Genomic DNA, 57,299 nt, shown 5'->3' with positions numbered 1-57,299 from the left:
GGCGCAGTGGTGTGTCCGTCTACTCCCAGTCGCCGAACAGCCCACTGCTCAGCTGGGCCGAGCAGATGTTGTAGCTCCCCGACGCGTGACCCTTCTTCGTGTGGCCGTCGACGGTGACCGAGCAGTTGATGTCACCGCCACCCTGGAGCTGCGCCGACACGTCGTAGTACATGGCGTCCGAGTCGAACGGGAGCGTCTTCGTCATGGGCGGCCCGGAACCGTCACGGTTGTCGCTGTCGCTGCCGTAGGTGATGTCGGCACCGGCCGGCGCGCTGCCCCAGACCTTGAACACGACCTTGCCCGCGGAGGCTTGGTCGGCTGCCTGCTTGTCACCGCTGCCACTGGCGGCCTTCGGCTTGGCCGTCGTCGTCTTGGTGACGGTGACCGTCGGCTGCGGTTCCGCCTTCTTGGTCGTGCCGGTCTTCGCCGCGGCGGTCTTCGTCACGGTCACGGTCGGCTGCGGCTTCGCGTCCGCGCTCGTCTTCTCCGTGCCGTCACTGCCGGATGAGCCGATCCCGACTCCGAAGAACAGGATCAGCAGCGCGGCGGGGATGGCGACCCGCTTCCGCGCCCACTTCGGCGCTGCGGGAGCCGGTCCGGGGGGCGGTCCGAAGGGCGCCTGTCCAGGTATGGGCGGCTGGGCAGGCGGCAGTTGGTTGTGCGACATAGGTCCCCCACAGGTAGTTCAGTGCCATGTGAACGTAAGCGGGAAGTGTGAGATCGGATAGAGGTGAGGGGGATGAGTGATGGAACTGTGATGGAATGGTGAACATTGAACCACTCCGGTTACGCCTCCTCGCCGCATCAATGGCGCGGAGAGGCTGCCGTCTTGGTGTGGCCGAGCGCCAACTCGTAGTCCCCGGCTGGAGCTGGAGCTGGAGCTCGCCTCCGCCGCGGACCGCGGCTCGACGACGCCAGGTCGGCCGCCCTCCCACGCGTTGACGGAGTCACGCCCGCCTGAAGGCGAGTGACGGCCCGCGAGGAGACTCGTCCGTGCGTCGCCGTCAGCTGTACGTCCAGCGCCAGCCGCCGGACCGGTACGCGCACGTGATCCTGGTGCCGCCCGCGGTGGTCGTGCTGGCGCCGTGGTCGCTGTTGCGGCAGTACTGGCCCGCCGAGTAGCAGTTGCCGGCGTTGGAGGTGATCGAGCAGGTGCTGACGCTGGTTCCGCTGCCGCTGCTGCCTCCGGACCCGCCGCCGCTGCCGGAGGCGGCTCTCGCGGTGACGGTGACCTTCACCTTGACGGTCTTCGTCGCGGTCACCGTCGGTGCCGGTTTCGGCTTCGCGGTCGCCGTCTCCGTTGCCGTCGCCGTGATGGTGACGGTGGGGGCGGGCCGCACCGTGGCGGCCGCGGCCTTCGTGGTGTTGCTCTTCCGGCCGCTGTCGTTGCCGCTGCTGTCACTGCCGCCGGCGCCGACGCCGAGGAGGAACGCGAAGGCGATCGTGGGCAGCACGTAGCGCTTGCGCGCCCAACGAGGTCTGGCCGGCTGCGGTGCGGGCTCGGGCGGCATGGGTGCCCGCCCGTATCCGAACGGCGGCTGCTGGTTGTACGACATGGTCCCCCCAGGGATGGTTCGTGGTGGGGTGACGGTATCGGGTGATGTGAAGAGAGTGTGAGCAGAAAGTGAAGGTGGTGACGCAGTTGTGATCATGCTGGATGGGGCAAAGGGCTCCAACCCTGCTTTCTCGTGACGTGCCGTGACGGTCTGTCCGCCCCGAACCGTCTGTATCTCCCCGGGACTCGGTACGCGGACTCGGTGTGATCCCGTCGGTTCATGAAGGGTGCGCGGTGGAAGGGCAACCGACGACAGGCGATCTCGGCGCCCGCCTCGACGGACTCGCTCTCGGCCCGGCCGATCCGGAGTGTCGTCGTCGGCGCGCTCGGCAGCCACCGTACGAGCCCGGCGGCCGTCGACCTGATGGTCGGTCTGCTGACCGACTCCTCCGCGGACGTGCGCGTCTCCGCCCTCGGTTCTCTCGGTTTCCGCCGACAGCCCCGCACCCTGCCGGACATCTGCCGACTCGCGGACGACAGCGGCCCTCGCGTTCGTGCCTGGGTCGCCATGGCCCTGGGCCGTTTCCCCGTCGCGGAAACCGGCGACGCGGCCACCGCGGCCGTGCTCGAACGGCTCCGAACGGACCCGGACCCGCAGGTTCGCGAAGAGGCGACGAAAAGCACATCGGTGAGCGACGGGCGGCGCGGCGGCTCAGGGGCCCGTGCCCGTCGGACACGCGCCCCTGAGGATGGAGGCGGGGAGGTCAACTCACCGCGCAGCTCTGGTCCCCCGACTTGAAGGACACGGGTTTCGTGTTCGCCCCCGTCCAGCTCCCCGTGAAGCCGAAACCCACCGCCGAACCCGGTGCCACGTTCGCGTTCCAGGTCAGGTTCTTGGCCGTGACCACGGCGCCCGACTGTGTGTAGTCGGCGTTCCAGAGCTGGGTGATCCTCTGGCCGTCCGGGAAGGTCCAGCCCAGTGTCCAGCCGGTCCATGCGGCGGAGCCCGTGTTGGCCAGCGACACCTCGGCCTGGAAGCCGCCCGACCACTGGTTCGTGATCCGGTACGTCACCGTGCAGGCACCCGTGGGCGGGGGTGTCGGATCCGTACCGCCGCCCCCGCCCCCGGTGTCCGAACTGTCGCCGTAGACGATCCCGCGCCCGTTCGTCGCGACGTACACCCGCCCGTAGATCCGGGGGTCCCCGGTGATGGCCGCGCCGGTCCAACCCCACTGGTGGGCGTCGTCGTTGATGCGTGTCCAGGTCGCGCCCTTGTCCGTCGAGCGGAAGATCCCGCGGACGCCCCCGATCTTCGCGCTGGTGTAGAGCGTCTGGTAGGAGGCGCCGGTCGCCGCCTTGCCGAAGCCGATGGTGTCGGCCTGCTCGACGTTCGACAGCTTGGTGAAGGTCGCGCCGCCGTCCGTCGAGTGCCACAGTCCGTACGCACCGTCGCTCGCGCCGCCCGCGAGCCACACATCGCCCTTCGTGCCGGGCAGCGCCTTGAAGCGCACGCTGTCCCCGCTGGGCAGGTTACCGGCCGAGGACGCCGTGAAGGTCGCGCCGCCGTCCGAACTGACATAAAACTTGCCCGACTTGAAGCCGTAGAAGGTCTTCGGATCGACCCGGTCCGACTCGACGACCGCGCCGGCGGGGATACCGCTCGACACGGACCACGACGTACCGAACCCGGTGGTGTACTGCACCCCGGTGCCTGCCGGGCTCCACACGAAGCGGCTGCCGTCCGAGGCCGCGGCTACCGTGCCGCCGCCGGTGACGCCCGAAGGGTCGCTGCCCGCGAACCAGTTGGCGCCGTTGTCCGTCGAGAAGCCGATGTGCGGCCCGGCGTCGAGGTTGCCGACGCGGACCACCGTGTTCGGATTGGACTCGGCGTAGTCGAGGCTGGTCGTGGTGGTGAGGTTCGGTGAGGTGTACATCATCGAAGGGACCTTGGTGAGATCCGTGTGCCGGAAGCCGCCGATGTCACCGAGCGCGCTGAGCAGGGGAGCGCCCGACGGGGGAGAGGCGAGGTCGTTGACGGCCGTCTCCTCCAGGCCCTGGACCATGGGCTTGACGGTGAACTGACTTCCGGCGTCCCAGTTGGTGAGGTTCTCGGTGCCGTAGACCGTCGCGCCCGTCCCGTACATCATCCGGGCGGAGTCGAACGGGTCGATCTCCAGACCCTCGGTCATCCAGCCGAGTTTGGGAGTCTGCTCGGGTGGCGAGGGATTCGCGCCGAAGGTCAGCCAGGGCACGGACGAGACGTCCGTCGTGTAGCGGTTCGAGCGGTTCGGGTACGACGTGTAGTCCCACGCCTTCGTCCAGGTGCCGCCGCTGTCCGTGGACCGGAAGATCTGAGTGTCGGGCCACCAGGAGCTGTACGCCGTCGCCATCACGGTGCCGGGGTGCTGCCGGTCGACACTCAGCCCGCTGAAGCCGTAGTAGGTGTCGGCCTCCGCGACCGGGCTGATGTTCGTCCACGTCCCGGTCCGGGTCGCGTACCGCCACAACTGGCCCTTGCCGCCGTCGTACGGGCCGCCCGTGTCGCTGTAGGCGAGATAGAGATAGCCGTTCACCGCGTCGAGGACGCCCTTGTGGGCGAGATAACCGGTCGGCTGGCCCGCGATCCTGGACCAGGTCGCACCGCCGTCCGTCGAGCGGTAGACCGCGTTGTCCTTGTCGGCGACCCCCACATAGATGGTCTGCGTGGCGCTTCCGGAGGTGCCGGTGGACTCGTCGAAGGTGACCCAGACGATGCCCTGGTTGTCGGAGGCGTAGCCGCTGGTGTCGGTCGCGTCCTGCACGTAGTTGCCGACGTTGGGGAAGCCGGTGACCTGCGACCAGCTCGCGCCGGAGTCCGTGGACTTCCACAGGCCCTTGCCGCTGGGCGCGCCCAGATACAGCACGCTGTTCCTGTTGGGGTCGACGGCCAGCCGCTCACCCATGCCCCGTCCGGGCATGTTGCCGCCCAGCTTGAAGGGCAGGTCGGCCTTCTGCCAGCTCGCCCCCCGGTCGGCGGAGCGCAGGACGGCCCCGTTCGTCGGGTCCCAGCTGTTGGTGTACGTGCCGACAGCCGCGTACACCTTGTTCGGGTCGACGGAGTCGGAGGCGAGGCTGACGACGCCGGAGTGGCCCCACTCGCTCCAGCCGACCGAGTCGAGCAGCGGGGTCCAGCTCCTCGACGCCTGGACCCAGCGATAGGCACCGCCGATGTCCGTACGGGCGTAGGCGAGGTTCTTCTCGGAGCGGTTGAACACGATGCCGGGGACGAAGCCGCCGCCGTCGATGCGGGCGTTCTTCCAGGTGTACGTGTCGGCCGCGACGGCTGCCCTGGGGGTGCTCGCGGCCAGTGCGGGCGGAGTGCCGGCCAGTAGTCCGGCGGCGAGGGCGAGTACGGCCGTGAGGACGCGGGTTCTTCGCACGGTGGGGCCTCTCCGGGAACGATGGGGGGAAAGAGGGCGAAATGGGCGGGAGTCGGGAAGGGGAGCGTGATGGCCGGGCGGCCCTCAGTGCGGTGAGGGACCGCCCGGCCGGTGGCCCTGCCGTCAGGGACAGGGCCGCGTACCCGGAGCCACAGCGGGGACTATTCGAGAAGCTCCGCGTACGAACCCATGGCGAGGGCGATGTCCGCCTGCGCCCAGAACCGGTGGTACGTGAAGGAGGGCGCGGCGCCGCCCGCCAGGTAGCTCTGGATCTTCGACCAGGCCGGATCGTTCTTGTAGAACGAGCGCAGCGAGGCGAAGGTCGAGGAGGAGTTGACCGCGTCGCCGTTCGGCATCGTGCCGGTGAAGGTGCTCGGCACGTACACGCTGTCGTTGAAGCGGTTGTAGTCGGAGCGGGTCTCCGGGACGGCTATGCCCAGACCGTCCTGGTAGTTGTTCCACATGCCGTCCAGAAGTGCCTTCGCCGTCGTCTTCGCCTGGGTGTTGCCGGACTTGGCGGCGTAGTACGACAGGGTCTTGGCGTACGCGGCGGCCACGCCGACGTCGTTCGTGTAGTCGGCGACGGTGACGTGAAGTCCGCTGTTGGCACCGGGACTTGACGCGTTCCAGGTGTCCGGTGCGCCGGACCACTGGAGGGTGGACGGGATCTGGTAGGTGCCGTCCGGGTTGATCGTGGTCTTGGACAGCGCCCACGCGACCCACTTGTCGAGGACCGCCTTGGCGCTCGCGTTCCCCGTCTGCTGGTAGTACTCGGCGACCCGCTCCATGGACCAGGCCTGGAAGCCGAACCACTGGTTGGACGGCGGGTCGTGGTACACCGGCTGCTGGTCGTAGTACATGCCGTAGAAGGTCGGCGTCCCTGCCGGAGGCGTCGCGTAACGGCCGGCCCAACTGTTGGTCGCGCCGCCCGCGATGGCGCCCTCGTTCGACTGGAGCCAGCGGTAGAACTCCAGTTGGCGGGTCAGCGAGGTGGCCCAGTCCGAGGCCCCCGTCGCCGACTTGGGCTTCAGGTCGGCGTTGGTGCTGAGCGCGTAGGCGGCCAGCGGGTTCTGGTAGCCGCCGTGGGTGTGGCTGGAGCCGATGCGCCAGGCCCAGCCCGCCGAGGTGTCGTTCGCGCCGCCCCAGGCGTAGTACCAGGAGAGCAGATAGTGCGAGGCGTCCTTGCCGGTACCCGCCGGGCAGGTCGTCGGGCCGACGCAATTGCCTATTTTCTTGAAGTACTTGTCGTACATGGCGTAGCGGAGATAGTCGCCCATCTTCGCGGCCTTGCCGACGGTGGTCGAGACGTCGGCGCTCTTGCCCTGGGCCTTGGCCCACACGTCGGCCCAGTAGGCGGCCTGCACCGCACGCGCGTCGGCGTCCGGGGCGTCCGTGTACTTCCACTGCTTCGCGTACGAGGAGTCCCCGGTGAAGAGGTCCAAGTACCCGTTCTTGCCGCCGTACTTGAAGGCGTCGCAGGTCGGCTGCGGCACCGTCTCCCACACCGACTCCTGTGCACCGCGCTGGAAGGTGTTGATGTACGACGGACCGGTGGCGGTCGGACCCGCCTCGCACTTGCCCGGCTCATTGCCGTAGCCGTAGGTGTTGTCCACGTCCTGGAGCCAGTGCATGCCGTACACGTCGTCCGTGCCGTACGCGCTCTTCAGCTCGGCGGCGATCGGGTCCGGACCGACCGAGACACCGGTGTCGAGCTTGGCCGGGTACTCGTTCGGCGTGTCCAGCTCGGGCGCGTAGGTGGCCGGCTTGGACGCGTTGTAGAAGGAGTTCGTCGGCTGGTCGGCGCGCGTGGGGATCATGTACGTCTCCATGGTCGACCACGCGGCGTTGAACTTCGACCAGTCGCCGGTGACCTTCCCGTACATCGCCTGGAGCCAGATCAGATAGCTGTACGCCTCCGACGTCGTCTCGTGTCCCTGGTCCGGCGCCTCGACGATCAGCGTCTCCACCGAGTGATAGGGGATGCCCTCGGGGGAGAAGTAGCCGTTCGACGGGTTGGTGATCTTGCCGTAGAGGTCCAGGAAGCGCGCGTCGTACGCCTTCGTCGCGGCCAGTTCCGTCACGGTGACGGTGGCCTTGGCCTGGCCGGTCGCCGAGGCCGTGAAGGTCGCGGACCCCGTCCCGGAGGCATCGGCGGTGATGGTCACCGTCTGCGCCGTGTTCCAGTTGGACGGGGTGAAGGCCAGACTCGAACCACCGGTGACGGAGAGCCCGGTGTTGCCGTCCGTGCGGGCCACCGCCACCGTCACGTTGGCGCTCGGATGGGTCGAGAGCTTCACCGTGAACGTCCCCGACTTGCTCTGCTGGACGCCGAGTTGGGTCGGGGAGGCGACGATCGCGGGTCCCGAGGCGACCGTGATGCCGGCCGGCGTGGACTCCGCCGACGCGCCCAGGCTGTCGTACGCCTTCGCGAGGATGGAGTGACTGCCCACGGCCAGCCCGGACGCCGACAGGGTGAACGGCGAGCTGGTGTCGGTGCCGAGCAGGGTCGTGTCGTCGTAGAACTCGACCTTGGAGACGGTCGCCCCGTCGGCCGCCGCCGCGGTCGCGGCCAGCGGGACGGCGTCGCCCTGGGTGTAGACGGCGCCCGCCGCGGGGCTGGTCAGGACGGTGATCGGTGGCTGGTGCGCGCCGGTGCAGGTGGTGCCGTTGACGGCGTAGGAGGCGGGGGCGGTGTTGGTGCCGCTGTAGGTGAACTGCGCGCCGGCGGTCACGGCGGTCCCGGCGGCGATCGTCCCGTTCCACGCCGCGTTCTTCGCGGTGACCGTCTTGCCGGACTGGGACCAGGTCCCGTTCCAGCCGTTGGTGAGGGTCTGGTTGCCCGTGTAGGCGTACGTCAGGGTCCAGCCGTTGATGGCGTCCGAGCCCCGATTGGTGATCGTCAGATCCGCGGTGAAGCCGGAGCCCCAGTCGTTGGTCTTGTAGTCGACGCTGCACTGAACCGTGGCCGCGTGTGCGGGAGTCGCACCGGTCGCCAGAGTCGCGAACGGGAGGGCGAGCGCCGCCACTACGGCGGTCCACAGGCGTCGCGAACTGCGACGACGTCTCCATCGAGGGCTGGGATCCATGGTGCTGGTTCCTCCTTGCGGCTCGGAGAATGGGGGGAGGAGCAACAAGCCTTGAACCAGTGGGAGCGCTCCCATATTGGAGAGAGGGGTGTGAGGGGTCAAGGTGCTCGAAGAGTCGAAATGATTCGATTGATCAACAGTGCAACTCCTCTGTCCAACAACGGAACTTGGCGCTAGCTTCATCGGCACCAGTGGGAGCGGTTCCATCAGTCGACGTGTCGATCAAGGCGCGTCAGAGCTGCAAGGAGTCGCTTCATGCGTCACCCCCCGCGTTTGTCTCTTTTAGTGATCGGCGCCGCGGTCGCCCTTGTGGGCACGGCCGTCGCGCCGGTCGTCACGGCTTCGGGAGCCACACCCGCGTGCACGGTGGAGTACTCGGTCACCGGCCAGTGGGACACCGGCTTCCAGGGCGCCGTGAAAATCACCAACAACATGGCCGCGCTGAGCAGTTGGAGTCTCGGCTTCGACTTCTCGGGCGGCCAGAAGGTCACCCAGGGCTGGAGTGCCAAGTGGTCCCAGTCCGGCACGACGGTGACGGCGTCCAACGAGAGCTGGAACGGCTCGTTGGCGACCGGCGCGAGCGTCAGCGCAGGGTTCCTCGCCTCCTGGTCGGGAAGCAACGCGGTGCCGACGGCCTTCCGGCTCAACGGCACCACCTGCAATGTGGACGCCCAGCCGACGCCCACACCCACCCCGACCGACCCGCCGCCGACGAGCGGTGAGGCGCCGAAACTGCATGTCTCGGGCAACAAGCTGGTCGACTCCGCAGGAGCCGGCCGCAGGCTGCTCGGCGTCAACCGCTCCGGCGGCGAGTTCATGTGCGTCCAGGGCTACGGCTTCTTCGACGGTCCCGTCGACGACGCCTCCGTCAAGGCGATCGCCGACTGGAAGGTCAACACGGTCCGCATTCCGCTGAACGAGGAGTGCTGGCTCGGCCTGTCCAACATCAAACCGGAGTACGCCGGGGCCAACTACATCTCCGCGGTCAAGGACCTGGTGGCCAGGGTCGAGGCGCACGGCATGACCCCGGTCCTCGATCTGCACTGGACGTACGGCCAGTACACGGGCAACTCGGCGGGCTGCTCCGACGTGCACGCCACCTGCCAGAAACCGATGCCCGACGCGCAGTACACCCCGTCCTTCTGGGCCTCGGTGGCGAGCAGCTTCAAGGACGACCAGGCCGTCGCTTTCGACCTGTTCAACGAGCCCTACCCGGACCGCGCGACCTCCACGACCACCCAGGCGTGGACCTGCTGGCGCGACGGCGGCACCTGCCCCGGCATCTCCTACCCGGTCGCCGGGATGCAGAGCCTGGTCGACTCGGTACGCGGCACCGGCGCCAAGAACCTGATCCTGGCCGGCGGTCTCGCGTACTCGAACGACCTGAGCCAGTGGCTGACGTACAAGCCCAGTGATCCCACGGGCAATCTCGTCGCCGCGTACCACGTCTACAACTTCAACACCTGCGCGAGCGAGAGCTGCTGGAGCTCGACACTCGCCCCGGTGGCTGCCCAAGTCCCCCTCGTGGCGGGGGAGATCGGGGAGAACACCTGCTCCCACTCCTTCGTCGACACCGTCATGAAGTGGTTCGACGACCGGGGGCTCTCCTATCTCGGCTGGACCTGGAACACCTGGGACTGTTCCTCCGGTCCGTCCCTGATCTCGAACTACGACGGAACTCCGACCTCCTACGGCATCGGGCTGCGTGACCACCTGCGCGCCCTCAACGGATAAGGAACCCGCACATGAGCCGCGCAAGAACAGCACTTCTCGGGGCACTCGCCCTGATCGCGGCGGGATCGGGCGCCGCCTCGGCGGTCCCCGCCGACGTCGGCACGAACGCGGTCGCCGCCATCCCCTGCACCGTCGACTACAAGGTGCAGAACCAGTGGGACACCGGCTTCACCGCCGCCGTCACCGTCACCAACAACGGTGCCGCCAAGTCCAGTTGGTCGGTGAAGTGGGCCTACGCCGGCAATCAGAAGGTCACCAACTACTGGAACACCAAGCTCACCCAGAGCGGCACCGCCGTCACCGCGAACAACGAGACCTACAACGGCACGCTGGCCACGGGCGGTTCGGTCAGCTTCGGCTTCAACGGCTCCTACAGCGGCAGCAACGCCCTGCCCACCACCTTCACGCTCGACGGCGTGACCTGCAACGTCGACGACGGCAGTGGCGGCGGGGGAGGCGGAGGCGGCACCGACCCCTCCGGCAAGGTCGACAACCCGTACGCCGGCGCCAAGGTGTACGTGAACCCGGAGTGGTCGGCGAAGGCCGCCGCCGAGACCGGCGGCAGCCGGATCTCCAACCAGCCCACCGGTGTCTGGCTCGACCGGATCGCCGCGATCAACGGCGCGTCCGGCAGCATGGGCCTGCGCGCCCACCTCGACGCGGCGCTCGCCCAGAAGGGCACCGGTGAAGAGGTCGTCCAACTCGTCGTCTACGACCTGCCCGGCCGCGACTGCGCCGCCCTCGCCTCCAACGGCGAAATCGGCGCGACGGAGATCGACAAGTACAAGACGCAGTTCATCGACCCGATCGCGGCGATCCTCGCCGACAGCAAGTACGCCTCGCTGCGGATCGTCACGACCATCGAGATCGACTCGCTGCCGAACCTCGTCACCAACACCGGCAGCCGCGCCACCGCCACCCCCGCGTGCGACACCATGCTCGCCAACGGCAACTACGTGAAGGGCGTCGGCTACGCGCTCGCCAAGCTCGGCGCGATCCCGAACGTCTACAACTACCTCGACGCCGGCCACCACGGATGGCTCGGCTGGGACGACAACTTCGCCCCCGCCGCCACCATCTTCAAGCAGGCCGCGACCGCCGAGGGCGCGACGGTGAACGACGTCCAGGGCTTCATCACCAACACGGCGAACTACAGCACCCTCAAGGAGAACAACTTCACCATCAACGACACGGTGAACGGCACCTCGGTGCGCCAGTCCAAGTGGGTGGACTGGAACCGCTATGTCGACGAGCTCTCCTTCGCGCAGGCCTTCCGCACCCAACTCGTCTCGGTCGGCTTCAACTCCGGTATCGGCATGCTGATCGACACCTCCAGGAACGGCTGGGGCGGCACGGCCCGGCCCGCCGGACCCGGTGCGACGACCAGCGTCGACACATACGTCGACGGAGGGCGCTACGACCGCCGTATCCACATCGGCAACTGGTGCAACCAGTCGGGCGCGGGCCTCGGCGAGCGGCCGCAGGCGGCACCGGCGGCCGGCATCGACGCCTATGTGTGGATGAAGCCTCCGGGCGAGTCCGACGGCTCCAGCACGGCGATCGCGAACGACGAGGGCAAGGGCTTCGACCGGATGTGCGACCCCACGTACACGGGCAACGCCCGCAACGGGAACAGCCTCTCCGGCGCGCTGCCGAACGCCCCGCTCTCCGGGCACTGGTTCTCCGCCCAGTTCCAGGAGCTCATGAAGAACGCGTACCCGGCACTGTGACCGGCTGAGCGCGCGCGGTCCGCCAGGGGTCAGTTCTCCTTCCCCAGCCCCTGGCGGATCGCGAACTCCACCGCCGAGTAGTCCCCGTCGGCCCGCTCCAGCTCCAGGGGCGCCGCCGGGGACAGCGGCGGCTGTGCCATGAACCGGGGCCGGCTCCCGTGGTGCGGCTGCGCCGCGTGCACCAGGAAGGGATGACACAGGTATACGTCGCCGGGCCGGCCGGTGGCGTACGCGACCGGCCGGTGCGCCGACGCCTCGACCAGCCGCGGCGCGATGTCCAGCCCCGAGACGCCCTTCTCCCCGTACGGCTCCAGGAGCGGCGGCACGTCCAGGTGCGAGCCGACGCGGATACGGGTCGGGGCGTCCTCGGGACCCACCTCGGTGAACAGGAACAGCATCAGCAGCGCGCGATCCCTGGAACGCAGATTGGCGTAGTACCAGCTCGCGCCCTCGGGCAGATAGCTTCCCTCGATGTGCCAGCCCGCGTCGTCCGGCTCCTCGTCGTGCGGGAATCGCAGCGGGAAGCTGCCCAGCGAGTAGCGCGGCTCCCAGCGGCCCTCCCCGAGCAGCAGGTCGAACGCGTCATGCAGGGCGGGCGAGTTGACCGCGGCGGCGAAGGGACCCTGGGCCATCCCGGAGATCCAGCGCACGGGCTCGGTCCAGGTGGCGGGGTCGTCCGGGGAGCAGCCCGTCTCGTCCCACAGCAGCCGGACGCAGTCGGCGGCGACCCGCGACGGGAAGGCGCCCTCGATCCGCACGAAGCCGTCCTCGAGGAAGCGCTCCAGCATGACGTCGTCCATGCGGCCATGCTCGATGACCGGTCCCCGCGGGCGCATCCGGTTTTCCGGCGGTGCTCCTTTTTTGCCGTTCGAGCAACACGACTGGCCGTTTCCGGGAGTGGCGGCGCACGCTGTCCCCATCCCGAGAGAGAGGCTTGTCCCATGGCACAGGACCACGACCACGACCACGGCAGCGGTCACGGCCCGGCACCCCACCACGGCCCGGCGCAGGATCACGGTCACGGACCCGCGGGGAACCACGGGCACGCTCACAGCCACGACCACACCCACATGGACTTCTCCCAGATGCTGCCCATGCTGGTGCAGGAGGCGGAGCTGTTCACCCCGGCCTACGTCGAGGCGGCCGAGTGGCTGCGGGAGCAGCGGCCCGAGCCGGGACTGATCGTGGACGCGGGCAGCGGCCCCGGAGTCATCTCCTGTCTGCTCGCCGAGAAGTTCCCCGGCGCGCGGGTCGTCGCCGTGGACGGCGCCGAGCCCCTGCTGGCGGAGGCCCGCGCCCGCGCCGAGCGGCTCGGTGTCGCCGACCGCTTCAGCACGGTCGAGGCCGAACTCTCCGAGGGCATAGGTGACTTGGAGTACCCCGCGGACCTGTTGTGGGCCAGCAGGTCGCTGCACCATGTCGGCGATCAGCGGGCCGCTCTCGCGGGCTTCGTCCGCAGCCTTGCGCCCGGTGGCACCCTCGCGTTGCTGGAGGGCGGCCTGCCCACGCGGTTCCTCCCGCGCGACACCGGCATCGGCCGGCCCGGCCTGGAGGCCCGCATCGACGCGGTGCACGACGAGTGGTTCACCCGTATGCGGGCCGAGCTGCCCGGATCGGTGACGGAGACGGAGGACTGGCCCGCACTGCTCACCGCCGTCGGCCTGCGCCACACGGCGACCCGCACCTTCCTCCTCGACCTCCCGGCCCCGCTCTCGGACGAGGCTCGCGCCTTCGTCCGCACCGTCCTCACCCGCCGCCGGGACGGCCTGGCCGATGGGCTCGACGCCGAGGACCTCGCCACGCTCGACCGGCTCCTCGACCCGGACGACAAGGCGAGCGTGCACCACCGCCCGGACGTGTTCGTCCTGACGGCGATGACGGTGTACGTGGGGGTCAAGCCGGAGTAGTCCCGGTGACCGTCACCCGGCCGCCGGGGCGACGGGCGGGCCTTGACATCGAGTGTGCTCCAAGTGATGAACTCCCGGAGTTCTGTGCACAGTTGGCCCGTCCGGGCCGGACACTGCTGGGGGTACACCATGACCGACTCTCCCGTCGCGCTCATCACCGGAGGCGGAAGCGGTATCGGAGCCGCGGTCGCCCGCCGGTTGCTCGACGCCGGGCACCGGGTGGCCGTCACCGGTCGCGGTGCGGAGAGGCTGCGCGGTTTCGCCGAGGAACTCGGCAACCCCGAGGGGCTGTTGACGGTCGTCGGGCACGCGGCCGAGTACGACCAGGTGCGGGCGGCGGTCGAGGCGACGCTCAAGGAGTTCGGGCGGCTCGACACCGTCGTCGCCAACGCCGGTTTCGCCACCCATGACACGGTCGCGGAGGGCGACCCGGCCGGCTGGTCCGAGATGGTGCTGACCAATGTGCTGGGGCCCGCGCTGCTCATCAGGGCGTCCATCGACGCGCTGAAGGAGGCCCGTGGCCGCATCGTGCTGATCGGCAGTGTCGCCGGGCATGTGAACACGCCCGGCAACATCTACGGCGCGACCAAGTGGGCGGTGACCGGGCTCGCCGAGAACACCAGGCGCCAGGTCACCGAGTACGGCGTGGGCGTGACCCTCATCTCGCCCGGCCGGGTGGAGACCCCGTTCTGGGACAGCTACGGCAGCCTGCCGCCGGGACACCTGCTGACGGCGGACCAGCTCGCGGACTCGATCGTCTGGGCGGTGGGCCAGCCGGCGGGCGTCGACGTGAACACCGTGGTCGTCCGCCCGATCGGCCAGCCCGTCTGATGCGGGCCCGGCGGGGCGACGGGCGTCCCCGCCGGGCGGATGCTCAGTTGTTCGCGAGGAACTGCTTGGCCAGCGAGTCCCCGAGCGACACGGCCGCGCTGTGGCTCTCGATGGGCGACACCTGCGAGTTCTTGAACAGGATGTACGTCACGCCCGAGTCGGTCCCGCCCGTCTCCGGGTCGGGGTCGATACCGAGCGCGTTCGCCGTGGCGTACGACGCCTCACCGATGATCTTCGTCGGTCCGGTGTCGCCGACCACCGCGTACTCGACCTTGCCGTTGTATATGACGGCGACCACGCCGCCGCCCTTGATGCCCGAACTCGTGTACTTCCAGATGCTGCTGGTGCTCGGCACGACGACGTAGGGCAGTGAATCGGCGCGCAGCGCCTGGCCGTTGGACTGGTGGAAGGCGGTGTCGTCCTGGAACCAGGGGTCGGTGTCGGAACTGCACTTGCCGGTGACCTGGCCGTCGCAGTCGATGTCCATGTCGGCCTTCCAGAACACGGCGCCGTTCTTGCCGCAGACGGGGATGGTGGCCGAGGTCTCGTCGTCGGTCTTGTACTTGCCGCTCGATATCTGCGAACAGGACGTCACCTTGGCGAGGAGGGCGGACGCGCTGACCGAACCCTCCTGTGCCGAGCGGGGGTTGGCGGTGCCGGAGGCACTGGCCGGGAGCGTGGCGACGGCGAGCAGCGCCGCGCCGACGGCCGCGGACAGGGGCAGTGTTCGAGTGCGCACTGTGGGGGACCCTTCTGTTAGGAAACTTTCCTTACCGGGTTGCCGTACAAAGTGGCCCTCCTTGCATGACCGCGTCAATACCTGCGGCCCAGTTGGTCCGGTCCAGGGACGCGAAAAGGGCCGCCGGCCCGGATGCGGTGAGCATCCGGGCCGGCGGCCCTTTTCGCGGGCGGGCCGGTCAGCCGATGTCGAAGACGGCCGGGTCCGGGCCGATCCGGCGGTCCTCGTTCAGGGCCGAGATCGCCGCGATGTCCTCGGTGTCCAGGGAGAAGTCGAAGACGTCGATGTTCTCCTTGATCCGGGACGGGGTCACGGACTTCGGGATCACGATGGTGCCCACCTGGAGGTGCCAGCGCAGGACGATCTGGGCCGGGGTACGGCCGTGCTTCTGGGCGATGGCGACGATGGCCGGGACCTCCAGGAGGCCCTTGCCCTGGCCCAGCGGCGACCAGGCCTCGGTCGCGATCCCCTGCTCGGCGTGGAACTCACGGGCGGCGCGCTGCTGGAGGTGCGGGTGCAGCTCGATCTGGTTGACGGCCGGGATGACGGACGTCTCGTCGATCAGCTTCGCCAGGTGCTCCGGGAGGAAGTTCGACGTGCCGATGGCCTTGGCGCGGCCGTCCGCGTAGATCTTCTCGAAGGCCTTGAACGTGTCGACGTACGTGCCCCGGGACGGCGTCGGCCAGTGGATCAGGTACAGGTCGACATAGTCCAGGCCGAGCTTCTCCAGCGAGGTGTCGAAGGCGCGCAGCGCGGAGTCGTACCCCTGGTCGCTGTTCCAGAGCTTGGTGGTGACGAAGAGCTCCTCGCGGGCGATGCCTGAGGCGTTGACGGCCTTGCCCGTGCCCTCTTCGTTGCCGTAGATCGCCGCTGTGTCGATGCTGCGGTACCCGGACTCCAGAGCGGTGGCGACCGCCCGCTCCGCCTCGTCGTCCGGCACCTGCCAGACGCCGAAGCCCAGTTGCGGCATCTCGACGCCGTTGTTCAGGATGATCGGGGGGACCTTGCTCACGAGCTCTCGATCCTTCAGTCGTCGGGTGGTACTCGTATCGTCAACGATCACGGGCCGTGATGCATTCCTGACCGGGCTCCCGGTCCGACGAATCGGAGATTGGCTGAAATGATCCGATCAACCGTTGCGGAACCCTGAGAGTCCTCGGCTGCGGCGACGATCCGGACCCGCCCCGGACTACGTCCGGTAGAGCGCCTCGACCTCCGCCGAGTACGCCTTCTCGATCGCCCTGCGCTTCAGCTTCAGCGACGGCGTCAGGAGGCCGTGCTCCTCGGTGAACTGGTTGGCCAGTATCCGGAACGTACGGATCGACTCGGCCTGCGAGACCAGCGTGTTCGCGGCGACCACGGCTCGCCGCACCTCGGTCTCCAGGTCGGGGTCGCGCACCAGATCGCCGGCGGACAGCGGCGGCTTGCCGCGCATCTGGAGCCAGTGGTCGACGGCCTCGGAGTCGAGGGTGACGAGCGCGGCGATGTACGGCCGGTCGTTGCCGACCACTATGCACTGCGCGACCAGCGGATGGTCGCGCACCCGCTCCTCCAGCACGCCCGGCGAGACGCTCTTGCCGCCGGAGGTCACCAGGATCTCCTTCTTGCGCCCGGTGATCGTGAGGTAGCCGTCCTCGTCCAGGGACCCGAGGTCGCCGGTGGCCAGCCAGCCGTCGTGCAGTGTGGCGTCGGTGGCCTTGTCGTTGTTGAGGTAGCCCTGGAACACATGGCCGCCGTTCAGCCAGATTTCGCCGTCGTCCGCGATGTGCACGGTGGTGCCGGGGATCGCCTGCCCGACGGTGCCGAACCGGGTGAGCTCGGGCGGGTTGGCGGTCGCGGCGGCCGTGGACTCGGTGAGCCCGTACCCCTCGTAGATGGTGACGCCCGCGCCCGCGAAGAACAGCCCGAGCCGCCGGTCCATCGCCGAGCCGCCCGACATCGCGTGCCTGACCCGGCCGCCCATCGCGGCCCGCACCTTGGAGTAGACGAGCTTGTCGAAGACCTGGTGCTGCATGCGCAGGCTCGCCGAGGGGCCCGGACCGATGCCCCAGGCCTTGGACTCGACGGCGTCCGCGTAGCGCACGGCGATGTCGACGGCCTTCTCGAAGGGGCCGGATTTGCCCTCTCTCTCGGCCTTGCGGTGGGCGGCGTTGAAGACCTTCTCGAAGATGTACGGCACGGCCAGGAAGAAGGTGGGCCGGAAGGCGGCGAGGTCCGGCAGCAGCGCGGACGCGTTCAGCTGGGGCTGGTGCCCGAACTTCACCTTCCCGCGGAACGCGGCGATCTGCACCATCCGCCCGAAGACGTGCGCGAGCGGCAGGAACAGCAGGGTGGACGCCTCGTCGCCGCGCTTGGAGTGGAAGACGGGTTCCCAGCGTGTGATGACGGTGTCCGCCTCGAACATGAAGTTCGCGTGCGAGATGACACAGCCCTTGGGGCGCCCGGTGGTGCCCGAGGTGTAGATGATCGTCGCGATCGATTCGGGGGTGACCGCGCGGCGGTGCCGGTGGACCACCTCGTCGTCCAGGTGTGCGCCCGCCTCGTACAACTCGTGCACCGCGCCCACGTCGAGCTGCCACAGCTTGTGCAACTGGGGGAGGCGGTCGACGACCGTGGCGACGGTCATCGCGTGGTCCTCGTGCTCCACCATGATCGCCGACACCTGCGCGTCGTGCAGCATCCAGAAGACCTGCTCGGCGGAGGACGTGGGGTAGACGGGCACGACCTGGGCGCCGATCGTCCACAATGCGAAGTCGAACAGCGTCCACTCGTAGCGGGTGGGACACATGATGGCGACCCGGTCGCCGAAGCGGATGCCCTGGGCGAGCATGCCCTTGGCGAGCGCAAGGACCTCGTCCCGGAACTCGGCCGAGGTGACGTCGCGCCACTCTCCCTGCTCGTCCTTGCGGCCGAGCGCGATGTGGAGCGGGTCTTCCCGGGCATGGTCGAAGACGACGTCGGCCAGGCCGCCCACCGGCGGCGCCGACGCCAACGGGGGGTTGGTGAACTCGCGCAATACCGCTCCTCGTGGCGCTCCGCACAGCGCCGTGAAAGCTACCCCACCATGCGACGGGGCGGGAGGGGCCTCGAACCGCCGAGGGGTGCGGCGTCCGCACAGGTCAGCAACGCAAATATCCCCACAAGGGGAAGGGTAGGACAAAAATCCTTACGCTTCCGTAGGTTTCAGGTTCGTAATCTCCACGGAATCGCTACGACCCGGCGCCGGAACCAGACATCGTCGGGCGCAGAATCGGAACATCTGATTCCGCAACTGATGCGGACCTCGTCCTGCCTCTCGCCATGCCCCTGGCAAGGCCCTAGCTCCGTTGTCCCCGGTGCAGCCGGTCGCCGCCCGCGAGGATCGCTGTCGCGAGCGCGTCCGCGGCCCCCTGCGCGGAAGGCCGCCGGTGGCCGTGCACCAGCACGAAGTCGACCTCGCCGAGCTCCGGGAGCCCCGCTCGCTCCGGCACCCGGACCAGGCCGGGCGGCACGAGTCCCCGTGAGTGGGCCATCACGCCGAGACCCGCGCGGGCCGCCGCGATCAGGCCGTTGAGACTGCCGCTCGTACAGGCGATGCGCCACGGCCGGCCCTGGCGTTCCAGCGCTTCGAGGGCGAGCGCGCGGGTGATGCCCGGGGGCGGGTAGACGATCAGCGGGACGGGGCGGTCCGGGTCCAGCCGCAGCCGCTGGGCGCCGATCCACACGAGGCGGTCGTGCCAGACGAGTTCGCCCCGCGGGTCCTCGGGCCGCCGCTTCGCCAGCACCAGGTCGAGATGCCCGGCGGCGAGCTGTTCGTGGAGGGTGCCGGAGAGCTCGACCGTCAGCTCCAGGTCCACCTCGGGATGGTCGGAACGGAAGCCCTCCAGGATCTCCGGCAGCCGGGTCAGCACGAAGTCCTCGGACGCGCCGAAACGCAGCCGCCCGCGCAGCCGTGTCCCGGTGAAGAACGCCGTCGCCTGCTCCTGCACCTCCAGGATCCGCCGCGCGAACCCGAGCATCGCCTCGCCGTCCTCCGTGAGCTCCACGGAGTGCGTGTCGCGCGAGAAGAACTGCCGCCTCGCGGCGTCCTCCAGCCGGCGCACATGCTGGCTGACCGTGGACTGGCGCACTCCCAGCCGCCGGGCGGCCTGCGTGAAGCTCAGCGTCTGGGCCACCGCCAGGAACGTACGCAGCTGGGAAGGGTCGTACACACCCCCACGTTATCGCGATACGTGATGACAGTCAGAGCGGTATGACGGATTCCCGATCGCGGCCCCGGAGAGGACGATGGAGAGGGCACGACCCGCCGATGACGAACAGACGCACCGAACCGAGCAACCGAGCAGTGGAGCACCGTGAAACGCCTGCAGTGGCCGAGCTGGATGCCGGTCGACCCCTACATCCTGCTGCTGCTCGGGACCGTGGGCCTCGCCGCCCTGTTCCCGGCGAGCGGTACGGCAGCGGACGTCGCCTCGGGCGCGTCCACGGCTGCCATCGCGTTCCTCTTCTTCCTGTACGGAGCCCGCCTGTCCACGCGTGAGGCGGTGGCCGGACTCAAACACTGGCGGCTGCACGGCACGGTGCTGATCTGCACCTTCGTGGCGTTCCCGCTGCTCGGCCTCGCCGCTCGCGGACTGGAGCCGGTGTTCCTGACACACGACCTCTACACCGGCCTCCTCTTCCTCACCCTCGTCCCGTCGACCATCCAGTCGTCCATCGCCTTCACCTCGATCGCCCGCGGCAACGTGCCCGCGGCGATCTGCGCGGGCTCCTTCTCGTCGCTCGCGGGCATCGTCATCACCCCGCTGCTCGCGGCGGTCCTCCTCGGCAGCAGCGGCGGCGGGTTCTCCGCCGACTCGGTCGTCAGGATCGTGCTGCAACTGCTCGTGCCGTTCGTGGCCGGGCAACTGCTGCGCCCCTGGATCGGCGCCTTCATCACCCGCCACAAGAAGGTCCTCGGCTACGTCGACCGCGGTTCGATCCTGCTCGTCGTGTACACCGCGTTCAGCGAGGGCATGGTGCAGGGCATCTGGAGCCAGGTCAGCGCCGCGCGGCTGGCGGGGCTCCTCGTCGTCGAGGCACTGTTGCTCGGCGTCATGCTCCTTCTGACCTGGTACGGCGCGAAGGCCCTGCGCTTCAACCGGGAGGACCGGATCGCCATCCAGTTCGCCGGGTCCAAGAAGTCACTCGCCTCGGGCCTACCCATGGCCGGTGTCCTGTTCGGCGCTCACGCCTCCCTCGCCGTGCTCCCGCTGATGCTGTTCCACCAGATGCAGCTCATGGTGTGCGCGGTGATCGCCAAGCGCCGCGCCCGCGACCCCGAGGTGACCGGTGAGTCCGGCCCGACGGGTCCGAACCAGCGGTCCGGCACCGGGGGGACGACGGGCGCGGGCGGAACGGCCGGCGGAGCGGGCGGGTCCGGCGGGTCCGCTAGGTCCCAGGTCTCCCCAGCCGCAACGTCACGAATCGCGGTCGGTACAGGGACACGTTCCGGCTGAGATTCGCCGCCGCGCCCGCCGCGCCCGTGGTGTCGAGCCAGTTGACGTCGTAGCTGAGGACGATCCGGTCGCCGTCGCCGTCGCCGTCGCCCAGCTCCGGGTGCGCCTGCGGGTTGTACGCGGCCACGTCGCCCCCGGGCAGCGACGGGCTGAAGCCGCGGGTGGGCCCGTGCCAGGGCCCGGCCGGCGCGCACGCCCAGTACGAGGTGATCGTGGTCAGGCCCGCGGCGCCCGCCGCCATCGTGAACAGGACGTAGGTGCCGCCGTCCCGCACCACGGTGAACGCGCTGCCCACGCCCGTGCGGCGGCCGTCCCCGAGCACCGGCGCCGGACGTCCGCGCGCCGTCCACGCCGAACCGTCCCAGTACTCCCACGCCCCCGGTTCGCCGAGCCTGCCGCGCGGCACCCGTGCCACGTACGCCTGGGAGGCAGGGCGCGCGGCGGCCCGCCCGTCGTCGCCCCCGAAGACATACGTCCACGCGCCGGCGTCGACGGCCGCGGTGCCGAACAGCACGCGCCGGGAGGGGTCCGTGACCGTCCGCTGGTCCAGGACCGTGGTGATGCCTTCGAGGCGCAGTCCGGGCAGCGAGAGCGTGGCGACCTCGGTGGCGGAGGGCACGCCGTAGATCCACGGCGCCTGTCCGGCCGTCCGGGTCCACAACAGAACCCGGACGACACGTCGGTCCGAACCGGGAGAGCGGGGTTCGACACGGGCGGCGACCGGCCAGCGCCATTGCAGTGGTGCCGGGTCGGGGAAGACGGGTGCGGGCAGAGTGGTCAGCAGTCGGCCGTCGCGGGACATCACGACCGCCGAGTTGCGCACCAGGGGCGTGCTCGCGTCGCGCCAGGCGTACGACTCGCCGACCGGGTTCGGAGGTGCGTGCACCAGGCCGAGATAGGTGTCCGAGAACAGCCACAGCACCCGGCCGTCCGGCAGTCGCACCGAGTGGGACCCGTCCCCGCCGGTCCAGTCGTCGGCGCGGGTACCGTCGTCGCCGTACCGGGCGAACTCGCCCGTGAGCCGGGTGTTCGCGGCCCAGGACGTGAGGGTGCGGGCGCCGCACGTGGCACCGCCCTCCCGGTCGTGGTCCGGGAGGACGGTGAGCAGCACGGCCGCCGAGACCAGGGCCAGCAGGATGCCGAGCCCGGTCCCGTTCCGCCGCCCTGTTCGTGCGTCGTCGGGCACGGACGGGACGTTAGTGGTCCCCGCTCACATGGTCCATGGGGAGCCACAGGACGGTGTCCCGGGTCATCTGCCGCGAGGGCGGCGCCGACAGCTCGTCGTCGCTCAACGCCCGGTCGTAGACGCGCACATCGTCGATCGCCCCGGTGAAGTACGCCCGACTGTCCATCCGTTGCCCGATGTGCACCCCGAACGGCGAGTTCCGGCTCACCGATCCGGGCACGTCCGCGGTGCTGATGGTCGTCCCGTCGATGAACAGCGTGAGCTGTCCCCCGCCGCGGCGCAGCGCCAGATGATGCCACTGGCCGTCGTTGAACGCGTCGGTGGTGCGCACGAACGCCGTGGCCGGGGGCGACGCGCCGTTCCTGGTGGTGATGAGACCGGTGATCCGGTTGGACGCGGGCTCCCCGCGCAGCCACACCTGCGGCTGCGTCGTACCGATCCCGCCCATCCACAGCAGCGGCTGCTCACCGCTGGTGGCCGTGTAGCGGAACCACAGGGACGCCGTGAAGTCCTGCGTCCCCAGCGGCAGTCGGTCCTGATACGGCAGCCGCACGGCGTCGTCGGTGCCGTCGAACTCCATCGCGTCCCCGAGGACGCCCGTCGTCTGCCCCGCGCCGCCGAGGACCGCTGCCCGCCGGGTGAAGGGAGCGAGGTCGGCCGTCGTCGGATCCGGGCCACGGCGCGGCTGGAGCCAGTCCTCGGTGAAGCGGGCGAAGCGGATCTCGTCGCGCGCGTCGACCGCGCCGCCCTCGTACATCAGACCCACGGTGTCGCCGCCGATGCGCACCAGGTCGGAGTAGCCGGACCAGTCGGTGGTGACGACCGTTCCGCGGTCCACGCTGTCCCAGGTGCGTCCGCCGTCGTACGAGGAGCGGACCGTCATCGTCCGGCGGCGGTCCGGATCCGCGGGGCAGGACAGTAGGATCCGGTCGCCGACGCGCAGGGTCGAGCCCTGCACCTGGGGCGCGTAGAGGTCCGGGACGTCACGGAAGGGGGAGACGAAGCTGTCGCCGCCGTCCCTGCTGACCGCCTGGGTGCGGTGCCCGAGGTCGGTGCCGTCCTGCTCACGGCCGCTGACCAGGACCGATCCGTCGGTGCGCTCGGTGAGCGTCATCTCGGACGGCTTCTGCCGGAAGGTGCCGTCGTCCGCGATCGGCCAGGAGTCGGTCGCACCGATGTCCCAGTGGTCGCCGTCGTCGTCGCTGGTGATGAGCGCGGCGTTGTTGGCGGTGACCCGACTGCCTTTCCAGGTCTCGGTGTTGACGGCGAAGACGAGTCGTCCCGCGTGCCGGCCGCGGGTGAGCTGGATGCCGTGCACCGGACCGGTGGCGTACCAGGAGTTCCAGTTCGCGGGCAGGATCTCGTCGCTCAGGTCGCGCGGCTGCGACCAGTTGAGTCCGTCGTCGTCGCTGTACTGGAGATGCGGGGTGCGGTCGCACGGCACCGAGCAGCTCGCGCTGTCCGTACGGCCCGTGTTGTACGTCTCCGCCAGCACGATCCGGCCCGTCTCACGGTCCACGATCGGTGTGGGGTTGCCGTGGGTGTTCCCGCCCCCGTCGTTGACGACCTGGAGCGGGCTCCAGGTGCGCCCGCCGTCGCTGGAGCGCTTCACCACGATGTCGATGTCGGCCGCGTCGCCGCAGTTGAGGACGCGTCCCTCGGCGAACGCCAGCAGCGTTCCCTCGGTCGTCCGTACGACGGAGGGGATGCGGAAGCAGGCGTAGCCCGGATCCTGGGAGGCCTTGAACAGCACCTGCTGTTCGAACTCACCGCCCGGCGCCGCCGGTTCGGCTCGCGCCGTACTCGGGAGCGCGACCAGCGCGGCGATGCTGAGAGCGGCGGTCAGGGCGGCTTGGAGGCGAGTGCGGGATCCGGGTCCTGGCCGGGTGGCCAGGGCGGGTCTCAGGCGCGTGCGGGATCCGGGTCCCGGTCGGGTGGGCAAGGCGGATCGCAGGCGAGTGCGGGAGCGGGGTCCCGGGCGGGCGGCGAAGGTGGATCTGAGACGGCTGCAAAGGCGTGACGGCATGGTGCGACCTGCCCTTCGTACGGCGGCTGGGCAATCCGGATTCTCCGGACATCCCACGTCCAACGTTCGAGCCGCAGACGCTACTTGGGCCCTAATGCACCCCACAAGAAGCATGCACCGGTCGTGTTCACGCCAGATTTCAGCGCCCGTGGGTCCGGCCGACGGAGAACCGTTCACGGGCTTGTTGATCCGGATTTCCGGTACGGACGGCTGATGCGGGCTAACGTTCCGTCATGACCGCACCCGAAGCCGAACCCCGCCTCGCCCTCGATCCGGCGCGCACCGCCCTCGTGCTCGTCGATCTGATGGAGCGCTTCGTGGCGTTGCCCCTGGCGCCGCACAAGGGGACCGAAGTTCTCGCCACCGCCGAGGAGTTGGCGACCTCATTCCGGAAGGCGGGCGCGCTCGTCGTGCTGATCCGGGTCGAGCGGTCCGGAGTCCCGGAGCAGCCGCCCGGCAGCGGACTCGTCGCCGGACTCGTCGCGGAGGGTGATCTGGAGATCGTGAAGCGGACCATCGGCGGGTTCCAGGGCACCGGCCTCGACGAACGGCTGCGCGAACACGGCGTCTCCACCCTGGTGTTCGGCGGTATCGCCACCAACCTCGGCGTCGAGTCGACCGCGCGCGCCGCCGGTGACCTCGGCTACGACCTGGTCTTCGTGGAGGACGCGATGGCCGCGTTCACCGCCCCCGAGCACGACGCCTCCGTCCGTCTGGACTTCCCGCGCCTCGGCACGGTCGTGACCGCCGGCGAGGTGCGCCTCACGGCGGGCTGAGCCGCACCTGAGCCGGCCGGGGCTCACACCAGTACGCCGCCTCCGTCGACCACGACGACCGAACCGGTGCTGTAGCCCCCGCGCATCAGGTACAGATAGGCCTCGGCGATGTCCTCCGGCTCGCCCACCCGGCCGACGGGGAGCGACCCGGCGGCGGACGCGAACAGTCCGTCGCGGTCCTCCTCCGGCAGGTCCCGCCACAGCCCGGTGCGGACCACTCCCGGCGCGACCACGTTCACCCGGATCGGCGCGAGCTCCAGGGCCAGGGCGCGGGTGAGCGACTCCATCGCCCCGCACAGGCTCGCCGCGACGGTGGTCCCCGGCATCGGCCGGCGCCCGGCCGTGCCGGTGGTCAGGACGACCGAGCCGCCTTCGCGGATCGCCGGGGCGCCGTACTTGACGGCCGTGTACGCGCCCCAGAGGCGGGTGTCCAGGAAGCGCCGGGCCCGCGTCGGATCGGACTCGGCGAGGTTCTCCAGCAGCAGCGACTCGCCGGCCGTGTAGACAAGGTGGTCGAAGCCGCCGATCCGGTCGAAGAAGCCGCGGACGCCGTCCTCGTCGGTCGCGTCCAGCACTTGCCCCTCCGCGCCCGACGGCAGCCGCTCCAGGGCGGCGTCCACACTCTCCCGGCGCCGCGAGGCGACCACCACCTCGGCCCCCTCCCGTCCGACCGCCTCCGCCACCGCGAGCCCGATGCCCGCCGTGCCGCCGATCACGACGACCCGCTGCCCTTGCAGACCCCTGTGCCCCATGTCGGTTCCCTTCCGCGTGATTCCCGGGTTCTTCCCGGTGTCCCCAAGCCTGCTCGCGGCCGTGCCCCGTCGTCCAAGACCTCTTTCGGCGCCGGCGATACCCTGAATGCATCGTCGGTGCCACGACGGAAGGGTGATCATGGATCTCGACCTGCGCAAGGTCCGCTACTTCGTGGCGGTGGCCGAACTGCTGCACTTCGGGCGCGCGGCGGAGCGACTGCACATCGCCCAGCCGGTGCTGAGCCGTCAGATCAGGGCACTGGAGAAGGACTTGGACGCGGTGCTCTTCGAACGGGACAGCCGTGGTGTGGCGCTGACCGCAGCGGGGAGCCAACTCCTGGACGACGCACGCCTGTTGCTCGCCACCGCCGACGCGACCCGCGGCCGGGTGCGGCGGGCGGCGCGCGGCCCGCGCCGGCTCGTGGTGGGCTTCAGGGCCGGAGTGGTCGTCACCCGCGCCCTGCGGGCCTTCGGCGCCGCCCATCCCGACGTCGACGTCCAGGCGCGCCGGGTCGAATGGGACGACCAGGAACAGCTGATCCTCGGCGGGACCGTCGACCTCGCCTACGTCCGCCGGCCGATAGAGGAGGAGGGGCTCGCCCTGCTGCCCCTGTTCGACGAGGCCCGCGTCGCGATGCTCCCGGCGGCCCACCGGCTCGCCGGGAAGGAGGAACTCGCCCTCGCCGATCTGGAGGGCGAGGCCTGGCTGCGCTACTCCGACCCCGGGCCGGACGATCTGCCGATCCGGACCATCGAGGAGAAGTTCGAGCGCGTGGCGGGCGGTGCGGGCATCACCCTCGTACCGGAGTCCGTCGCCGAGCAGTACTCACGCCCGGACATCACGTACGTACCGGTCACGGACGCGCCACCCGACCAGGTGTTCCTGGCCTGGGAGAGGAGTCGCCGCACGCCCCTGATCGCCGCGTTCGCCGAGGTCGCGGGGGTCCGGGGCTGAGGCGGGGCCCCTCCGGCGCAGGGGGCGCTCCCCGCCGTTCGGGGCCCCGCCGCCGTGTCGCGGGGAGCCGGTGTCAGCCCTGGGCGGCCGTGGCCCGCAGGGCGATGCGGTGCTCGCCCGCGTACACGTTCATGTTGGCGCCCCGCAGGAAGCCGACCAGGGTCAGGCCGGTCTCCGCCGCCAGGTCGACGGCCAGCGACGACGGAGCGGAGACCGCCGCCAGCACCGGGAGGCCCGCCATCACCGCCTTTTGCACCAGCTCGAAGGACGCCCGGCCGGAGACCAGCAGGACCGTCCGGGACAGCGGGAGCGTGCCGTTCTGCAGGGCGCGGCCGACCAGCTTGTCGACCGCGTTGTGCCGGCCCACGTCCTCGCGCACGTCGACCAGCTCGCCCTCCTCCGTGAACAGCGCCGCCGCGTGCAGGCCCCCGGTCCGGTCGAAGACCCGCTGGGCCGCGCGCAGCCGATCGGGGAGGCGCGCGAGCAGTTCGGGCTCCAGCCGCACCGGGGGAGTGGTGCCTCCCTCCGTGTCGTCGATGGTCCAGCGGGCCGTCGTACGGACCGCGTCCAGGCTCGCCTTGCCGCACAGACCGCACGACGACGTCGTGTACACGTTGCGTTCGAGGCTGATGTCGGGGATGACGACACCGGGCGCCGTCCGCACGTCGACGACGTTGTACGAGTTGGAGCCGTCCACCGTGGCCCCCGCGCAGTAGACGATGTTCTGCAGCTCGTCGGCCCGGCCCAGCACTCCCTCGCTCACCAGGAAGCCCGCGGCCAGCGCGAAGTCGTCGCCCGGGGTGCGCATGGTGATCGCCAGAGGCTTGCCGTTGAGGCGGATCTCCAGCGGTTCCTCGGCGACGAGCGTGTCCGGACGGGTGCTCACGGCCCCGTCCCGGATGCGGATCACCTTGCGTCGTTCCGTGACTCGTCCCATGTCCTGATCAGTCCCGCTTCCGTACGTGCGGCCGGCCGGATCGGCCCTTCCTGCGGCGGTTGCCCTGCGGGTCACCGGATCGTCGGGAGGGGAGGGTGACCTTCGCGTTTCTCATTGTCCTGTACGTACGCCGCGGGCCGGACCTGTACGTGTGCCGCGGGGCGGTCCCGCACGTGCGGGACCGGGGCGCATGTCGCTTCGGCCGTCGGCGGCCCGCTCCGCGGTCATGCCGCCGTCCGCAGCGCGAGCAGATCCGAGATGGCGTACACGGTACGCAGCGTCGGCACCGGAACCCCGGTGATCTCCGCGAGTTCCACGACGGCCGCGAGCAGCACGTCGAGTTCCAGCGGCTTGCCGCGCTCCAGGTCCTGGAGCGTGGAGGTGCGGTGGTCGCCGACGCGCTCGGCACCCGCGAGACGCCGCTCGATGGACACGCCCACCTCGCAGCCGAGGGCCTGGGCGACGGTCAGCGTCTCGGTCATCATGATCTCGATGACCTTGCGCGTTCCGCCGTGCAGGCACATCTGCCGCATCGTGGCGCGGGCCAGCGCGCTGATCGGGTTGAAGGAGATGTTGCCGAGCAGCTTGAGCCAGATGTCATTGCGCAGGTCCGGTTCGACCGGGCATTTCAGCCCGCCTTCCCGCATGGCGTCGCTGAAGGCCCGGCAGCGCGCCGAGACGGACCGGTCCGGTTCCCCGATGGAGAACCGGGTCCCTTCGAGGTGGCGGACGACGCCCGGTCCCTCCAGCTCGGTCGCGGCATACACGACGCACCCGATGGCCCGCTCCGGCGCCAGCACCGCGCTGACCGCGCCGCCGGGGTCCACGCTCTCCACCCGGTGGCCGTCGTGGGGTCCGCCGTGCCGGTGGAAGTACCACCAGGGAATGCCGTTCTGCGCGGCGATCACAGCCGTGGTGTCGTGCAGCAGCGGCTCGATGAGCGGCCCGCACGCCGCGTACGAGTTGGCCTTCAGACCGAGGAAGACGTAGTCGACCGGACCGATGTCGGCCGGGTCGTCGGTGGCGTGGGCGCGTGCGGTGAAGTCCCCGCGCGGGCTGATGACTTGGACGCCGTGCTGCCTCATGGCCGCGAGATGCGGTCCACGGGCGACGAGATGCACGTCGGCGCCGGCGCGGTGCAGCGCGGCGCCGACGTAGGCGCCGATCGCACCGGCGCCGAGAACTGCGACTCTCACTGGGTGGCGCTCCGTTCGGTCGAGGGTACCGAGGAACTTCCGAACTCTGTCGACGAAATATTGTCTACAGGATGGAATGAGCGAGGGCAAGGGGCGGGACGCCGGCGGGGGCAAGGAGGCAAGGGGGCGGCGGGGGCAAGGGGCGGGACATCGGCACGGGCAACGGGAGCCTCTCGTGCGGTGTGCGCGGAGCCCCCTCGGGCCTGCTCCGTGACCGTTCGTCGCGTCAGGGATACCGCTCATCGCATACGGTCGACGAGTTTGCGTCACGCCGCTTCACAGCCGAGCGACCGCTTCCTATCGTCCCGGATCATGAGCCCTCCTGTCGCACCTCCCGGTTGGAGCCGCTGGCTCGTCCCGCCGGCCGCCCTGTCGGTCCATCTCTCCATCGGCCAGGCCTACGCCTGGAGCGTCTTCAAGCCGCCGCTCGAGTCCGCGCTCGGTCTCAGCGGAACGCAGAGCGCGCTGCCCTTCCAGCTCGCGATCGTGATGCTCGGCCTGTCGGCCGCGTTCGGCGGCACGCTCGTCGAGCGCAACGGTCCGCGCTGGGCTATGACCGTCGCCCTCGTCTGCTTCTCCTCCGGCTTCCTCATCGCCGCGCTCGGCGCCGCCACCGAGCAGTACTGGCTGATCGTGTTCGGCTACGGCTTCGTCGGCGGAACAGGCCTCGGCATCGGCTACATCTCGCCCGTCTCCACGCTGATCAAGTGGTTCCCGGACCGGCCGGGCATGGCCACCGGCATCGCGATCATGGGCTTCGGCGGCGGCGCGCTGATCGCCTCGCCCTGGTCCGCCCAGATGCTGAAGTCGTTCGGATCCGACTCCTCCGGGATCGCGCTCGCCTTCCTCGTGCACGGGCTGACGTACGCCGTGTTCATGACGCTCGGCGTACTCCTTGTACGTGTGCCGCGCGGCGAGAAGCCGGTCGTGTCCGGGCCGAGCACGCTCGACGGGGTCCAGGTCTCCGCGCGGAACGCCGTCCGAACCCCGCAGTTCTGGTGCTTGTGGATCATTCTCTGCATGAACGTGACCGCGGGCATCGGCATCCTGGAGAAGGCCGCTCCGATGATCACGGACTTCTTCGGGGGCACCTCCACGCCGGTGTCCGTCTCGGCCGCCGCCGGGTTCGTCGCCCTGCTGTCCGCGGCCAACATGGCGGGCCGCATCGGCTGGTCCTCGACCTCCGACCTGATCGGACGCAAGAACATCTACCGGGTCTACCTCGGCGTCGGCGCCCTGATGTACGCGCTCATCGCCTGGCTCGGGGATTCCTCCAAGCCGCTGTTCATCCTGAGCGCGCTGGTGATCCTCTCCTTCTACGGGGGAGGCTTCGCGACGATCCCGGCGTATCTGAAGGACCTGTTCGGCACCTACCAGGTCGGCGCCATCCACGGCAGGCTGCTCACTGCCTGGTCCACCGCCGGCGTCCTCGGCCCGCTGATCGTCAACTGGATCGCGGACCACCAGAAGGCGGCCGGCAAACACGGCTCGTCCCTGTACGAACTGTCGTTCCTGATCATGATCGGGCTGCTCGCCGTCGGCTTCGTCGCGAACGAGTTCGTACGGCCCGTGCACGCCCGCCACCACATCCCCGCACCGAGGGAGGCCGCCGATGTCGCACGACAGCAGCCCGAGTCCGCCTGACAGGCGAGCGCTGATCGCCTTCGCCTGGCTGTGGGTGGGCGCACCCCTGTGCTACGGCCTCTACGAGCTGATACAGAAGGCGACACAACTCTTCTCGGGCTAGGCGTTCGGGTGTCCGAGAGTCTGACAGAAGCCGACAAGCCTGGCGTCTCAATCCTGTGGCTTCACCTGCCGCCGTACCGGTGAGTCATTGATCAGACTGGTGGATCCCGCTACCGAAGCACGAGGGGGACCACTCATGAACGGCTCACGGATCGCCGCCGTCGGCCATTACCAGCCCGCCAAGGTACTCACCAATGAGGACCTGGCGGGCCTGGTGGACACCAGTGACGAGTGGATCAGGAGCCGCGTCGGCATCCGGACCCGCCACATCGCCGGGCCCGACGAGCCCGTCGACGAGCTGGCCGCGCACGCCGCCGCCAAGGCACTCGCCTCGGCCGGTCTGACGCCGGGCGACATCGACCTCGTCCTCGTCGCGACCTCCACGGCCGTCGACCGCTCCCCGAACATGGCAGCCCGGGTCGCCGCCCGCCTAGGCATCCCCTCCCCGGCCGCCATGGACGTCAACGTCGTCTGCGCCGGTTTCACCCACGCCCTCGCCACCGCCGACCACGCCGTGCGTGCCGGTGCCGCGACCCGGGCGCTGGTCATCGGCGCCGACAAGATGAGCGACGTGGCGGACTGGACCGACCGCACGACGTGCGTCCTCGTCGGGGACGGCGCGGGGGCCGCCGTCGTCGAGGCGTGCCCCGCGGGCGAGGAGCCCGGCATCGGCCCGGTGCTGTGGGGTTCGGTGCCCGAGATGGGCAACGCGGTACGCATCGAGGGCACTCCCTCGCGGTTCGCGCAGGAGGGGCAGAGCGTCTACCGCTGGGCCACGACACAGCTCCCGCCGATCGCCCGCAAGGCCTGCGAGCGGGCCGGCCTCGCGCCCGAGGACCTCGCCGGAGTCGTCCTGCACCAGGCCAACCTGCGCATCATCGAACCCCTCGCCCTGAAGATCGGCGCGGTCAACGCCGTCGTCGCGCGCGATGTCGTCGAGTCCGGGAACACCTCCGCCGCGAGCATCCCGCTCGCCTTCTCCAAGCTCGTCGAGCGCGGCGAGATCTCCACCGGCGACCCCGTCCTGCTGTTCGGCTTCGGCGGCAACCTCTCCTACGCGGGGCAGGTCGTCCGCTGCCCGTGAGGTGGCCTGAGCTGCTCGTCCGGCCCACGCGTACCCGGGTGTGACAAGCCCAACTCCTGTGCCTGCCGGGCGTTTGTGCGCCGTAGACTGTAGGCGAAAGACAATTGACAATCGACTTTCCTATCGCGGCGACGGCGCTGCCCAGGAGGGACCGTGATGTTGTCGACAGGACTGCCTCAGGGAGCGGTACCCAAGCTAGAGCGGCCCGGCCCGCTCCGTGACCGCGTCTACGAGGCGCTGCTCGAACTCATCACCACCCGCGCCCTCCAGCCGGGCCAGCACCTCGTCGAGAGCGAACTCGCCGGTCATCTCGGAGTGTCCCGGCAGCCCGTGCGCGAAGCCCTCCAGCGGCTGAGCACCGAGGGCTGGGTCGATCTGCGGCCCGCCCAGGGCGCGTTCGTGCACGAGCCGACCGAGGAGGAGGCCGACCAGCTCCTCACGGTCCGTACGCTCCTGGAGGCCGAAGCGGCCCGGCTCGCCGCCGCCAACGCGGGCAGTGCCGCCATCACCGCGCTCGAAGACCTGTGCGCGGAGGGCGAGCGGGCGGTCGCCGCAGACGACGTGGACGGCGCGGTCGCGATGAACGCGCGGCTGCACGCCAAGATCATGGAGCTCGCCGGCAACACGGTCCTCGCCGAGCTCGCCGCACAGGTCGACCGCCGGGTCCGCTGGTACTACACGCCGGTGGCCCGCCAGCGCGGCCGGCAGTCCTGGATCGAGCACCGCGAACTGATAGCCGCGATAGCGGAACGCGACGAACAGCGGGCCACCGCGGTCATGCGGGCCCACACGGAGCACACGCGGAAGATGTACCACGACCGCGAGAAGTAGCCGACCGACGGACCCTTCCCCCGGCCCCGCGCGTGCGGGCTCCCCGGGCCCCGGCCCCTGCGCTCGCGCGCGGCTCCCCGGGCCCGAGCCTTGCGCACGGGTCCGGGCCTGAGTCTTGCGCACGGGTCCGGGGCTGAGTCTTGCGCACGGGTCCGGGTCCGGCCCTGACGAGCCCGAGCCTCGCGGCCGAGCCCGGGTTACGAGGTCGGGCCGGCCGGGGCCAGGGGATCGGCGTCCGCGTCCGAACCTGTTTCGGGAGGTCCCGAGGCCCGCTCGTGCGAGCCCACGACCGCCTCCGGCGAGGGACGGCACGGTGCCCAGCGCGCCTCCGCGCCGAGCGGACCACGAAGATCGGCTCGACCCGCGCCGCCGTCGTGAACGACAGATCTTTGTCCTGGGAGTGGAGAAAGTCCGCGGCAATCGCTGCGCGACTTCTTCCAACTCCCGGCAGCCGCTGCTACTTTCCCCTCGAAAGCACGGCCGGTGAGAGTGGCCGGAACCTGACGGACGCAGGCCGATCTGGGCGGGGAGGGGCTCGTGAGACGTATGACGGCACGACCCGCGAACGCCCATCAGGCCCGACTGTTGCGGCTGTTGCGTGACGGTGGCCCCAACTCCCGTGCCCAGTTGGGCGATCAGATCGACATCTCGCGGTCGAAACTGGCCGTCGAGGTGGACCGGCTGCTGGAGACCGGGCTCGTGGTGGCCGACGGACTCGCCGCCTCGCGGGGCGGGCGCCGCTCGCACGGCATCCGGCTCGCGCCGGAGCTGAGATTCCTGGGTGTCGACATCGGCGCGACCTCGATCGACGTGGCCGTCACCAACGCCGAACTGGAAATCCTGGGGCACATCAACCAGCCCATGGACGTCCGCGAGGGACCGGTCGCGGTGTCCGAACAAGTGCTGGCCATGGCCGCGAAGTTGAGGAACTCGGGGTTCGCGGAGGGTTTCGACGGTGCCGGCATCGGCGTTCCGGGTCCCGTCCGTTTCCCCGAGGGTGTCCCGGTCGCCCCGCCGATCATGCCCGGCTGGGACGGCTTCCCGGTCCGTGAGGCGCTCAGCCAGGAACTCGGCTGTCCGGTCATGGTCGACAACGACGTGAACCTGATGGCCATGGGGGAGCAGTACGCGGGCGTCGCACGCTCCGTGGACGACTTCCTCTGCGTCAAGATCGGCACCGGCATCGGCTGCGGCATCGTCGTCGGAGGTGAGGTCCATCGCGGAGCGACGGGCAGCGCCGGCGACATCGGGCACATCCAGGCCGTGCCCGACGGCCGTCCGTGCGCCTGCGGCAACCGGGGCTGCCTGGAAGCCCACTTCAGTGGCGCCGCGCTCGCGCGGGACGCCGTGGAGGCCGCACGGCAGGGACTGTCGGCCGAACTCGCCTCGCGGCTGGAGGCGAACGGCGGGCTGAGCGCCGTCGACGTCGCCGCCGCGGCCGCTGCGGGCGACGCCACCGCGCTCGACCTGATCCGCGAGGGCGGCAACCGCACCGGCCAGGTCATCGCCGCACTCGTCAGCTTCTTCAATCCCGGCCTGGTGGTGATCGGCGGTGGGGTGACGGGTCTCGGCCACACCCTGCTCGCCGCGATCCGCACCCAGGTCTACCGCCAGTCGCTTCCGCTCGCGACCGGCAATCTGCCCATCGTCCTCGGGGAGTTGGGCCCGACCGCCGGAGTCATCGGCGGGGCCCGGCTGATCAGCGACCACCTGTTCTCGCCCGCGTAAGCCACATTTTCCGCCCGCGCAAGCCACCTCCAGGAATCGGACCACCGGCGCCGAGCCCCGCTCCGCCGTGCCCGAAAAGTCCCGCCCCGTACGCGCACCGCCCGGCAACCGGCCCGCACGCCTGCCCGAGGGAACCGTCATGGCACCAGAACCACCGCTGCTCACCATGTCCGGCATCACCAAGTCGTTCCCCGGAGTCCGGGCCCTCGACGGCGTCGACCTCGACGTCCAGGCCGGCGAAGTGCACTGCCTGCTCGGCCAGAACGGCGCCGGCAAGTCCACACTCATCAAAGTCCTGGCCGGCGCCCACCAGCCCGACGACGGCACCATCGACTGGCGTGGCCAGCAAGTCACCCTCAAGTCCCCGATCGCCGCCATGCGCCTCGGCATCGCCACCATCTACCAGGAACTCGACCTCGTGGAAGGGCTGTCGGTGGCCGAGAACGTCCACCTCGGACATGAACCCACCGCCGCCGGATTCGTCGTACGGGGCAAGGCCGCCAAGGCGTCGACCGCCGCACTGCTCAAGCGGCTCGGGCATCCGGAGATCGATCCGGCACGGCTGGTCGGTGATCTGTCGGCGGCCCAGCGGCAGATCGTGTCCATGGCGCGGGCGCTCTCCCACGACGTACGGCTCATCGTCATGGACGAGCCGTCGGCCGCCCTCGACCCCGACGAGGTCGACAACCTCTTCCGCATCGTCGGCGATCTGACCGCCGACGGTGTCGCCGTCGTCCACATCTCGCACCGGCTGGAGGAGATCCGCCGCATCGGTGACCGTGTCACCGTGGTGAAGGACGGTCGTGCGGTGGCGGGGGGACTGCCCGCCAGGTCGACACCGACCCGCGAGGTCGTGGCGCTGATGACCGGGCGCAACGTCGAGTACGTCTTCCCGGACCGGCCTCGTACGCGGCCGCCGGGTGACCCCGTACTCAGGGTCCAGGGCCTCTCCCGCCAGGGGGAGTTCGAGCCGCTCGACCTCGAACTGCGTCCCGGTGAGATCGTCGGCCTGGCAGGCCTCGTCGGCTCCGGCCGCTCCGAGATCCTGGAGACGATCTACGGGGCACGCAGACCGACGACCGGTCAAGTCTGCGTGAACGGGAAGCCGTTGCGCACCGGCAGCGTACGAGCCGCCGTACGCGCCGGCCTCGGTCTCGCCCCCGAGGAGCGCAAGGCGCAGGCGCTGCTCATGCTGGAGTCGGTCACCCGCAATGTCTCCGTGTCGTCCATGTCCCGCTTCGCACACGGGGGCTGGATCGACCGGCGGGCCGAGCGCGGTGCGGCACGCGCGGCCACCCGCGAGCTCTCCCTGCGCCCCGACAACCCTGCGGTGCCGGTCAGGACGCTGTCCGGCGGGAACCAGCAGAAGGTCGTGCTGGCGCGCTGGCTGCTGCGCGGCTGCCGCGTCCTGCTCCTCGACGAGCCCACGCGTGGCGTCGACGTCGGGGCGCGCGCCGAGCTGTACGCGGTGATCCGCCGACTCGCCGACGAAGGCCTCGCCGTGCTGCTGGTCTCCAGCGAACTGCCCGAGGTGCTCGGGCTCGCCGACCGCGTCCTGGTGCTCCGCGAGGGGCGCGTCGTACACACCGCACCCGCCCGCGAGCTCGACGAACACCGCGTACTCGACCTCGTCATCGAAGGAAGCCCTGTGGCCAGTGAAGGGAGCCCGGCGTCATGACGCAGCACGTGTCCCCGCCCCGGGACGGCACCGACAACGTGCCCTCGACGAGTGAACTCCCCGCGTGGCGAACCGTGGTGGCCCGCGCCGATGTTCGCACGCTCTCGCTCCTCGGCGTCCTCGCCGCCCTGATCGTCATCGGCGGCGTCACCAGGCCCGACGAGTTCCTCGACACCCGCAACCTCCAACTCGTCCTCACCCAGGCCTCGGTGATCGGCGTCGTCACCGTCGGCATGACCTTCGTCATCACCTCCGGCGGCATCGATCTGTCCGTCGGCGCGATCGTCGCGCTCTCCTCGGTCTGGGCGACCACCGTCGCCACCCAGGAGTACGGCTTCGCGGGCATCCTCTTCACCGCGGTGCTCGTCGGCCTGGGCTGCGGCCTGGTCAACGGCCTGCTCATCGCGTACGGCGGGATGGTCCCCTTCATCGCGACGCTCGCCATGCTCGCCTCGGCCCGCGGGCTCGCCCTCCAGATCACCGACGGCAGGACCCAGATCGTCTCGGTGGACGCCATCCTCAAGCTCGGTGAGCGCGACTCCTACGTGCTCGGCGTCCCACCGCTGGTCCTGGTCTTCGCCGTCGTCACCGTCATCGGTTGGCTGGTCCTGAACCGCACCACCTTCGGCCGGCGCACGGTCGCCGTCGGCGGCAACGCGGAGGCGGCCCGGCTGGCCGGTATCGACGTACGACGTCAGCGGCTGTACCTCTATCTGCTCTCCGGACTGTGCTGCGGCATCGCCGCCTTCCTGCTGGTCATCCTGTCCGGCTCGGGCCAGAACACCAACGGCAATCTCTACGAACTCGACGCCATCGCGGCCGCGATCATCGGCGGCACCCTGCTCAGCGGGGGCCGCGGCACCGTCACCGGCTCGGTGCTCGGCGTGCTGATCTTCACGACGATCACCGACATCTTCGCGCTGAACAACCTCCAGAGCGACGTACAGCAGATCGCCAAGGGGGCGATCATCGTCGCCGCGGTCCTGGTCCAGCGGCGCACAGCAAGCACGACCTGACACGGGAAGGGTCCACCGCCATGCCAGAACCCATGAGCCTGACCAGTCGCAGAGGACTGCTCCTCGGGACCGCCGCCGTCTCGGCCGGTGCCCTCCTCGTCGGCTGCACCAGCAACGACACCAAGGACGAGAAGCCGGCCGCGAACGACCAGCCGGCCGCCGACGACAGGCCCGGCAAGCACGTCACCATCGGTTTCGCCGGACCGCAGGCCGACCACGGCTGGCTCAACGCCATCAACGACAACGCCAAGAACCGCGCCAAGAAGTACACGGACGTGTCCCTGGAGATCACCGAGGGCTCCAACGACACGGCCGCGCAGATCGGCCAGATCGAGACACTGATCAACAAGAAGGTCGACGTGCTGGTCGTGCTGCCGGCCGACGGCAAGGCCCTCACCCAGGTCGGCCTCAAGGCCATGCGCGCGGGCATCCCCGTCATCAATCTCGACCGGATCTTCAACTCACCTCAGGCGTATCGCTGTTGGATCGGCGGCGACAACTACGGCATGGGCCTGAGCGCCGGGCACTACATCGGCGAGAAGCTCAAGGGCAAGGCGGGCGCCCGGGTCATCGAACTCGCCGGCCTGGACAACCTGGAACTCACCAAGCAGCGCACCGAGGGCTTCGACGCGGCGCTGAAGAACTATCCGAACATCAAGAAGGTGGCCCGTCAGGCGGCCGAGTTCACCGTCGAGTCGGGCCAGGCCAAGATGTCCCAACTCCTCCAGGCGCAGCCGAACTTCGACGCCCTGTGGAACCACGACGACGACCAGGGAGTGGGAGCGCTGCGGGCCATCGAGCAGGCCGGCCGGGACGACTTCCTCATGGTCGGCGGGGCCGGAGCGCTCTCCGCCTTCCAGGCCATCGACTCCGGAAACAGCGTCCTGAAGGCCACGGTCCTGTACCCGCCGACCATGGCCGCGTCCGCGATCGACCTCGCCCGCACGCTCGGGCAGGGCAAGGGCATCGGGGGGCTCGCCGAGTTCGAGATCCCCGCGTCGCTCACGCTCTACTCGGCCGTCGTCGACAAGGACAACGTCAAGCAGTACATGGCCACCGGCTTCAAGTGAGACGCCCTGTTCCGGGGGCCCGGTACGGGGGTCCGGGCCCCATCCCCACCGCTCCACGACGACGAGGAGGACATCCGCATGGGACAGCCGCACCGGGGCGACGAGGCCGCGAAGCCGCCATTGGGCGTGGGCATGGTCGGCTATGCGTTCATGGGCGCCGCCCACTCCCAGGGCTGGCGCACCGTGGGCCGCGTCTTCGACCTGCCGTACCGGCCGGTCCTCGCCGCGGTCTGCGGCCGGGACGGACGGGCCGTGCGGGCGATGGCGGACCGGCACGGCTGGGGGGCCGCCGAGACGGACTGGCGTGCGCTGATCGCCCGGGACGACGTCGACCTCGTCGACATCTGCACGCCCGGCGACAGCCACGCCGAGATCGCGGTCGCCGCACTGGCGGCGGGCAAGCACGTGCTCTGCGAGAAGCCCCTCGCGAACTCCGTGGAAGAGGCGATGGCGATGGCGACGGCGGCCGCCGCGGCCCTCGGACGCGGCCAGATGTCCATGGTGGGCTTCAACTACCGCAGACTCCCCGCCACGGCGCTCGCCCGCTCCATGGTCGCCGAGGGCCGCCTCGGACCGCTGCGGCACGTGCGGGTGACGTACCTTCAGGATTGGCTGGTGAAACCGGAGTTCCCGCTCACCTGGAGACTCCGCAGGGAGGCCGCCGGATCGGGCGCCCTCGGTGACCTCGGCGCCCACATCGTCGACCTCGCGCAGCATCTGGCGGGGGAGCCGCTCGGCGGGGTCTCCGCCCTCACCGAGACCTTCGTACGACAACGTCCGTTGCCCGCACGGGCGTCCGGCGGACTGTCGGCCGTGCCGAAACCGGGCGCCCCGTCGGACGGCTCGCGTTCCGGTCCGGGTGCAGGCTCCGGCCCGGGTTCACTCGCCGGCTCCGGCTCCGGCTCCGGCTTCGGTTCGGGCTCGGGTTCCGATGCCGTTCCGGGCTCCCGTACAGGCACCGTCACCGTCGACGACGCCGCTCTGTTCACGGCCCGCTTCGCCTCCGGCGCCCTCGCCTCCTTCGAGGCCTCGCGCTTCGCCACCGGACGCAAGAACTCCCTGCGCATCGAACTCAACGGCGATCGCGGCTCGTTGGCCTTCGACCTGGAACGCCTCAACGAACTCGCCTACCACGACCACACCGAACCCGGCACCCACGCGGGCTTCCGCCGCATCCTTGTCACCGAGCCCGACCACCCGTACCTCGACGCCTGGTGGCCGCCGGGACACGGCCTCGGCTACGAACACACCTTCACGCACCAGGCCCGCGACCTCGTACACGCCATCGCCGCAGGCCGCCCGCCCACACCGTCCTTCGCCGACGGCCTGCAGGTGCAGCGCGTCCTCGCGGCGGTCGAGGAGAGCGCCGGGAAGAACTCCCTGTACACACCCGTAGCCGTCTGAGGAGGTTCTGGAATGCCGCGCAACTACACGCTCTTCACCGGCCAGTGGGCCGACCTGCCCCTCGAAGAGGTCTGCCGCCTGGCCCGCGACTTCGGCTACGACGGCCTCGAACTCGCCTGCTGGGGCGACCACTTCGAGGTCGACAAGGCACTCGACGATCCGTCGTACGTCGACTCCCGGCGCGCGCTTCTCGACAAGTACGGCCTCAAGTGCTGGGCCGTCTCCAACCATCTGGTCGGCCAGGCCGTCTGCGACGCCATCATCGACGAACGCCACCGGGCCATCCTGCCCGCCCGCATCTGGGGCCACGGCGAGGCCGAGGGCGTGCGCAAGAGGGCCGCCGCCGAAATGGCCGACACAGCGCGCGCGGCGGCGGCGTTCGGCGTCGACACCGTCATCGGATTCACCGGCTCGGCGATCTGGCACCTCGTCGCGATGTTCCCGCCCGCACCCGAATCGATGATCGAGCGCGGCTACGAGGACTTCGCGACCCGCTGGAACCCGATCCTGGACGTCTTCGACGCCGAGGGCGTCCGGTTCGCGCACGAGGTCCACCCGAGCGAGATCGCCTACGACTACTGGACAACACACAAGGCCCTGGCGGCAGTCGACCACCGGTCGGCCTTCGGCCTCAACTTCGACCCGTCCCACTTCGTCTGGCAGGACCTCGACCCGGTCGGCTTCCTCTACGACTTCCGCGACCGCATCTACCACATCGACTGCAAGGAGGCCCGCAAGCGCCTCGACGGCCGCAACGGCCGGCTCGGTTCCCACCTGCCGTGGGGCGACCCGCGCCGCGGCTGGGACTTCGTCTCCGCGGGTCACGGCGACGTCCCCTGGGAGGACGTCTTCCGCATGCTGCGCTCCATCGGCTACACGGGGCCCGTCTCGGTCGAGTGGGAGGACGCCGGCATGGACCGGCTCCGGGGCGCACCCGAGGCGCTGACCCGCCTCAAGGCGTACGACTTCGAGCCCCCGACGGCATTGTTCGACGCGGCGTTCGGCGGCAACGACGCTCCGTAGACGCGCCACGGCCCACAAGCGTGGCCCTCCCCGCCGAGTCGCGGGGAGGGCCACCCTCGTACAGGCCTGGACGAGCACCCTCGTACGGGCCCGGGACGGGCCACCCTCGTGAGGGCGGCCCGTATTCAGCCCACCGGTTGTGGCTGGGGTGCCGAGGTGTCCGCCGTACTGCGTCCCGGCTGTCGCAGCAGCAGGGCGATCGCTGCCGCCACCATGGAGATCCCGCCGGCCAGCGCGTACGCGCCGTCGTAGCCCCAGGCGGCGACCACCATCGAGCCGAGCCCGCCGCCGAACAGACCGCTGATCAGCTTTCCGCTGTACACCAGCCCGTAGTTGGTGGCGTTGTAGTTCTCGCCGAAGTAGTCCGGAGTCAGGGCCGCGAACATCGGGTAGAAGGCCCCGCCGCCGAACCCGGAGAGGAAGGCGAAGAACAGGAAGAGCGCCTCGCTGTGGATGTCACCGGCCCAGATCACGCCGAACTGCGCGACTCCGAGGACCAGGATGACGAACACCAGGGTCTGCTTGCGGCCGTACGTGTCGGACAGCCAGCCCACCACACCCCGGCCGACGCCGTTGATGACCGCCATCACGCCCATCGACGAGGCCGCCACCAGGGGCCCGAAGCCGACCTCCTTGGCGTAGTCGACCTGGAAGGAGATCCCGAAGATCGACACACCCGCGGTCATCACGAGCGCGATCCACATGAGCGGGAGCATGCCGGTCCTGATGGCCTCCTTGGGGGTGAACTGCTTCACGGCGGGAGGGTTCTTGGAGAGACTCGCGGCCCCCTTCGCGGAACCGCCGTACGTCAGCGGGTCGATATCCGCGGGCCACCAGTTCTTCGGCGGGTCCTTGAAGAAGACCGCGGCGGACAGCACCACGATCATCACGTAGCAGCCGATGAGGTCCAGCACACGGTGGTAATTGGCCGTGTCGAAGGCGTAGTTGAAGATGAAGATGAACGGCAGGGAGCCGTACGCGAATCCGCCGTTGACGAATCCCGTCCGCGCGCCACGTCGCTCGGGGAACCACTTGCCGACCATGTTGATGCAGGTCGCGTACACCAGACCGGACCCGACGCCGCCGATGACCCCGAAGCCGAGGATCGCCAGCAGGACATTGCTCAGGTGCGAGAGCGCGAGGAAGCCGACCGCGCACATGACCGAGCCCGTGTACATGGCCTTGCGGGCCGTCAGGATGCCCTTCTCCCGCAGCCAGCCGGCGGAGAACGCTATGCCGGCCTGGAAGAAGACCCAGATGCTCAGGATCCAGAAGGTGTTGCTCTGCGTCCAGCCGTGGGCGTGGGACAGGGTGTCCTCGGCCGAGCCGTACGCGTACTCGAAGACGCTGATGGCCATCATGGCGGCCCAGGGCAGGTACACCATGAACTTCCGCGAGTGGCCGAGGATGTCCCGGTCCGTCTCGCCGACCCGGTAGACACGGCCCCGGGCGTCCATGACTTCCCGGTACGCGCGCCCCGAGGCGCCGGGGCCGTCCGGCGCGTCCTTCTCCACGATGGGTTCCGTCGTCATCAGGCCATCTCCTCGCCGAGCGGGTGCGGATTGGGAACGATGCTGCGGGCCCGCGGTCGGCCCGGTGCCTTGAGGAACAGGGCCAGTACCGCCGACGCCAGACCGATGGACCCGGCGAGCACGAAGGCGCCGTGGTAGTCCCACGCGCCGACGACGACCGCGCCCATGCCGGAGCCCACGAGGCCCGAGATCAGCTTCGAGCTGTAGACCATCCCGTAGTTGGAGGCGTTGTTGTTCTCACCGAAGTAGTCCGCCGTCATGGCCGCGAACAGCGGGAAGATCGCCCCGCCGCCGAAGCCGGAGACCATGGAGCAGAACAGGAAGAACGGCATGCTGCCCATCTGGCCGGAGACCAGGACACCGAACTGGGCGGAGCCGAGCACCAGACACACGATGATCAGCGTGTGGCGTCGTCCGAACCGGTCGGATATCCAGCCGATGACCCCGCGCCCGGTGCCGTTGACAATCGCCTTCAGGGACATCGCCGTGGCCACGATCCCGCCGGCGAAACCCATGTCCTTGCCGAACGGCACCTGGAACGCGATGCCGAAGATGTTGATCCCGGCCGTGCACAGCAGACAGAACCACATCATCCAGAGCACGGGGGTACGCGCGGCCTCCCTGGGGGTGTACTGCTTCACCGCCGGCGGGTTCTTCTCCAGCGCCCGCCGGACCTTCGGGTCGTCGGACACCTTCAGCGGGTCCACGTTCGCCGGCCACCAGCCCTTCGGCGGGTCCTTGAAGAACCAGCCGGCGACCGCGACCAGGGCGCAGCAGAGGAGACCGACGCCCACCAGGACGCCCCGGTAGTTGCCCAGGTCCATGTACGAGGTGAACAGGAACACGAAGGGCACGGACCCGTACGCGAAACCGCCGTTGACGAAGCCCGTCTTGCCGCCCTTGCGCTCCGGATACCACTTGCCGACCATGTTCACGCAGGTCGCGTAGACGAGACCCGCGCCGATGCCGCTGCACATGCCGAAGCCGAGATAGGCGACCGCCACATGTGGCGCGAACGCCAGGGACACATAGCCGAGCAGGGTGCCGAGCGCGCCCAGCAGCATCGCCGTACGGGCGGGGAGCCTGCCGCTCTCGCGCAGTTGCCCGGCCGGGAAGGCCACGGCCGCCTGGAAGAAGATCCAGACGCCCATCAGCCAGAAGATGTGTCCGCTGCTCCACAGATGCGCCTCGTGGAGCGTGTCCTCCGCCGAGGTGAACGCGTACTCGGCGGAACTGATGCCCAGCATGCCCGCCCAGGGCAGGAAGACCATCCACGCGCGTTTGCGGCCCATGATGTCGATGTCGGTCTCGCCGACGCGGTACACGCGTCCGTTGCGGTCCCTCACCTCTCGATGAGGGACGGATGTCGAGTAGTCGGTGGTTGTCATGTCGATCGAGCACCCCTTGCGTCGAAAGATCTGGTCAGCGCCCCCTGCCAAATGCCTTTCGTGCGCTCACGGGTCCCGGGGGCGGCCGACGCGCACCGTCGGCCGCCCCCGCGCACACTCATGTCATGAACGGCCCCCCAACAGTCCTGCCGCGCGCGCCCAGCGGTACTTCGCGCCGAGGACGGCCACCGGCATCTCGGTCGTGTACGGGTAGGCCACGACCCCCCGCTCGTACAGGTACCGGCAGGCCTCCTCGACCTCGACGTCGCCCGCGAGGGACGCCACCACGGGCTTCTCGATGCCGCGTTCGCGGAATTCGGCCACCACGCGCGCGGTGAGCTCGGCGAAGACCATGGGAGGGGTCACGACGGTGTGCCAGTAGCCGAGGACGAGTGCGTGGATACGCGGGTCCTCCAGACCGAGCCGGATCGTCGCCTCGTACGTCGACGGCGGCTCGCCACCCGTGATGTCCACCGGGTTGCCCGCGGCTCCGAAGGGCGGGATGAACTTCCTGAAGGCGGCGTCGAGGTCCGGCGGGATCTCCATCAGGGACAGCCCGTTGTCGGTGACCGCGTCGGACAGCAGGACGCCGCTGCCGCCCGCGCCCGTGATGATCACGACGTTGTCGCCCCGGGGAGCAGGCAGCACCGGCAGGGCGCGCGCGTACTCCAGCATGTCGTTCAGTCCGGGAGCCCTGATGACACCGGCCTGCCTCAGGATGTCGTCGTACACGGCGTCGTCGCCCGCGAGGGCTCCGGTGTGGGAGCCCGCGGCCCGTGCTCCGGCGGCGGTACGGCCGGCCTTCAGGACCACGACCGGCTTCCTCGGGACCGTGGCGCGGGCCGCCGCCACGAAGGCGCGGCCGTCCTTGAGGTCCTCCAGGTGCATCGCGATGCACGTCGTGTGCGGGTCCTCGCCGAACCAGGTGAGCAGGTCGTCCTCGTCCAGATCCGCCTTGTTGCCGAGCCCGACGATCGCCGAGACACCCGTCTTCGTCGTACGCGCGAACCCCAGGACGGCCATGCCGATGCCACCGGACTGCGAGGTGAGCGCGACACCGCCCTTCACGTCGTACGGCGTGCAGAACGTGGCGCACACGTCCTGCCAGGTCGAGTAGTAGCCGTAGATGTTCGGGCCCAGCAGCCTGACGCCGTACCGCTCGCCGATGGCCACGATCTCGTCCTGGAGCCCCTGTTCGCCGGTCTCCGCGAACCCGGAGGGGATCAGGACCGCGTTGGGGATGTTCTTGCGTCCCACTTCCTCCAGCACCCGGGCCACCGCGCGGGCGGGCACGGCGAAGACCGCGACGTCCACGTCTCCGGGAATGTCCGCGACGCTCGCGTAGGCCTTGCGGCCCTGGATGTCGTCGGCCCGGGGGTTCACCGGATGGATCTCGCCCGCGAAGCCCCCGTCGATCAGGTTGCGCAGCACCGCGTGACCGATCTTGCCCGGAACGTCGGAGGCGCCGATCACGGCGATCGACGACGGCCGCATCAGCCGGTCCATGGACGTGAGGATCTCCGCCCGGCTGTACCGGCGGCGCCCGGCCGGAGCGCTCCCGCCGAGGAGCACGCGGATGTCCGCCGCGACAGCGCCCTCGGGGGTGGCGATCACCGGGTTGAGGTCCACCTCGGCGATCTCGGGGAAGTCCGTGACGAGTTCGGAGACCCGCCGGATCTGTTCGGCGAGGGCCGCCCGGTCCACCGGCGGCGCGCCGCGCACCCCGCGGAGGATCTCCGCGGCGCGGATCGAGTCCAGCATCGACAGCGCCTCGTCGGCGTCCACCGGCGCGAGCCGGAAGGTGACGTCCTTGAGGACCTCGACGAGCACCCCGCCGAGGCCGAAGGCGACGACCTTCCCGAAGGTCGGGTCGGTCACCGCGCCGACGATGACCTCCTGCCCCGGCGGGAGCAGTTCCTGCACCTGTACGCCGTCGATCCGGGCGCGGCTGTCGTACGCCCGCGCGTTCTCGACGATGGTGCGGAAGGCGGCCCGTACGTCCGCCGCCCCCTCGACCCCGACCAGCACCCCGCCCGCGTCGGTCTTGTGCAGGATGTCGGGGGAGACGATCTTCATCACCACGGGGCCGCCGAAGCGTTCCGCGTGGGCCGCCGCCTCGTCCTGGTCGAGGGCGATCTCCTCGCCGGGCACGGCGATCCCGTAGGCGTCGGCGACCAGCTTGCCCTCGGGGGCCGTCAGGGCGCGGCGCCCTTCGCGGCGGACGCCGTCGAGAAGCGCCCGCACCCTCGCCACCCGGTCCTGAGCCGCCATCTCAGATCACCCCGCCCGACTTGAGCAGCCGCAATTCCTCGTCACCGAGGCCGAGTTCGCCGATGTATATCTCCTCGTTGTGCTCACCGAGCAGCGGGGAGGCGGTGATGTCGACGGGGGAGTCGGAGAGTTTGAGTGGACTGCCGACGGTGACGTACGAGCCGCGCTCGGGGTGCTCGACCTCGACCACCATGTCGTTGGCGGCGAGCGACGCGTCCTCGATGATCTCCTTGGTGGACAGGATCGGCCCGCACGGGATGCTCTGGGCGTTGAGTTTCTCCAGCACCTGCCACTTGGGCAGCGTGGTGGTCCATTCCTCGATGAGCTGGAACATCTTGGCGAGCTTGGGCAACCGGGCCTGCGGGGTGGCCCATTCGGCGTCGTCGGCGAGTTCGGGGCGGCCGATCAGCCGCGTGATCGGTCTCCAGCCGGTGGGCTGGACGATGACGTAGACGTAGTCGTTGGGGCCGCCGGGCGCGCACTTGACGGCCCAGCCGGGCTGGCCGCCGCCGGAGGCGTTGCCGGAGCGCGGGACCTCGTCGCCGAAGTCCTCGTTGGGATATTCGGCGAGCGGCCCGTGCGCGAGGCGCTGCTGGTCGCGCAGCTTCACCCGGCAGAGGTTGAGGACGGCGTGCTGCATGGCGACGTTGACGCGCTGGCCGCGTCCGGTGCGGGTGCGCTGGAGGAGTGCGGCGAGGATGGCGGCGACGGCGTGGACGCCGGTTCCGGAGTCACCGATCTGGGCGCCGGTGGCCATCGGCGGGCCGTCCTCGAATCCGGTGGTGGCCATGGAGCCGCCCATGGCCTGCGCGACCACCTCGTACGCCTTGAAGTCGGTGTAAGGGCCGTCCCCGAAGCCCTTGATGGAGGCGTAGACGATCCGCGGGTTGATCTCGCGGATACGGTCCCAGGTGAAGCCCATGCGGTCGATCGCGCCGGGTCCGAAGTTCTCCACCATGACGTCGGAGCGGCGGATCAGCTCGGTCAGGAGCTGTTTGCCGCGCTCGGTCTTGGTGTTGAGGGTGATGCTGCGCTTGTTGCTGTTGAGCATGGTGAAGTAGAGGGAGTCGGCGTCCGGGATGTCCCGCAGCTGGGTGCGGGTGATGTCACCGGACGGCGCCTCCAGTTTGACCACGTCGGCGCCGAGCCATGCCATCAACTGGGTCGCCGAGGGACCGGACTGAACGTGCGTCATGTCCAGGACTCGGATGCCTTCGAGAGCCTTGGTCGTCACAGGTCACCTCACTTGTCCGTTGCCTTGAGCCGCCCCGGTACAGCCGGCGGTGGGCCAGGTTCGGCACATTGCATACAGTCGACGAATACTGTATGAAGATTGTTATCCCGCATCCGATGGGTGATGTCCAGGGGTCGTGCACCACTTTCAGGACAGGAGCCGAATCATGGACCTGTACGAGCACCAGGCGCGGCAACTCTTCGAGGAGCACGGCATCCCGGTGCCGCGCGCCGAGGTCACGGACTCGCCCCGCCAGGCACGCGCGATCGCCCGCGGGCTCGGCGGCCGGGTCGTCGTCAAGGCCCAGGTGAGAACCGGCGGGCGCGGCAAGGCGGGCGGCGTGCGGCTCGCCGAGGATCCCGCAGCCGCCGAGCGGACAGCGCGTCAGATCCTTGGCATGGACATCAAGGGCCACCCGGTCCGGGCGGTGATGCTGGCCCAACCCGTCGACATCGAGAGCGAGTTCTACGTCTCGTACGTCCTCGACCGATCCGCCGGACGCTTCCTCGCGATCGCCTCCGCCGAGGGTGGCACGGAGATCGAGGAAGTGGCAGCGACCAGGCCGGAGTTGGTGACGCGCATTCCCGTCGACCCGGCGGAAGGCGTCACCTCGGCGAAGGCGACCGAGATCGTACGGGAGGCCGGCCTGCCACCGCGGGCCGCCGACATTCTCATACGGCTCTGGCAGGTACTGACGCGCGAGGACGCCCTCCTCGTCGAGGTGAACCCCCTCGTCCGCACCACCCAGGGACAGATCGTGGCCCTCGACGGCAAGGTGACCCTCGACGACAACGCCCGCTTCCGCCAGGCGCGTTGGGGTGAGCAGGAGGCCACGCAGACCGACCGGCTGGAGGCGGCGGCCGCGGCCAAGGGCCTCAACTACGTGAAGCTGGACGGTGAGGTCGGCGTCATCGGCAACGGCGCGGGTCTCGTCATGTCGACCCTCGACGCGGTCGCCGGCTGCGGCGCCCGCCCCGCCAACTTCCTCGACATCGGCGGCGGGGCGTCCGCCCGGATCATGTCCGACGGCCTCTCCGTCGTCCTGTCCGACCCGGACGTCAGGTCCGTCCTCGTCAACGTCTTCGGCGGGATCACCGCCTGCGACGCCGTCGCCGACGGGATCGTGCGGGCCCTGGACACCGTACGGCCGACCAAGCCGCTGGTGGTCCGGCTCGACGGCAACAACGCGGCACGGGGCCGCGCCGTCCTCGGCGAACGCGCGCACCCCTTGGTGCACCAGGCCACCACCATGGACGAAGCCGCCCGGCTTGCCGCCCGACTGGCCGACACCACCTGAAGGAGCGGGACATGGCCATCTTTCTGACCAAGGAGTCCAAGGTCCTCGTCCAGGGCATGACCGGCGCCGAGGGCATGAAACACACCCGTCGCATGCTCGCGGCCGGCACGAACGTCGTGGGCGGCGTCAACCCGCGCAAGGCGGGCCGGACCGTCGAGTTCGACGTACCCCAGCACCCCGAGGGCCTGGGAAGCGCCCCCACGGGCGTCCCCGTCTTCGGGTCGGTGCGCGAGGGAATCGAGGCGACCGGCGCGGACGTGAGCGTCGTGTTCGTGCCACCCGCCTTCGCCCGTACGGCCGTGCTGGAGGCCGCCGACGCCGGGATCGGACTCGCCGTCGTCATCACCGAGGGCATCCCCGTCCACGACTCCGTCGCCTTCTGCGCGCATGCCGCCACCCGGGGCACCCGCGTCATCGGACCCAACTGTCCCGGGCTCATCACCCCCGGACAGTCCAACGCGGGCATCATCCCCGCCGACATCACCAAGCCCGGACGCGTCGGTCTGGTCTCCAAGTCCGGCACCCTCACCTACCAGCTCATGCACGAACTGCGGGACATCGGCTTCTCGACCTGCGTCGGCATCGGCGGAGACCCCGTCGTCGGCACCTCTCACATCGACTGCCTGACGGCCTTCCAGGACGACCCCGACACCGAGCTGATCGTTCTCATCGGGGAGATAGGCGGCGATGCCGAGGAGCGGGCGGCCGCCTTCATCCGCGATCACATCACCAAGCCGGTCGTGGGTTACATCGCCGGATTCACCGCCCCCGAGGGCCGGACCATGGGGCATGCCGGCGCCATCGTCTCCGGCTCCTCGGGCACCGCCGGGGCCAAGAAGAAGGCCCTGGAGGCGGCCGGAGTGCAGGTGGGCGGCACCCCGACGGAGACGGCACGGCTGGTCCTGGCCCGGCTGCACGAGCCTGCGACCCGGAGTGATGTCACTCATAGTTGACCTGAGGTGACTGCCGGAAGTCGTGCGACCTCACTACCGTCCCTTACGTACGCGACGACTGTTCGCGCGGGCCCGTACGACCTGCCGTCCGGCAGAAGCCGGGCCCCCCGCCCCCGACTGTGCACCGAGAGCGGAGACACCCATGACAACCCTCGACACCAACCCTCGCGAAAGCGATTCCCTCGATCCCACCCCCCTTGTCCTCAAGTCCGGGACGTCCTGGAGCGACGCCTGGCGGCGGTGCCTCGCCGTCGCCCCCGAGGCGTTCCGCGACGACCGGGTCCTCAACCTCTGGAACTCCGGCTGGCAGGCGGACGGCCGGGCACTGCCCGCCACCAGCCCCGTCGACGGCAGCCCCGTCGCGGGACCGCCCCGGCTCGACGGCGCCACCGCCCGGCAGGCCGTCCGCGCCTCGCTCGACCAGCACCGGGCCTGGCGCCATGTGCCCCTCGCGGAACGCCGGGCCCGCGTGGCGGCGACCCTCGACGCCCTCACCGAACACCGCGAACTGCTCGCCCTCCTGCTGGTCTGGGAGATCGGCAAGCCCTGGCGGCTGGCCCAGGCCGACGTGGACCGGGCGATCGATGGTGTGCGCTGGTACGTCGACGGCATCGAACCCATGGTGGAGGGGCGCGCCCCGCTCGACGGACCCGTCTCCAACATCGCCAGCTGGAACTACCCCATGAGCGTGCTCGTCCACGCGATGCTGGTCCAGGCCCTGGCGGGCAACGCCGTCATCGCCAAGGCCCCGACCGACGGCGGCGTCGCGTGCCTCACCCTGGCCTGCGCGCTCGCCGTGCGCGAAGGCATCCCCGTCACTCTGGTCAGCGGCAGCGGTGGCGAGCTGTCGGAGGCGCTCGTGCGCGCGCCCGAGATCGGCTGTGTCTCCTTCGTCGGCGGCCGGGACACCGGCGCCGCGGTGGCCACCGCCGTCGCCGACCTCGGCAAGCGGCATGTCCTGGAACAGGAGGGGCTCAACACCTGGGGCATCTGGAACCACACCGACTGGGACGCGCTGACGGCGGTCGTCCCCAAGCTCTTCGACTACGGCAAGCAGCGCTGCACGGCCTACCCGCGCTTCGTCGTCCAGCGCGCCCTGTTCGACGACTTCCTCGCCGCGTACCTCCCGGCCGTCCGCACCCTGCGGATCGGCCACCCCCTCGCCGTCGAGAACCCCGACGACCCCTACCCCTCGCTGGACTTCGGCCCGGTCATCAACGCGGCCAAGGCCAAGGAACTGCACGACCAGGTCGCCCAGGCCATCGACCGGGGCGCCGTCCCGCTGCACCGCGGCAGGCTGTCCGACACCCGGTTCCTGCCCGGCCAGGACACGGCGGCGTACGTCCAGCCCGTCACGCTCCTCAATCCGCCCCCCTCCTCACCGCTGCACCACGCGGAACCCTTCGGCCCGGTCGACACCATCGTCCTGGTCGACACCGAGGCCGAACTGCTCGCCGCGATGAACGCGTCGAACGGCGCGCTGGTCGCCACGCTGTCCACGGACGACGAGGCGACGTACACCCGACTGGCCCCGCAGATCCGCGCGTTCAAGGTCGGCCACGGAAAGCCCCGCTCCCGGGGCGACCGCGACGAGCTCTTCGGCGGCTTCGGCGCGTCGTGGCGCGGCGCGTTCGTCGGCGGAGAACTGCTGGTACGGGCGGTGACCCAGGGACCGGCGGGGGAGCGGTTGCCGGGGAACTTCCCGGAGTACCACTTGATGCCGTGAGCCTGGCTGGGTGAGCTGGGTGACCCCGGTGACCCCGGTGACCACTGTGAGCCTCGTGAGGTGAGAGTGGGCGGCGTCCGTAATCGGGCGCCGCCTGCCGGGCGGGGTAGCGCGTCGACCAGGGGTGTCGCGTCGGCTACCCGATGCCCTGCCGGTCCGGTCGCAGTGCGAAGGCGCGGTCCGATGCCTCGGGCACGGTGCGCTCGACGGCCTCGACGAGCAGCGCGCGATGCCGGAGCAGTGGCTCACGCCGGTCGGCGGGAGCGATGCCGGCCAGATCGTCGAGCCCGGCGATGATGCGCCGGGTGACCTGCGGGCTGCCCACCGCGCACCCCCGGATCTCGGCGAACCCGAGATCGACCAGCTCGGTCCAGCCCGGCACGGGCTGCACGAGCCGCACCTTCCCGCGCCGGTCGCGATGGAGCGCCGCGTCGAGGGGCCGGCCGGCGACGGCGGCCAGGAACTGCACGATGCGGTCGATCGCCTGCACGGCCGTGGTCGGATCGTTCACCGCGGCCGACAGCGCCCGCAGCCCGATGTCGGAGAGCTGCCGCAGTCCGAAGGCGAAGTCCTGATGGAAGGTGCGCTCCACTCCGACGGACACGGTGTAGCTGAGCGACCGCCCCGCGGGGGCGGGACCTCCGTGCACGGCGAGCAGCGGCGTGCCCGGTACGACGAAGTCCCCCATCCGCGGGATCAGCCGCAGGACGACACCCTGCTGCCGGGCCGCCTTCACCAGTCGGGCGACGTTCACGTCCCGCAGGACACCGGCCCGCCCGTGGTGGACGACCCGGGCGGTCTCGGGCCCGAGCGCGTTCTCCTCCCCGGACGAGCGGGCCACGGGCATCCGCGCGACGACCTTGAACGCCTCGCGGGTGATGCGGTCGATGACATGGCTGATGCGCATGAGCCGCAGGGTCTGGTTCACGTACAGCACGAAGAGCAGGAGGCTGAGCCCCAGCATCAGGAGCGTCAGAACCGACTGGACCAGGGGGACCGAGGTCACGTTCCGCGCTTCGGCCTGCCCCTCGTACGAGGTCAGCACCAGGAGCGACAGCAGGAAGGTCGCGAGGAAGACGGCGAACGTGGCCTTGGTGATCCGGCTCCGCACGAAGATCCGCACCACTCGGGGACTGAACTGCCCGCTCGCCATCTGGACGGCGACCAGCGAGATGCTGAAGACCACGCCGATGAACGTCATCATCGCCGAGCTGACCACGGTCACCACGGCCTTCGCGTCGTCGGCCAGACGCAGCAGATCGTCGAGGGTGTCGTAGTCGTGCGCTTTCTGCAGCGACTCGACGATCGCGGTGTCGAGCGCGTTCGCCGCCGCCCACACCACGAAGACCAGCACCATGGCCGCGGTGGGCGCGAACCAGAACGTGTCCCGCAGATGCTCCCGCAACGGCGACAGCGCCCTCGGCCGCCGCCCTTCCCGCAAACCCCCGGTAGTCATCCAGTCACCCATGGTGCGACTGTAGGCGCACCCCCACGCCGCCCCGCGGACCCGCTCCGGAGGCCCGGATATGCAGGTGAAAGGCACTCCGAAACCTTGGTATTGTTGTCCACGTCGCCGCGGGGAACACCTCCGGCCAGGCGGCAGACACCTGGTCCGGGTGGCGGAATGGCAGACGCGCTAGCTTGAGGTGCTAGTGCCCTTTATCGGGCGTGGGGGTTCAAGTCCCCCCTCGGACACTCTTTACTCGCTGACACTCGCTGTAGCGATACGCAGATGAGGGCCTCGACCAAATGGTCGCGGTCCTCATCTGCGTATTCGTGACCGATCGTGATCCCGAGAGCTTCGGGGAGCGGGCTCTCCTTCCACGCGCTACTGCGCGGTGGCCGTCTTTGCTGACACCGGCGCGGTCAAGGAGGCTTTCCCCTTGGGGTGACCATTGAGGCCCATGGCAACAAGGGATTCCAGATGTACCCGCACGGAAGCACCGGGGGCGGAACCAACGTATTCACGATCTGGAACCGCAAGCGCTGAGCAGAAGGCAACGAGAAGGGGAAAGCCGAATGAGTCCGGAACTGAGTCAGCTCGCCGAGCTCCTGCGCGGGCCCGCGGCGCTGGAGCGCTCCTGGGACTGGGAGGTCGTCGAAGCCGAGCTGCGCACGGCGCTCCCCACGGACTACCGGGAGCTCGTCGAAGCCTACGGCGGCGGACTCCTGGACGAGTACCTGCTCCTGCTGGAGCCAGGCTGTCCCAATGACGTCTACGACCTGGTCAAGATCAGCGCCGAACGCGAAGAAGCGAACGAATCCCTGTGGCAGTTCGAGGACAGGCCGGCGGAAATGGAATCCGGGGGCAACCGCCTGATCTGCTGGGCGACCACGGACAACGGCGAGTACCTGTACTGGCTCGTCCAGTCGGCCGACAACCCCGACTCTCGGCCTACCTTGATCAACAGCGAGTCGGGAGAGGACTGGGAGCGCTACGACATGACCGTGACCCAGTTCCTCACCGCAGTGCTCACCGGTGAGATCCGGTCGGAGATTCTGTGGGACCGGTTTCCGCTGCCCGCGCATGAATTCCGCCCTGCGCGGGAGATGTGACGAGCTCCGGCCACGTACGTGCCTGTTCACCTGCACGCCGGGTCGCTCGCGGTCCGACTGCCGGTGATCTCTTTCCCGTCAAGCGGTGTGCCGGGCCGACTCGTCCTCGCCCCGGACGACGGGCTCTTGAGAGGCGGGCTCGGCGGACCGGCCGGTGTCGGGCAGGCGTGTCGTCGAGGGCTGTGTCTCGGTACTGACTTCCTGCCCTCCCCTCACGCGTCAAGGGTGAACAGGCGCCCGATCAACGCCGGGTACGGCAGGCCCGCTTCGGCAAGAATCTTCTTGAGGGCATCCGGAGGGCCCGCCCCGAGTGGTGTCGGGGCACCGACGCGACCGGGCACCACGGAGAGGTCGCCGCCGCTGAACCGTGATTCCGGTGTGGCCGGAGGACGGATCTCGTAGGTGCGCCAGACGCGCGCCGGGGGATTCAGCAGGACCAGGTGGGGGGGCGGCCCAGGCGACGAATGCCGGGCGGTTCCTGCTGCGGGCCTGGACGAGCACGCTGTTCGGGTGGTGCCGCCCGAATCGTTCGGCGGCTCTGGCCGCGGCCGGGACCGGATTGCCGAAGGAACCCGTGATCTCCCAGAACCCATCCTCATTCGTGGCCGACCAGCCTGCCGCGGTGAACTCCTCGATCACCTCTGCGTGGGGGTCGTCCTCCTGGGCCAGGGCGATGAGCCGCTCCACCTCGCTCCAGGGCGCGACGCGGGCGAGCGCCTGGTCCGGCGGGAACATCAGGTCCTCCGCTTCAGCAGGCTCGGCACGCGCGATCATCGCTTTGCTGTAGCGCCAGGCGCGGGCAGCCAGTACGTCGTGTTCACCGCCGCCGGTCAAGGTGGCGTCCTGGACGAGCAGCGTCATCACCACGGCCGCCGTCGCGTCCAGCCGGCGCCGGGTCTCCGATGGAGTTTGTTGCTGCTTCGATCGGTGCGTCTTCGGAACCGAGAGCTTCGAGGAGACGGCTGAGGCCGGCGCGCCAGCTGTGGTCGTTCTCGTCCCAGGCTCCGGCGGCCAGGAGCTGGATGTACAGGTTCGTCACGAGCAGCCGAACCGGCACCGGTGCTGCGGCTGATGTCTCAGAAGCGGCGAGCGTCCCCACCCAGCGCTGGGCCCAGGTGCGGCAACGGGAACGCTGTTCTGGCGCGATGTACGGGGCAAGAAGCTGGCTCGTGGTGAGCGGGTCGGCGTCATCCGTCTCGTCCTAGTACGGATCGTCGTCCTCCGCCCTCCCACCACCGGTCACCGCCGACACGATCCACCGCGACGAGGGCGCCTGCGGCAGGTCGATCTGCAAGCTACGGAACGCGAGATCCGTCAAGGGGGCCCCGATCATCAGGCGGCAGTCCGCGAGATAGGCGTCCCAGCGGTCGACGCTGCTCGATGTCACCGAGACTGCTGCTGTCGTGCCTGGTGCCGGGCTCACCCGAGGAGCGGATGTGCCGGCGGTCAGCTCGCGCAGGCGTAGCAGATCGGCCTCGAAGCGGCGTGCTGCAAGCTCGTCGGCGAACAACGTCTGCGCCGTGTAGTCGTATCTCAGCCGGGGCCCGTTGTCGGCGCCGTGGCGCCTTGCACAGTGCACAGGGCTGTAGACGAAGACGACAGCGGATTCGACGGTGGTGCCGTCAGGCCGGGTACAGGTGGCGCGTACCGCGGCCCCCGGGACCTCGGGCAGCGGGAAGGAGGAGATCGATGTTCCTGCCGGGATGGTTCCGGTCTCCGTCCAGGAGCCCGGCGAACCGTCCGGAGAAGTGCTGATCACCACGGGCGCGGGCTGGCTGCGGGCCAGAAAGACATGCAGGCCTTCGCTGTCCGTTTTCGCACCCAGTAGGACGAGCGCGTGACCGGCTGAGCCGAAGGGCCGGATGGTGCGGCCGGTCAGGCTCGCGAGTGCAGTTAATCGGCACCCGCAGGCGCCGTGACCTCATGCGCCGTCGTCACGCCGACGCCTCCCGTCGCAAGCGGCCTGCCAGGCCGCCGACCGTCGCAGTATCCAGCCTCTCGTCCTGCGCTTGGCCCGCGAGAACAGCTCCTGGGGGTATCGGCGCATCCGCGGCGAACTCGCCGTGCTCGGCATCAAGGTCGCACCTTCCACGGTATGGGAGGTCCTGCGAGCACGCGGGATCGAGCCGGCGCCCGAACGTGACCGCTTGAGCTTTGTGGACTCCTGCGTGATGGTCCCCGGCCGCTGCCCGGAGTCGATCCGGTCCTGCTGCACCCACTTTCGCAGCGTCCTCGTGGAGCCACCGCCGAGTTTTTCTGCGACGGCCTTCAGTGCCGCAAGCTGAGTCGCATCTTCGAGCGGCACACGGTCCGCCTATGCTTGCCGCCATGAGCCGTTGGGAGGAGTTGACCGGGGGGACGTCCGGGCAGGACTACGCTGCGCGGTTCGCGGCCCTGGCCGGTAGCGGGAAGGATGTGCACGGTGAGGCGCGGTTCTGTGCGGCGCTCGTGCCTTCCGGAGCGCGGGTGCTGGACGCCGGGTGCGGTACCGGACGGGTCATGATCCGGCTTGCGGCGCAAGGGTACGACTGTGTCGGGGTGGATCTTGATGCGTCGATGCTGGCAGTGGCGCAGGAGAAGGCGCCGGGACTGCCTTGGTTCCAGGTCGATTTGGCCAGGTTCGACCCGGCCCTGCTCGGCATCACCGCGGACTTCGATCTCGTGGTCGCCGCAGGAAACGTTTTCCCGCTGCTCGCTGCCGGCACCGAGGCCGCGGTGGTCGAGCGCCTGGCCGCGGCCCTACGCCCGGGCGGTCTGATCGTCGCCGGCTTCGGCCTGGACGAGGCGCACCTGCCGGTGCCGCCCGGCATCACCCTGCCGGAGTACGACGACTGCTGCGCCGCGGCCGGCCTCACCCTCGTCGACCGCTTCGCCGCCTGGGACGCTGACCCTTACGACGGCGGCGGCTATGCCGTCAGCGTCCACCGCCGGTGAGGTGCTGCGGGACATCTTGATCACTCGCGCCCGCCGCGCGGCCGGCAGCTTCTCCCAGCAGTCCGCGAACAGCCACTCGGGCGGCGGCAACCAGTTCGCATGAGGAGATGGTGGCGCCCGGAGGATCTTGCACTCGGAACCGCCCTTGCGCGATCACGGCCGTATCGTCAGCGGTCAACTCGCCCCTCGGACACTCTTTGTAGCGATACACGAACGAGGACCTCGACCCTGACGGTCGTGGTCCTCGTTGCGTTTTCCTGGCTCAAGGACTTCCCGGGGTGAGGACCGTCCGAGCGTCCTTGGCGCCGCGGGCGGCGGTCGGCGATGTGTCGGCCGCCGTCTGACGGAAGGGGTTCAGGTTCACATGGGTGAGTGGCGTGGCGTCAGTTGGACGCGCTGCCCGAGACCCACTCGCTCCACGGCATGTTCCAGTCGCTGAGGCCGTTGTCCGGGGACACTGTGGCCTTGTCCCTGGAGTTCTTGACGATCACGACGTCACCGATCATCGAGTTGTCGAAGAACCACGCGGCGGGCTGCTTGCCGTCGCCGGCGTTCCTGACGTCCTTCAGGCCCACGCAGCCGTGGCTGGTGTTGACCTTGCCGAAGACCGAGTCGGCGCCCCAGTAGTTGCCGTGGATGAACGTGCCCGAGGCGGTCAGGCGCATGGCGTGCGGTACGGCCTTGATGTCGTACGAGGGCTTGCCGTCCTTCTCCGTGAGGCCGACGGTCGCGCCGTTCATGTGGATCTGCCGGTACTTCTCGGAGATGACCATCCGACCGTTGTACGTCGGGTGCTCGGCGCTGCCGGACGAGATCGGGATGGTCTTGATCGTCCTGCCGTCCCGTACGACGGACATCTGCTTCGTCCTGGCGTCGACGGTGCTGATCTGGCTCCGGCCGATCTTGAACGTGACCGTCTGCTGGACGCCGTCGAGACTCATCGTGACGGTGACGGTGGAGCCGGGCTTCCAGTAGTGCTCGGGGCGGAAGTCCAGGCGGCTGCTGTTGAGCCAGTGACCGACGACCTGCTCGCCGCTGCTGGAGCTGACCTGGACCTTCGACTCCACGGCGGCCTTGTCGCCGATCGCCTTGTCGAAGTTGAAGGTCACCGGCATGCCCACACCGACGGTCGAGCCGTTCTCGGGGGAGAGGTGCCCGAGGAAGTCGTTGGCCGGGGAGACCGTGGAGATCGCGGCGTTCTCGGTGGCGGAGCGGCCCTTCGCGTCCTCGGCCTCCGCGGCAACCTGATATCGGGTGGCCTGCTTCAGCGGGCCGTTCGGCTTCCAGGACGCGCCGTCCGCGGACAATGTGCCCGGAACCTCGGTGCCGGTCGCGACGGCGGTCATGGTCACCTTGGTGAGCCTGCCGTCGCTGACGGTGACGCTCACGGAGTCGTTGATCCCGAGGCCGTGAACCTGCCCGGGCGTGATCTTTATTCGGGCGTCGGAAGCGTCCTGGGTGTCCGCCTGATTCGCCTGTGCCTGCGTTTCCGGGTGAGTCCCGGTGTCGTTGGTGGCCGCGTAGCTGGTACCGCCCAGCGCCGTGAGTGCGAGTGCGCCGGCCGTAGCCATCAGCCCGGTGC

General features: G+C 69.8%; 45 protein-coding genes, 1 tRNA gene and 1 pseudogene (1 of these 47 running past the window's edge). 26 read left to right on the top strand and 21 right to left on the bottom strand.

From position 1 onward, the window contains the following. Window positions 1-19: 19 nt before the first annotated feature. On the bottom strand, window positions 20-667 hold the full coding sequence (locus tag ACFYR3_RS06215; RefSeq protein ID WP_389281741.1) for a hypothetical protein: 648 nt from the start codon (window positions 665-667) through the stop codon (window positions 20-22). Window positions 668-1,004: 337 nt separating this feature from the next. Next, the gene (locus ACFYR3_RS06210; protein ID WP_389282018.1) at window positions 1,005-1,511 is read right to left on the bottom strand and encodes a hypothetical protein; all 507 of its coding nucleotides are present in this window, start codon (window positions 1,509-1,511) and stop codon (window positions 1,005-1,007) included. Window positions 1,512-1,775: 264 nt separating this feature from the next. On the opposite strand from ACFYR3_RS06210, the gene ACFYR3_RS06205 reads away from it, so the two are divergent. Then, complete coding sequence (locus tag ACFYR3_RS06205; RefSeq protein WP_389281739.1) at window positions 1,776-2,294, top strand: HEAT repeat domain-containing protein; 519 nt, start codon at window positions 1,776-1,778, stop codon at window positions 2,292-2,294. Here ACFYR3_RS06205 and ACFYR3_RS06200 read toward each other — a convergent pair. Further along, window positions 2,260-4,914 (bottom strand): cellulose binding domain-containing protein, encoded by a 2,655-nt coding sequence (locus tag ACFYR3_RS06200; protein ID WP_389281737.1) that lies wholly within the window; start codon window positions 4,912-4,914, stop codon window positions 2,260-2,262. The genes ACFYR3_RS06205 and ACFYR3_RS06200 overlap by 35 nt on opposite strands. Window positions 4,915-5,075: 161 nt before the next feature. Further along, window positions 5,076-8,000: a glycoside hydrolase family 48 protein gene (locus ACFYR3_RS06195; protein WP_389281735.1), complete on the bottom strand. Its 2,925-nt coding sequence runs from the start codon at window positions 7,998-8,000 to the stop codon at window positions 5,076-5,078. 255 nt (window positions 8,001-8,255) lie between these two features. Between ACFYR3_RS06195 and ACFYR3_RS06190 the strand changes: the two genes are divergently transcribed. After that, entirely contained in the window at window positions 8,256-9,734 is a 1,479-nt protein-coding gene (locus ACFYR3_RS06190) for a cellulase family glycosylhydrolase (RefSeq protein ID WP_389281733.1), read from the top strand. An 11-nt stretch (window positions 9,735-9,745) separates the two neighbouring features. Then, window positions 9,746-11,464: a glycoside hydrolase family 6 protein gene (locus tag ACFYR3_RS06185; RefSeq protein WP_389281731.1), complete on the top strand. Its 1,719-nt coding sequence runs from the start codon at window positions 9,746-9,748 to the stop codon at window positions 11,462-11,464. Between the two features lie 29 nt (window positions 11,465-11,493). Here ACFYR3_RS06185 and ACFYR3_RS06180 read toward each other — a convergent pair whose 3' ends face one another. Further along, a complete protein-coding gene (locus tag ACFYR3_RS06180) occupies window positions 11,494-12,264 on the bottom strand; it encodes a phytanoyl-CoA dioxygenase family protein (protein ID WP_389281729.1) in 771 nt (256 codons plus the stop codon). 141 nt (window positions 12,265-12,405) lie between these two features. Here ACFYR3_RS06180 and ACFYR3_RS06175 point away from each other — a divergent pair, with 141 nt between their 5' ends. Both ACFYR3_RS06175 and ACFYR3_RS06170 read left to right on the top strand, forming a co-directional pair. Next, window positions 12,406-13,371: a methyltransferase domain-containing protein gene (locus ACFYR3_RS06175; RefSeq protein ID WP_389281727.1), complete on the top strand. Its 966-nt coding sequence runs from the start codon at window positions 12,406-12,408 to the stop codon at window positions 13,369-13,371. A 129-nt stretch (window positions 13,372-13,500) separates the two neighbouring features. Then, window positions 13,501-14,202, top strand: a complete 702-nt coding sequence (locus ACFYR3_RS06170) for an SDR family oxidoreductase (protein WP_355840335.1) — start codon at window positions 13,501-13,503, stop codon at window positions 14,200-14,202. 43 nt (window positions 14,203-14,245) lie between these two features. Here ACFYR3_RS06170 and ACFYR3_RS06165 read toward each other — a convergent pair whose 3' ends face one another. The 4 genes from ACFYR3_RS06165 to ACFYR3_RS06150 all read right to left on the bottom strand — a co-directional run bounded on the left by ACFYR3_RS06165 (window position 14,246) and on the right by ACFYR3_RS06150 (window position 19,131). Continuing rightward, a complete protein-coding gene (locus ACFYR3_RS06165) occupies window positions 14,246-14,941 on the bottom strand; it encodes a glycoside hydrolase family 75 protein (protein ID WP_355840336.1) in 696 nt (231 codons plus the stop codon). A 178-nt stretch (window positions 14,942-15,119) separates the two neighbouring features. After that, window positions 15,120-15,911, bottom strand: coding sequence for an aldo/keto reductase (locus ACFYR3_RS06160; protein ID WP_355850052.1), 792 nt, complete (start codon window positions 15,909-15,911; stop codon window positions 15,120-15,122). Between the two features lie 219 nt (window positions 15,912-16,130). Continuing rightward, complete coding sequence (locus tag ACFYR3_RS06155) at window positions 16,131-17,957, bottom strand: AMP-dependent synthetase/ligase (RefSeq protein ID WP_355849836.1); 1,827 nt, start codon at window positions 17,955-17,957, stop codon at window positions 16,131-16,133. A gap of 301 nt (window positions 17,958-18,258) precedes the next feature. Then, a complete protein-coding gene (locus ACFYR3_RS06150) occupies window positions 18,259-19,131 on the bottom strand; it encodes a LysR substrate-binding domain-containing protein (protein WP_389281724.1) in 873 nt (290 codons plus the stop codon). Between the two features lie 171 nt (window positions 19,132-19,302). On the opposite strand from ACFYR3_RS06150, the gene ACFYR3_RS06145 reads away from it, so the two are divergent. After that, complete coding sequence (locus ACFYR3_RS06145) at window positions 19,303-20,418, top strand: bile acid:sodium symporter family protein (RefSeq protein WP_356782093.1); 1,116 nt, start codon at window positions 19,303-19,305, stop codon at window positions 20,416-20,418. Here the strand turns inward: ACFYR3_RS06145 and ACFYR3_RS06140 are convergent. Together ACFYR3_RS06140 and ACFYR3_RS06135 are read right to left on the bottom strand one after the other, a co-directional pair. Beyond that, window positions 20,351-21,604, bottom strand: a complete 1,254-nt coding sequence (locus ACFYR3_RS06140; protein WP_355849842.1) for a DUF4185 domain-containing protein — start codon at window positions 21,602-21,604, stop codon at window positions 20,351-20,353. The two genes, ACFYR3_RS06145 and ACFYR3_RS06140, sit on opposite strands and share 68 nt — an antisense overlap. A 10-nt stretch (window positions 21,605-21,614) precedes the next feature. Further along, window positions 21,615-23,498: an exo-alpha-sialidase gene (locus ACFYR3_RS06135; protein WP_389282016.1), complete on the bottom strand. Its 1,884-nt coding sequence runs from the start codon at window positions 23,496-23,498 to the stop codon at window positions 21,615-21,617. Window positions 23,499-23,863: 365 nt separating this feature from the next. Here ACFYR3_RS06135 and ACFYR3_RS06130 point away from each other — a divergent pair, with 365 nt between their 5' ends. Next, a complete protein-coding gene (locus ACFYR3_RS06130) occupies window positions 23,864-24,406 on the top strand; it encodes an isochorismatase family protein (RefSeq protein WP_355849848.1) in 543 nt (180 codons plus the stop codon). A 23-nt stretch (window positions 24,407-24,429) separates the two neighbouring features. Here ACFYR3_RS06130 and ACFYR3_RS06125 read toward each other — a convergent pair whose 3' ends face one another. Beyond that, the gene (locus tag ACFYR3_RS06125) at window positions 24,430-25,158 is read right to left on the bottom strand and encodes an SDR family oxidoreductase (protein ID WP_355849851.1); all 729 of its coding nucleotides are present in this window, start codon (window positions 25,156-25,158) and stop codon (window positions 24,430-24,432) included. Between the two features lie 139 nt (window positions 25,159-25,297). On the opposite strand from ACFYR3_RS06125, the gene ACFYR3_RS06120 reads away from it, so the two are divergent. Then, complete coding sequence (locus ACFYR3_RS06120) at window positions 25,298-26,113, top strand: LysR family transcriptional regulator (RefSeq protein ID WP_389281722.1); 816 nt, start codon at window positions 25,298-25,300, stop codon at window positions 26,111-26,113. 73 nt (window positions 26,114-26,186) lie between these two features. Here ACFYR3_RS06120 and fdhD read toward each other — a convergent pair whose 3' ends face one another. Both fdhD and ACFYR3_RS06110 read right to left on the bottom strand, forming a co-directional pair. Continuing rightward, window positions 26,187-27,050 (bottom strand): formate dehydrogenase accessory sulfurtransferase FdhD, encoded by an 864-nt coding sequence (gene fdhD / locus ACFYR3_RS06115; RefSeq protein ID WP_355849857.1) that lies wholly within the window; start codon window positions 27,048-27,050, stop codon window positions 26,187-26,189. 224 nt (window positions 27,051-27,274) lie between these two features. Further along, a complete protein-coding gene (locus tag ACFYR3_RS06110; RefSeq protein WP_389281720.1) occupies window positions 27,275-28,246 on the bottom strand; it encodes a 2-dehydropantoate 2-reductase in 972 nt (323 codons plus the stop codon). A gap of 312 nt (window positions 28,247-28,558) precedes the next feature. Here ACFYR3_RS06110 and ACFYR3_RS06105 point away from each other — a divergent pair, with 312 nt between their 5' ends. The 10 genes from ACFYR3_RS06105 to ACFYR3_RS06060 all read left to right on the top strand — a co-directional run bounded on the left by ACFYR3_RS06105 (window position 28,559) and on the right by ACFYR3_RS06060 (window position 39,826). Next, window positions 28,559-29,890 carry an OFA family MFS transporter gene (locus ACFYR3_RS06105; RefSeq protein ID WP_355849863.1) on the top strand — a complete coding sequence of 444 codons (1,332 nt, stop codon included), beginning with the start codon at window positions 28,559-28,561 and terminating at the stop codon, window positions 29,888-29,890. Next, a complete protein-coding gene (locus tag ACFYR3_RS06100; protein WP_355849866.1) occupies window positions 29,859-29,993 on the top strand; it encodes a hypothetical protein in 135 nt (44 codons plus the stop codon). Before ACFYR3_RS06105 ends, ACFYR3_RS06100 begins: the two co-directional genes overlap by 32 nt. Before the next feature lie 135 nt (window positions 29,994-30,128). After that, window positions 30,129-31,076: a beta-ketoacyl-ACP synthase III gene (locus ACFYR3_RS06095; protein WP_355849869.1), complete on the top strand. Its 948-nt coding sequence runs from the start codon at window positions 30,129-30,131 to the stop codon at window positions 31,074-31,076. A 156-nt stretch (window positions 31,077-31,232) separates the two neighbouring features. Continuing rightward, on the top strand, window positions 31,233-31,907 hold the full coding sequence (locus ACFYR3_RS06090; RefSeq protein ID WP_389282014.1) for a GntR family transcriptional regulator: 675 nt from the start codon (window positions 31,233-31,235) through the stop codon (window positions 31,905-31,907). Window positions 31,908-32,453: 546 nt separating this feature from the next. After that, window positions 32,454-33,635 carry an ROK family transcriptional regulator gene (locus ACFYR3_RS06085; RefSeq protein WP_355850060.1) on the top strand — a complete coding sequence of 394 codons (1,182 nt, stop codon included), beginning with the start codon at window positions 32,454-32,456 and terminating at the stop codon, window positions 33,633-33,635. Window positions 33,636-33,774: 139 nt separating this feature from the next. Next, the gene (locus ACFYR3_RS06080; RefSeq protein ID WP_389281717.1) at window positions 33,775-35,313 is read left to right on the top strand and encodes a sugar ABC transporter ATP-binding protein; all 1,539 of its coding nucleotides are present in this window, start codon (window positions 33,775-33,777) and stop codon (window positions 35,311-35,313) included. Continuing rightward, window positions 35,310-36,329: an ABC transporter permease gene (locus ACFYR3_RS06075; protein ID WP_355849875.1), complete on the top strand. Its 1,020-nt coding sequence runs from the start codon at window positions 35,310-35,312 to the stop codon at window positions 36,327-36,329. Before ACFYR3_RS06080 ends, ACFYR3_RS06075 begins: the two co-directional genes overlap by 4 nt. Window positions 36,330-36,349: 20 nt before the next feature. After that, window positions 36,350-37,399, top strand: a complete 1,050-nt coding sequence (locus ACFYR3_RS06070; RefSeq protein ID WP_355849878.1) for a substrate-binding domain-containing protein — start codon at window positions 36,350-36,352, stop codon at window positions 37,397-37,399. Between the two features lie 78 nt (window positions 37,400-37,477). Then, a complete protein-coding gene (locus ACFYR3_RS06065) occupies window positions 37,478-38,803 on the top strand; it encodes a Gfo/Idh/MocA family protein (protein ID WP_389281714.1) in 1,326 nt (441 codons plus the stop codon). 12 nt (window positions 38,804-38,815) lie between these two features. Next, window positions 38,816-39,826, top strand: a complete 1,011-nt coding sequence (locus ACFYR3_RS06060; protein ID WP_389281712.1) for a sugar phosphate isomerase/epimerase family protein — start codon at window positions 38,816-38,818, stop codon at window positions 39,824-39,826. Window positions 39,827-39,951: 125 nt separating this feature from the next. Here the strand turns inward: ACFYR3_RS06060 and ACFYR3_RS06055 are convergent, their stop codons facing one another. The 4 genes from ACFYR3_RS06055 to frc all read right to left on the bottom strand — a co-directional run bounded on the left by ACFYR3_RS06055 (window position 39,952) and on the right by frc (window position 46,251). After that, entirely contained in the window at window positions 39,952-41,358 is a 1,407-nt protein-coding gene (locus ACFYR3_RS06055; protein WP_389281710.1) for an OFA family MFS transporter, read from the bottom strand. Beyond that, a complete protein-coding gene (locus ACFYR3_RS06050; protein ID WP_355849890.1) occupies window positions 41,358-42,746 on the bottom strand; it encodes an OFA family MFS transporter in 1,389 nt (462 codons plus the stop codon). Before ACFYR3_RS06050 ends, ACFYR3_RS06055 begins: the two co-directional genes overlap by 1 nt. 123 nt (window positions 42,747-42,869) lie before the next feature. Beyond that, the gene (locus ACFYR3_RS06045; protein WP_389281707.1) at window positions 42,870-45,017 is read right to left on the bottom strand and encodes an acetate--CoA ligase family protein; all 2,148 of its coding nucleotides are present in this window, start codon (window positions 45,015-45,017) and stop codon (window positions 42,870-42,872) included. A gap of 1 nt (window position 45,018) precedes the next feature. Then, the gene (frc, locus tag ACFYR3_RS06040) at window positions 45,019-46,251 is read right to left on the bottom strand and encodes a formyl-CoA transferase (protein WP_389281705.1); all 1,233 of its coding nucleotides are present in this window, start codon (window positions 46,249-46,251) and stop codon (window positions 45,019-45,021) included. Between the two features lie 166 nt (window positions 46,252-46,417). Here frc and sucC point away from each other — a divergent pair, with 166 nt between their 5' ends. The 3 genes from sucC to ACFYR3_RS06025 all read left to right on the top strand — a co-directional run bounded on the left by sucC (window position 46,418) and on the right by ACFYR3_RS06025 (window position 50,227). Then, window positions 46,418-47,548 (top strand): ADP-forming succinate--CoA ligase subunit beta, encoded by a 1,131-nt coding sequence (sucC, locus tag ACFYR3_RS06035; protein ID WP_355849899.1) that lies wholly within the window; start codon window positions 46,418-46,420, stop codon window positions 47,546-47,548. 11 nt (window positions 47,549-47,559) lie between these two features. Further along, window positions 47,560-48,501: a succinate--CoA ligase subunit alpha gene (gene sucD / locus ACFYR3_RS06030; RefSeq protein ID WP_355849902.1), complete on the top strand. Its 942-nt coding sequence runs from the start codon at window positions 47,560-47,562 to the stop codon at window positions 48,499-48,501. Window positions 48,502-48,643: 142 nt separating this feature from the next. Beyond that, window positions 48,644-50,227, top strand: a complete 1,584-nt coding sequence (locus ACFYR3_RS06025; protein WP_355849905.1) for an aldehyde dehydrogenase family protein — start codon at window positions 48,644-48,646, stop codon at window positions 50,225-50,227. A gap of 136 nt (window positions 50,228-50,363) precedes the next feature. Here the strand turns inward: ACFYR3_RS06025 and ACFYR3_RS06020 are convergent, their stop codons facing one another. After that, window positions 50,364-51,695 carry a DUF2254 domain-containing protein gene (locus ACFYR3_RS06020; RefSeq protein WP_355849908.1) on the bottom strand — a complete coding sequence of 444 codons (1,332 nt, stop codon included), beginning with the start codon at window positions 51,693-51,695 and terminating at the stop codon, window positions 50,364-50,366. 142 nt (window positions 51,696-51,837) lie between these two features. Here ACFYR3_RS06020 and ACFYR3_RS06015 point away from each other — a divergent pair. Together ACFYR3_RS06015 and ACFYR3_RS06010 are read left to right on the top strand one after the other, a co-directional pair. Further along, window positions 51,838-51,922: transfer RNA gene (locus tag ACFYR3_RS06015), tRNA-Leu, on the top strand. 324 nt (window positions 51,923-52,246) lie between these two features. After that, a complete protein-coding gene (locus tag ACFYR3_RS06010; protein WP_355849911.1) occupies window positions 52,247-52,783 on the top strand; it encodes an SMI1/KNR4 family protein in 537 nt (178 codons plus the stop codon). 1,201 nt (window positions 52,784-53,984) lie between these two features. Here ACFYR3_RS06010 and ACFYR3_RS06005 read toward each other — a convergent pair. Beyond that, complete coding sequence (locus tag ACFYR3_RS06005) at window positions 53,985-54,545, bottom strand: hypothetical protein (RefSeq protein ID WP_355849917.1); 561 nt, start codon at window positions 54,543-54,545, stop codon at window positions 53,985-53,987. A 161-nt stretch (window positions 54,546-54,706) separates the two neighbouring features. Between ACFYR3_RS06005 and ACFYR3_RS06000 the strand changes: the two are divergent. The 3 genes and pseudogenes from ACFYR3_RS06000 to ACFYR3_RS05990 form a co-directional block, all read left to right on the top strand. After that, window positions 54,707-54,930, top strand: a pseudogene (locus tag ACFYR3_RS06000) (integrase); the annotation flags it as partial. A gap of 181 nt (window positions 54,931-55,111) precedes the next feature. Further along, entirely contained in the window at window positions 55,112-55,717 is a 606-nt protein-coding gene (locus ACFYR3_RS05995) for a class I SAM-dependent methyltransferase (RefSeq protein ID WP_356782095.1), read from the top strand. Further along, entirely contained in the window at window positions 55,692-55,820 is a 129-nt protein-coding gene (locus ACFYR3_RS05990; protein ID WP_355849919.1) for a hypothetical protein, read from the top strand. The genes ACFYR3_RS05995 and ACFYR3_RS05990 overlap by 26 nt, the downstream gene beginning before the upstream one ends. 280 nt (window positions 55,821-56,100) lie before the next feature. On the opposite strand, the gene ACFYR3_RS05985 is transcribed toward ACFYR3_RS05990, so the two are convergent. Continuing rightward, window positions 56,101-57,299, bottom strand: the 3' portion of a protein-coding gene (locus ACFYR3_RS05985; RefSeq protein ID WP_389281701.1) for an Ig-like domain-containing protein. The gene runs 22 nt beyond the window's last position; 1,199 of the gene's 1,221 nt are visible here — the last part of the coding sequence; the start codon falls outside the window, past its right edge; its stop codon occupies window positions 56,101-56,103.

This window comes from Streptomyces sp. NPDC005784 (assembly GCF_042871525.1).
Lineage (GTDB): Bacteria > Actinomycetota > Actinomycetes > Streptomycetales > Streptomycetaceae > Streptomyces.
Note: the sequence above shows the minus strand (reverse complement) of the source record. Positions and strands in the feature narration are given on the sequence as shown.

Excerpts from the sequence above, each read along its gene's own strand:
- ACFYR3_RS06215 (WP_389281741.1), bottom strand. The coding sequence starts at position 667 with ATGTCGCACAACCAACTGCCGCCTGCCCAGCCGCCCATACCTGGACAG.
- ACFYR3_RS06210 (WP_389282018.1), bottom strand. The coding sequence starts at position 1,511 with ATGCCGCCCGAGCCCGCACCGCAGCCGGCCAGACCTCGTTGGGCGCGC.
- ACFYR3_RS06205 (WP_389281739.1), top strand. The coding sequence starts at position 1,776 with ATGAAGGGTGCGCGGTGGAAGGGCAACCGACGACAGGCGATCTCGGCG.
- ACFYR3_RS06195 (WP_389281735.1), bottom strand. The coding sequence starts at position 8,000 with ATGGATCCCAGCCCTCGATGGAGACGTCGTCGCAGTTCGCGACGCCTG.
- ACFYR3_RS06190 (WP_389281733.1), top strand. The coding sequence starts at position 8,256 with ATGCGTCACCCCCCGCGTTTGTCTCTTTTAGTGATCGGCGCCGCGGTC.
- ACFYR3_RS06185 (WP_389281731.1), top strand. The coding sequence starts at position 9,746 with ATGAGCCGCGCAAGAACAGCACTTCTCGGGGCACTCGCCCTGATCGCG.
- ACFYR3_RS06180 (WP_389281729.1), bottom strand. The coding sequence starts at position 12,264 with ATGGACGACGTCATGCTGGAGCGCTTCCTCGAGGACGGCTTCGTGCGG.
- ACFYR3_RS06175 (WP_389281727.1), top strand. The coding sequence starts at position 12,406 with ATGGCACAGGACCACGACCACGACCACGGCAGCGGTCACGGCCCGGCA.
- ACFYR3_RS06170 (WP_355840335.1), top strand. The coding sequence starts at position 13,501 with ATGACCGACTCTCCCGTCGCGCTCATCACCGGAGGCGGAAGCGGTATC.
- ACFYR3_RS06160 (WP_355850052.1), bottom strand. The coding sequence starts at position 15,911 with ATGCCGCAACTGGGCTTCGGCGTCTGGCAGGTGCCGGACGACGAGGCG.
- ACFYR3_RS06145 (WP_356782093.1), top strand. The coding sequence starts at position 19,303 with ATGCCGGTCGACCCCTACATCCTGCTGCTGCTCGGGACCGTGGGCCTC.
- ACFYR3_RS06130 (WP_355849848.1), top strand. The coding sequence starts at position 23,864 with ATGACCGCACCCGAAGCCGAACCCCGCCTCGCCCTCGATCCGGCGCGC.
- ACFYR3_RS06125 (WP_355849851.1), bottom strand. The coding sequence starts at position 25,158 with ATGGGGCACAGGGGTCTGCAAGGGCAGCGGGTCGTCGTGATCGGCGGC.
- ACFYR3_RS06120 (WP_389281722.1), top strand. The coding sequence starts at position 25,298 with ATGGATCTCGACCTGCGCAAGGTCCGCTACTTCGTGGCGGTGGCCGAA.
- fdhD (WP_355849857.1), bottom strand. The coding sequence starts at position 27,050 with ATGGGACGAGTCACGGAACGACGCAAGGTGATCCGCATCCGGGACGGG.
- ACFYR3_RS06105 (WP_355849863.1), top strand. The coding sequence starts at position 28,559 with ATGAGCCCTCCTGTCGCACCTCCCGGTTGGAGCCGCTGGCTCGTCCCG.
- ACFYR3_RS06100 (WP_355849866.1), top strand. The coding sequence starts at position 29,859 with ATGTCGCACGACAGCAGCCCGAGTCCGCCTGACAGGCGAGCGCTGATC.
- ACFYR3_RS06095 (WP_355849869.1), top strand. The coding sequence starts at position 30,129 with ATGAACGGCTCACGGATCGCCGCCGTCGGCCATTACCAGCCCGCCAAG.
- ACFYR3_RS06090 (WP_389282014.1), top strand. The coding sequence starts at position 31,233 with ATGTTGTCGACAGGACTGCCTCAGGGAGCGGTACCCAAGCTAGAGCGG.
- ACFYR3_RS06085 (WP_355850060.1), top strand. The coding sequence starts at position 32,454 with ATGACGGCACGACCCGCGAACGCCCATCAGGCCCGACTGTTGCGGCTG.
- ACFYR3_RS06080 (WP_389281717.1), top strand. The coding sequence starts at position 33,775 with ATGGCACCAGAACCACCGCTGCTCACCATGTCCGGCATCACCAAGTCG.
- ACFYR3_RS06075 (WP_355849875.1), top strand. The coding sequence starts at position 35,310 with ATGACGCAGCACGTGTCCCCGCCCCGGGACGGCACCGACAACGTGCCC.
- ACFYR3_RS06070 (WP_355849878.1), top strand. The coding sequence starts at position 36,350 with ATGCCAGAACCCATGAGCCTGACCAGTCGCAGAGGACTGCTCCTCGGG.
- ACFYR3_RS06065 (WP_389281714.1), top strand. The coding sequence starts at position 37,478 with ATGGGACAGCCGCACCGGGGCGACGAGGCCGCGAAGCCGCCATTGGGC.
- ACFYR3_RS06060 (WP_389281712.1), top strand. The coding sequence starts at position 38,816 with ATGCCGCGCAACTACACGCTCTTCACCGGCCAGTGGGCCGACCTGCCC.
- ACFYR3_RS06055 (WP_389281710.1), bottom strand. The coding sequence starts at position 41,358 with ATGACGACGGAACCCATCGTGGAGAAGGACGCGCCGGACGGCCCCGGC.
- ACFYR3_RS06050 (WP_355849890.1), bottom strand. The coding sequence starts at position 42,746 with ATGACAACCACCGACTACTCGACATCCGTCCCTCATCGAGAGGTGAGG.
- ACFYR3_RS06045 (WP_389281707.1), bottom strand. The coding sequence starts at position 45,017 with ATGGCGGCTCAGGACCGGGTGGCGAGGGTGCGGGCGCTTCTCGACGGC.
- sucC (WP_355849899.1), top strand. The coding sequence starts at position 46,418 with ATGGACCTGTACGAGCACCAGGCGCGGCAACTCTTCGAGGAGCACGGC.
- sucD (WP_355849902.1), top strand. The coding sequence starts at position 47,560 with ATGGCCATCTTTCTGACCAAGGAGTCCAAGGTCCTCGTCCAGGGCATG.
- ACFYR3_RS06025 (WP_355849905.1), top strand. The coding sequence starts at position 48,644 with ATGACAACCCTCGACACCAACCCTCGCGAAAGCGATTCCCTCGATCCC.
- ACFYR3_RS06020 (WP_355849908.1), bottom strand. The coding sequence starts at position 51,695 with ATGGGTGACTGGATGACTACCGGGGGTTTGCGGGAAGGGCGGCGGCCG.
- ACFYR3_RS06010 (WP_355849911.1), top strand. The coding sequence starts at position 52,247 with ATGAGTCCGGAACTGAGTCAGCTCGCCGAGCTCCTGCGCGGGCCCGCG.
- ACFYR3_RS05995 (WP_356782095.1), top strand. The coding sequence starts at position 55,112 with ATGAGCCGTTGGGAGGAGTTGACCGGGGGGACGTCCGGGCAGGACTAC.
- ACFYR3_RS05990 (WP_355849919.1), top strand. The coding sequence starts at position 55,692 with ATGCCGTCAGCGTCCACCGCCGGTGAGGTGCTGCGGGACATCTTGATC.